At 60.5% G+C, this 55,793-nt stretch carries 62 protein-coding genes and 2 pseudogenes (2 of these 64 only partly in view); 50 read left to right on the top strand and 14 right to left on the bottom strand.

What is annotated here, in order from left to right:
* Positions 1-265: the start of a formate dehydrogenase accessory sulfurtransferase FdhD gene (gene fdhD / locus I6J72_RS09305; protein ID WP_204098985.1), read on the bottom strand. The gene continues 587 nt to the left of window position 1, outside the view; only the first 265 of its 852 coding nucleotides appear in the window; its start codon is at positions 263-265; the stop codon falls past the left edge of the window.
* The gene (locus I6J72_RS09300) at positions 262-510 is read right to left on the bottom strand and encodes a DUF6457 domain-containing protein (protein ID WP_204098984.1); all 249 of its coding nucleotides are present in this window, start codon (positions 508-510) and stop codon (positions 262-264) included. Before I6J72_RS09300 ends, fdhD begins: the two co-directional genes overlap by 4 nt.
* Positions 511-821: 311 nt before the next feature.
* On the opposite strand from I6J72_RS09300, the gene rpsH reads away from it, so the two are divergent.
* The 7 genes from rpsH to I6J72_RS09265 all read left to right on the top strand — a co-directional run bounded on the left by rpsH (position 822) and on the right by I6J72_RS09265 (position 4,432).
* Entirely contained in the window at positions 822-1,205 is a 384-nt protein-coding gene (gene rpsH, locus I6J72_RS09295) for a 30S ribosomal protein S8 (RefSeq protein WP_070673498.1), read from the top strand.
* 14 nt (positions 1,206-1,219) lie between these two features.
* Positions 1,220-1,756: a 50S ribosomal protein L6 gene (rplF, locus tag I6J72_RS09290; protein WP_204098983.1), complete on the top strand. Its 537-nt coding sequence runs from the start codon at positions 1,220-1,222 to the stop codon at positions 1,754-1,756.
* A 3-nt stretch (positions 1,757-1,759) separates the two neighbouring features.
* The gene (gene rplR, locus I6J72_RS09285; RefSeq protein WP_039673743.1) at positions 1,760-2,161 is read left to right on the top strand and encodes a 50S ribosomal protein L18; all 402 of its coding nucleotides are present in this window, start codon (positions 1,760-1,762) and stop codon (positions 2,159-2,161) included.
* A gap of 40 nt (positions 2,162-2,201) precedes the next feature.
* A complete protein-coding gene (rpsE, locus tag I6J72_RS09280) occupies positions 2,202-2,828 on the top strand; it encodes a 30S ribosomal protein S5 (protein WP_083311939.1) in 627 nt (208 codons plus the stop codon).
* A 3-nt stretch (positions 2,829-2,831) separates the two neighbouring features.
* On the top strand, positions 2,832-3,017 hold the full coding sequence (gene rpmD, locus I6J72_RS09275; RefSeq protein WP_039673747.1) for a 50S ribosomal protein L30: 186 nt from the start codon (positions 2,832-2,834) through the stop codon (positions 3,015-3,017).
* Between the two features lie 3 nt (positions 3,018-3,020).
* A complete protein-coding gene (gene rplO / locus I6J72_RS09270; RefSeq protein WP_039673748.1) occupies positions 3,021-3,467 on the top strand; it encodes a 50S ribosomal protein L15 in 447 nt (148 codons plus the stop codon).
* 587 nt (positions 3,468-4,054) lie between these two features.
* The gene (locus I6J72_RS09265; RefSeq protein ID WP_204098982.1) at positions 4,055-4,432 is read left to right on the top strand and encodes a hypothetical protein; all 378 of its coding nucleotides are present in this window, start codon (positions 4,055-4,057) and stop codon (positions 4,430-4,432) included.
* 79 nt (positions 4,433-4,511) lie between these two features.
* Here I6J72_RS09265 and I6J72_RS09260 read toward each other — a convergent pair whose 3' ends face one another.
* The gene (locus tag I6J72_RS09260; protein ID WP_204098981.1) at positions 4,512-6,002 is read right to left on the bottom strand and encodes an FAD-binding oxidoreductase; all 1,491 of its coding nucleotides are present in this window, start codon (positions 6,000-6,002) and stop codon (positions 4,512-4,514) included.
* Between the two features lie 8 nt (positions 6,003-6,010).
* On the bottom strand, positions 6,011-7,318 hold the full coding sequence (locus I6J72_RS09255; RefSeq protein WP_204098980.1) for a class I SAM-dependent methyltransferase: 1,308 nt from the start codon (positions 7,316-7,318) through the stop codon (positions 6,011-6,013).
* A 283-nt stretch (positions 7,319-7,601) separates the two neighbouring features.
* Between I6J72_RS09255 and I6J72_RS13170 the strand changes: the two are divergent.
* Both I6J72_RS13170 and I6J72_RS09245 read left to right on the top strand, forming a co-directional pair.
* Positions 7,602-7,835 (top strand): annotated as a pseudogene (locus I6J72_RS13170) (uL15 family ribosomal protein); the annotation flags it as partial.
* Positions 7,836-8,074: 239 nt separating this feature from the next.
* Complete coding sequence (locus tag I6J72_RS09245) at positions 8,075-8,563, top strand: hypothetical protein (protein WP_204098979.1); 489 nt, start codon at positions 8,075-8,077, stop codon at positions 8,561-8,563.
* Positions 8,564-8,931: 368 nt separating this feature from the next.
* Here I6J72_RS09245 and I6J72_RS13165 read toward each other — a convergent pair whose 3' ends face one another.
* Positions 8,932-9,255, bottom strand: a complete 324-nt coding sequence (locus tag I6J72_RS13165; RefSeq protein WP_239107302.1) for a hypothetical protein — start codon at positions 9,253-9,255, stop codon at positions 8,932-8,934.
* Between the two features lie 488 nt (positions 9,256-9,743).
* Here I6J72_RS13165 and I6J72_RS13260 point away from each other — a divergent pair, with 488 nt between their 5' ends.
* The 15 genes from I6J72_RS13260 (at position 9,744) to eccB (ending at position 21,766) form a co-directional block, all read left to right on the top strand.
* Positions 9,744-10,373: an IS1634 family transposase gene (locus tag I6J72_RS13260; RefSeq protein WP_370552138.1), complete on the top strand. Its 630-nt coding sequence runs from the start codon at positions 9,744-9,746 to the stop codon at positions 10,371-10,373.
* A gap of 103 nt (positions 10,374-10,476) precedes the next feature.
* Positions 10,477-10,950, top strand: coding sequence for a hypothetical protein (locus I6J72_RS13255; protein ID WP_370552137.1), 474 nt, complete (start codon positions 10,477-10,479; stop codon positions 10,948-10,950).
* Between the two features lie 359 nt (positions 10,951-11,309).
* Entirely contained in the window at positions 11,310-12,635 is a 1,326-nt protein-coding gene (secY, locus tag I6J72_RS09230; protein ID WP_204098978.1) for a preprotein translocase subunit SecY, read from the top strand.
* Positions 12,635-13,180: an adenylate kinase gene (locus I6J72_RS09225; RefSeq protein WP_204098977.1), complete on the top strand. Its 546-nt coding sequence runs from the start codon at positions 12,635-12,637 to the stop codon at positions 13,178-13,180. The genes secY and I6J72_RS09225 overlap by 1 nt, the downstream gene beginning before the upstream one ends.
* Positions 13,181-13,191: 11 nt before the next feature.
* On the top strand, positions 13,192-13,989 hold the full coding sequence (map, locus tag I6J72_RS09220; RefSeq protein WP_204098976.1) for a type I methionyl aminopeptidase: 798 nt from the start codon (positions 13,192-13,194) through the stop codon (positions 13,987-13,989).
* A 37-nt stretch (positions 13,990-14,026) separates the two neighbouring features.
* A complete protein-coding gene (locus tag I6J72_RS09215) occupies positions 14,027-14,818 on the top strand; it encodes a L,D-transpeptidase (RefSeq protein WP_204098975.1) in 792 nt (263 codons plus the stop codon).
* Between the two features lie 301 nt (positions 14,819-15,119).
* Positions 15,120-15,338: a translation initiation factor IF-1 gene (gene infA / locus I6J72_RS09210; RefSeq protein ID WP_003854422.1), complete on the top strand. Its 219-nt coding sequence runs from the start codon at positions 15,120-15,122 to the stop codon at positions 15,336-15,338.
* A 186-nt stretch (positions 15,339-15,524) separates the two neighbouring features.
* A complete protein-coding gene (gene rpsM / locus I6J72_RS09205; RefSeq protein ID WP_039673764.1) occupies positions 15,525-15,893 on the top strand; it encodes a 30S ribosomal protein S13 in 369 nt (122 codons plus the stop codon).
* A gap of 3 nt (positions 15,894-15,896) precedes the next feature.
* Positions 15,897-16,301 carry a 30S ribosomal protein S11 gene (gene rpsK, locus I6J72_RS09200; RefSeq protein ID WP_039673766.1) on the top strand — a complete coding sequence of 135 codons (405 nt, stop codon included), beginning with the start codon at positions 15,897-15,899 and terminating at the stop codon, positions 16,299-16,301.
* Positions 16,302-16,322: 21 nt separating this feature from the next.
* Positions 16,323-16,928 (top strand): 30S ribosomal protein S4, encoded by a 606-nt coding sequence (rpsD, locus tag I6J72_RS09195; RefSeq protein ID WP_039673768.1) that lies wholly within the window; start codon positions 16,323-16,325, stop codon positions 16,926-16,928.
* Between the two features lie 69 nt (positions 16,929-16,997).
* Positions 16,998-18,008 (top strand): DNA-directed RNA polymerase subunit alpha, encoded by a 1,011-nt coding sequence (locus I6J72_RS09190; RefSeq protein WP_039673770.1) that lies wholly within the window; start codon positions 16,998-17,000, stop codon positions 18,006-18,008.
* Positions 18,009-18,085: 77 nt separating this feature from the next.
* Complete coding sequence (gene rplQ / locus I6J72_RS09185; RefSeq protein ID WP_204098974.1) at positions 18,086-18,616, top strand: 50S ribosomal protein L17; 531 nt, start codon at positions 18,086-18,088, stop codon at positions 18,614-18,616.
* A gap of 101 nt (positions 18,617-18,717) precedes the next feature.
* Positions 18,718-19,551, top strand: coding sequence for a trimeric intracellular cation channel family protein (locus I6J72_RS09180; RefSeq protein ID WP_204098973.1), 834 nt, complete (start codon positions 18,718-18,720; stop codon positions 19,549-19,551).
* 15 nt (positions 19,552-19,566) lie between these two features.
* Positions 19,567-20,424, top strand: a complete 858-nt coding sequence (truA, locus tag I6J72_RS09175; RefSeq protein ID WP_039673774.1) for a tRNA pseudouridine(38-40) synthase TruA — start codon at positions 19,567-19,569, stop codon at positions 20,422-20,424.
* Positions 20,425-20,479: 55 nt separating this feature from the next.
* The gene (gene eccB, locus I6J72_RS09170) at positions 20,480-21,766 is read left to right on the top strand and encodes a type VII secretion protein EccB (protein ID WP_204098972.1); all 1,287 of its coding nucleotides are present in this window, start codon (positions 20,480-20,482) and stop codon (positions 21,764-21,766) included.
* A 154-nt stretch (positions 21,767-21,920) separates the two neighbouring features.
* Here the strand turns inward: eccB and I6J72_RS09165 are convergent.
* Together I6J72_RS09165 and eccD are read right to left on the bottom strand one after the other, a co-directional pair.
* Positions 21,921-22,865: pseudogene (locus tag I6J72_RS09165) on the bottom strand (S8 family serine peptidase); the annotation flags it as partial.
* Positions 22,866-22,888: 23 nt separating this feature from the next.
* A complete protein-coding gene (eccD, locus tag I6J72_RS09160; RefSeq protein ID WP_204098971.1) occupies positions 22,889-24,196 on the bottom strand; it encodes a type VII secretion integral membrane protein EccD in 1,308 nt (435 codons plus the stop codon).
* Positions 24,197-24,325: 129 nt separating this feature from the next.
* On the opposite strand from eccD, the gene eccCa reads away from it, so the two are divergent.
* The 8 genes from eccCa to I6J72_RS09120 all read left to right on the top strand — a co-directional run bounded on the left by eccCa (position 24,326) and on the right by I6J72_RS09120 (position 33,680).
* Complete coding sequence (eccCa, locus tag I6J72_RS09155) at positions 24,326-28,045, top strand: type VII secretion protein EccCa (RefSeq protein ID WP_204098970.1); 3,720 nt, start codon at positions 24,326-24,328, stop codon at positions 28,043-28,045.
* A complete protein-coding gene (locus tag I6J72_RS09150) occupies positions 28,035-29,135 on the top strand; it encodes a type VII secretion-associated protein (RefSeq protein ID WP_204098969.1) in 1,101 nt (366 codons plus the stop codon). The genes eccCa and I6J72_RS09150 overlap by 11 nt, the downstream gene beginning before the upstream one ends.
* Positions 29,136-29,317: 182 nt before the next feature.
* Positions 29,318-29,635, top strand: coding sequence for a WXG100 family type VII secretion target (locus I6J72_RS09145; protein WP_204098968.1), 318 nt, complete (start codon positions 29,318-29,320; stop codon positions 29,633-29,635).
* Positions 29,636-29,689: 54 nt separating this feature from the next.
* Entirely contained in the window at positions 29,690-29,977 is a 288-nt protein-coding gene (locus I6J72_RS09140; protein WP_039673789.1) for a WXG100 family type VII secretion target, read from the top strand.
* A 418-nt stretch (positions 29,978-30,395) separates the two neighbouring features.
* On the top strand, positions 30,396-30,839 hold the full coding sequence (rplM, locus tag I6J72_RS09135; RefSeq protein ID WP_010189505.1) for a 50S ribosomal protein L13: 444 nt from the start codon (positions 30,396-30,398) through the stop codon (positions 30,837-30,839).
* Positions 30,839-31,375: a 30S ribosomal protein S9 gene (gene rpsI / locus I6J72_RS09130; RefSeq protein ID WP_115021172.1), complete on the top strand. Its 537-nt coding sequence runs from the start codon at positions 30,839-30,841 to the stop codon at positions 31,373-31,375. Before rplM ends, rpsI begins: the two co-directional genes overlap by 1 nt.
* 220 nt (positions 31,376-31,595) lie before the next feature.
* Positions 31,596-33,002 carry a hypothetical protein gene (locus tag I6J72_RS09125; protein WP_204098967.1) on the top strand — a complete coding sequence of 469 codons (1,407 nt, stop codon included), beginning with the start codon at positions 31,596-31,598 and terminating at the stop codon, positions 33,000-33,002.
* Between the two features lie 9 nt (positions 33,003-33,011).
* Positions 33,012-33,680, top strand: a complete 669-nt coding sequence (locus tag I6J72_RS09120; protein WP_204098966.1) for a hypothetical protein — start codon at positions 33,012-33,014, stop codon at positions 33,678-33,680.
* Here the strand turns inward: I6J72_RS09120 and I6J72_RS09115 are convergent.
* From I6J72_RS09115 to I6J72_RS09105, 3 genes are read right to left on the bottom strand one after another with little or no spacing between them, the layout of a single operon-like run.
* Positions 33,677-34,357, bottom strand: a complete 681-nt coding sequence (locus I6J72_RS09115) for a hypothetical protein (protein WP_204098965.1) — start codon at positions 34,355-34,357, stop codon at positions 33,677-33,679. The genes I6J72_RS09120 and I6J72_RS09115 overlap by 4 nt on opposite strands.
* Positions 34,354-34,908, bottom strand: a complete 555-nt coding sequence (locus I6J72_RS09110; RefSeq protein ID WP_204098964.1) for a hypothetical protein — start codon at positions 34,906-34,908, stop codon at positions 34,354-34,356. The genes I6J72_RS09115 and I6J72_RS09110 overlap by 4 nt, the downstream gene beginning before the upstream one ends.
* Positions 34,905-35,453: a hypothetical protein gene (locus I6J72_RS09105; RefSeq protein WP_204098963.1), complete on the bottom strand. Its 549-nt coding sequence runs from the start codon at positions 35,451-35,453 to the stop codon at positions 34,905-34,907. The genes I6J72_RS09110 and I6J72_RS09105 overlap by 4 nt, the downstream gene beginning before the upstream one ends.
* A gap of 143 nt (positions 35,454-35,596) precedes the next feature.
* Between I6J72_RS09105 and glmM the strand changes: the two genes are divergently transcribed.
* From glmM to I6J72_RS09085, 4 genes are all read left to right on the top strand, one after another.
* Entirely contained in the window at positions 35,597-36,940 is a 1,344-nt protein-coding gene (glmM, locus tag I6J72_RS09100) for a phosphoglucosamine mutase (protein ID WP_204098962.1), read from the top strand.
* Positions 36,941-37,082: 142 nt separating this feature from the next.
* On the top strand, positions 37,083-37,394 hold the full coding sequence (locus I6J72_RS09095; protein WP_204098961.1) for a hypothetical protein: 312 nt from the start codon (positions 37,083-37,085) through the stop codon (positions 37,392-37,394).
* 8 nt (positions 37,395-37,402) lie between these two features.
* Positions 37,403-39,088, top strand: coding sequence for a zinc metalloprotease (locus I6J72_RS09090; RefSeq protein WP_239107299.1), 1,686 nt, complete (start codon positions 37,403-37,405; stop codon positions 39,086-39,088).
* A gap of 355 nt (positions 39,089-39,443) precedes the next feature.
* Positions 39,444-39,662 carry a hypothetical protein gene (locus I6J72_RS09085; RefSeq protein WP_204098959.1) on the top strand — a complete coding sequence of 73 codons (219 nt, stop codon included), beginning with the start codon at positions 39,444-39,446 and terminating at the stop codon, positions 39,660-39,662.
* Positions 39,663-39,726: 64 nt separating this feature from the next.
* Here I6J72_RS09085 and I6J72_RS09080 read toward each other — a convergent pair whose 3' ends face one another.
* A complete protein-coding gene (locus I6J72_RS09080) occupies positions 39,727-40,557 on the bottom strand; it encodes a dienelactone hydrolase family protein (RefSeq protein ID WP_204098958.1) in 831 nt (276 codons plus the stop codon).
* Positions 40,558-40,709: 152 nt separating this feature from the next.
* Here I6J72_RS09080 and glmS point away from each other — a divergent pair, with 152 nt between their 5' ends.
* The 11 genes from glmS (at position 40,710) to groL (ending at position 51,450) form a co-directional block, all read left to right on the top strand.
* Positions 40,710-42,581 (top strand): glutamine--fructose-6-phosphate transaminase (isomerizing), encoded by a 1,872-nt coding sequence (glmS, locus tag I6J72_RS09075; RefSeq protein WP_204098957.1) that lies wholly within the window; start codon positions 40,710-40,712, stop codon positions 42,579-42,581.
* Between the two features lie 67 nt (positions 42,582-42,648).
* Complete coding sequence (alr, locus tag I6J72_RS09070) at positions 42,649-43,746, top strand: alanine racemase (protein WP_204098956.1); 1,098 nt, start codon at positions 42,649-42,651, stop codon at positions 43,744-43,746.
* Positions 43,736-44,200, top strand: coding sequence for a tRNA (adenosine(37)-N6)-threonylcarbamoyltransferase complex ATPase subunit type 1 TsaE (tsaE, locus tag I6J72_RS09065; protein ID WP_204098955.1), 465 nt, complete (start codon positions 43,736-43,738; stop codon positions 44,198-44,200). The genes alr and tsaE overlap by 11 nt, the downstream gene beginning before the upstream one ends.
* Before the next feature lies 1 nt (position 44,201).
* Complete coding sequence (locus I6J72_RS09060) at positions 44,202-45,794, top strand: aspartate:alanine exchanger family transporter (protein WP_204098954.1); 1,593 nt, start codon at positions 44,202-44,204, stop codon at positions 45,792-45,794.
* A gap of 96 nt (positions 45,795-45,890) precedes the next feature.
* Positions 45,891-46,412, top strand: a complete 522-nt coding sequence (locus I6J72_RS09055; protein ID WP_204098953.1) for a hypothetical protein — start codon at positions 45,891-45,893, stop codon at positions 46,410-46,412.
* On the top strand, positions 46,412-47,086 hold the full coding sequence (tsaB, locus tag I6J72_RS09050) for a tRNA (adenosine(37)-N6)-threonylcarbamoyltransferase complex dimerization subunit type 1 TsaB (protein ID WP_204098952.1): 675 nt from the start codon (positions 46,412-46,414) through the stop codon (positions 47,084-47,086). The genes I6J72_RS09055 and tsaB overlap by 1 nt, the downstream gene beginning before the upstream one ends.
* Complete coding sequence (locus tag I6J72_RS09045; RefSeq protein ID WP_204098951.1) at positions 47,083-47,643, top strand: GNAT family N-acetyltransferase; 561 nt, start codon at positions 47,083-47,085, stop codon at positions 47,641-47,643. Before tsaB ends, I6J72_RS09045 begins: the two co-directional genes overlap by 4 nt.
* The gene (gene tsaD, locus I6J72_RS09040; protein ID WP_204098950.1) at positions 47,640-48,692 is read left to right on the top strand and encodes a tRNA (adenosine(37)-N6)-threonylcarbamoyltransferase complex transferase subunit TsaD; all 1,053 of its coding nucleotides are present in this window, start codon (positions 47,640-47,642) and stop codon (positions 48,690-48,692) included. Before I6J72_RS09045 ends, tsaD begins: the two co-directional genes overlap by 4 nt.
* Positions 48,693-48,767: 75 nt before the next feature.
* Positions 48,768-49,196, top strand: coding sequence for a hypothetical protein (locus I6J72_RS09035; protein WP_039673829.1), 429 nt, complete (start codon positions 48,768-48,770; stop codon positions 49,194-49,196).
* Positions 49,197-49,521: 325 nt separating this feature from the next.
* Positions 49,522-49,821, top strand: coding sequence for a co-chaperone GroES (gene groES, locus I6J72_RS09030; protein WP_167595557.1), 300 nt, complete (start codon positions 49,522-49,524; stop codon positions 49,819-49,821).
* Positions 49,822-49,833: 12 nt separating this feature from the next.
* Entirely contained in the window at positions 49,834-51,450 is a 1,617-nt protein-coding gene (groL, locus tag I6J72_RS09025) for a chaperonin GroEL (RefSeq protein WP_204098949.1), read from the top strand.
* Here the strand turns inward: groL and I6J72_RS09020 are convergent.
* Together I6J72_RS09020 and I6J72_RS09015 are read right to left on the bottom strand one after the other, a co-directional pair.
* Complete coding sequence (locus tag I6J72_RS09020) at positions 51,447-51,668, bottom strand: hypothetical protein (RefSeq protein ID WP_204098948.1); 222 nt, start codon at positions 51,666-51,668, stop codon at positions 51,447-51,449. The two genes, groL and I6J72_RS09020, sit on opposite strands and share 4 nt — an antisense overlap.
* A 156-nt stretch (positions 51,669-51,824) precedes the next feature.
* The gene (locus I6J72_RS09015; RefSeq protein WP_039674337.1) at positions 51,825-52,124 is read right to left on the bottom strand and encodes a WhiB family transcriptional regulator; all 300 of its coding nucleotides are present in this window, start codon (positions 52,122-52,124) and stop codon (positions 51,825-51,827) included.
* A 347-nt stretch (positions 52,125-52,471) separates the two neighbouring features.
* Between I6J72_RS09015 and I6J72_RS09010 the strand changes: the two genes are divergently transcribed.
* Both I6J72_RS09010 and I6J72_RS09005 read left to right on the top strand, forming a co-directional pair.
* Positions 52,472-53,086 (top strand): sigma-70 family RNA polymerase sigma factor, encoded by a 615-nt coding sequence (locus I6J72_RS09010; protein ID WP_204098947.1) that lies wholly within the window; start codon positions 52,472-52,474, stop codon positions 53,084-53,086.
* A 68-nt stretch (positions 53,087-53,154) separates the two neighbouring features.
* Positions 53,155-53,997, top strand: a complete 843-nt coding sequence (locus tag I6J72_RS09005) for a hypothetical protein (RefSeq protein ID WP_239107297.1) — start codon at positions 53,155-53,157, stop codon at positions 53,995-53,997.
* A 67-nt stretch (positions 53,998-54,064) separates the two neighbouring features.
* Here the strand turns inward: I6J72_RS09005 and I6J72_RS09000 are convergent, their stop codons facing one another.
* Positions 54,065-54,439 (bottom strand): DUF5319 domain-containing protein, encoded by a 375-nt coding sequence (locus tag I6J72_RS09000; protein WP_039673837.1) that lies wholly within the window; start codon positions 54,437-54,439, stop codon positions 54,065-54,067.
* A gap of 136 nt (positions 54,440-54,575) precedes the next feature.
* Between I6J72_RS09000 and guaB the strand changes: the two genes are divergently transcribed.
* Positions 54,576-55,793, top strand: the 5' portion of a protein-coding gene (gene guaB / locus I6J72_RS08995) for an IMP dehydrogenase (RefSeq protein WP_204098946.1). Its footprint extends 297 nt past the window's final position; only the first 1,218 of its 1,515 coding nucleotides appear in the window; the start codon lies at positions 54,576-54,578; its stop codon lies off the right edge, out of view.

Raw genomic sequence — 55,793 nt, 5'->3', positions numbered from 1 at the left:
CCACGGACGCGCCGGCGCAGTAGCGGGCCTCCTGAACGTCGCTAACCTTCTCAATGTGTCCTTCGGAGTGGAGGAAGCCGTGGGCCAACTCGACATCGTGGCCGGGCGTGCGCATCGTCGTCGTAAGCGTCTGGCCGCCGACGCGAATCTCCAGGGGTTCCTCGCCGGCGACGGTATCGCCGCGGGTATCGGCCTGGGTGACCTGGCCCTCCTCATCGAGGCGCACCTTGGTCACCGCAAAGGTGGCGTTGATGCGCCCGCTCATCGGTTGAGGGCCTCCTTCAAGGTGGCGATGTGAGCGCGGGCCTCGTCGACGTCCTTCGAGGCCAAACCAACCAAATACGCCGTCAGCGGGGCAGCGGGGCGGGATTGGGTATGGGCCACGTCTTTGGTGAGGTCAAGCAGCTCTTTGATGAGGGCGGTGGCGTCGGCCGAGGAGACGTCGACAAGCACTGCGGCCTCCTCAAGCCACTGGTGTGCCGTACGGATGGGGTCTTGTTCTTCACTCATAACCAACAATGCTAACGCGTTTTGGAAAACAGCATGTCAACGGGTAGAGTAAGCCGACGGACTTGCATTTTTCCTCATCCCGCACTGAGAAAATAGTGCGCGAACAGCGGAAATGTGCCAAGCCGGAAGAATTGAACACATCTACTTTGTTGTAGGCCCCTCGCCGTAGATAGCGGACCGTTGTCTGTATCAAAGGGTGGCGAGCGCCTCACGGTATTGACTGTGGGGAGCGTGAGTAGCCCGAAATCACACGGAGAACGCTTTGGTGAGTTTTACGGGAACCGCAACGAGAAAGGTTACAGGTCACTCATATGACTATGACTGATCCTATTGCCGACATGCTGTCGCGCGTGCGCAACGCATCTAATGCGCACCACGACTCCGTGTCGATGCCGACCTCCAAGCTCAAGGTGAACATCGCCGAGATCTTGAAGCAGGAAGGCTACATCGCTGACTACTCCGTCGAGGGCCGCGAGCTGTCCCTCGAGCTTAAGTACAACAACCGTGAGCGTTCCCTCTCGGGTCTGCGTCGCGTGTCTAAGCCGGGTCTGCGTGTGTACGCAAAGTCCACCGAACTGCCGCAGGTTCTGGGCGGCCTGGGCGTGGCCATTATTTCCACGTCCCAGGGTCTGCTTACCGACCGTCAGGCTCAGGAGAAGGGTGTAGGCGGAGAAGTTCTCGCCTACGTCTGGTAAGGGAGGATTGACACATGTCTCGTATCGGTCTAGCACCTATCGCCGTCCCGAAGGGCGTCGAGATCACCATCAACGGCCAGGTTGTCAACGTGAAGGGTTCCAAGGGCACCCTCGAGGTTGAGCTGCCGGAGCCGATCACCGCAGCTGTCGAGGACGATGAGATCAAGGTCTCCCGTCCGGATGACGACCGCAAGAACCGCGCTCTGCACGGTCTGTCTCGCTCCCTGGTCAACAACGCCGTTGTTGGCGTGACCGAGGGCTACACCAAGAAGATGGAAATCTTCGGTGTCGGTTACCGTGTCCAGCAGAAGGGCAAGGACCTGGAGTTTTCTCTGGGCTACTCCCACCCGATCCTTATTAAGGCTCCGGAGGGCATCACCTTCGCTGTGGACGGCGCAACCAAGCTCTCCGTATCTGGTATTGACAAGCAACTGGTTGGACAGGTCGCCGCGTACATCCGCCGCCTGCGTAAGGACGATCCTTACAAGGGCAAGGGTATTCGCTACGACGGCGAGCAGGTCCGCCGCAAGGTCGGAAAGACGGGTAAGTAAGCAATGGCTAACACTGAAAACGCAAAGCGCACCCCGGTTGGCAAGGACATTTCCTCGCGTCGTCGTGAAGCACGCGCGCGCCGCCACTTCCGCATCCGTAAGACCCTCCGCGGCACCCCTGAGGCACCGCGTCTGGTCATTCACCGCTCCTCCCGCCACATGCACGTCCAGGTCATCGACGACCTGGCCGGCCACACCCTGGCTGCTGCTTCCTCCATGGAAGCCGACGTGCGCGCACTCGAGGGCGACAAGAAGGCCAAGGCTGCCAAGGTAGGCGAGCTCATCGCTGAGCGCGCCAAGGCCGCTGGCATCGAGCAGGTCGTCTTTGACCGTGCAGGCTACAAGTACCACGGCCGCGTTGCTGCGCTGGCCGACGCCGCTCGCGAAGGTGGTCTGCAGTTCTAATGATTAAGGCACACGGAAACATCAACGGAAGGAACGCCTAATGTCGGACCGTGAACAGCGTGACGGCGGACGCTCCGCCGAGAACAACAACGACCGCAAGGGTCGCAACAACGGCCGTCGTAACGACCGCCGCAACCAGCAGGACAACGAGCGCGATAAGTACATCGAGCGCGTTGTGACCATCAACCGCGTCTCCAAGACCGTTAAGGGTGGCCGCAACATGTCCTTCACCGCTCTCGTCGTCGTTGGCGACGGCCAGGGCATGGTTGGCGTCGGCTACGGCAAGGCCAAGGAAGTCCCGGCCGCAATCCAGAAGGGTGCAGAAGAGGCTCGCAAGAACTTCTTCCGCGTCCCGATGATTGCTGGCACCATTACCCACCCGGTTCAGGGTCGCGACGCAGCTGGCATCGTCATGATGAAGCCGGCCGCTCCGGGTACTGGTGTTATCGCCGGTGGTGCTGCTCGTCCGGTGCTTGAGTGCGCTGGCGTGCAGGACATCCTGTCGAAGTCCCTGGGCTCCGACAACGCTCTCAACGTCGTCCGCGCTACCGTGGACGGCCTCAAGCAGCTGGTTCGCCCCGAGGAAGTTGCCGCACGTCGTGGCAAGTCCCTCGAAGAGGTCACGCCAGCCCAGATGCTGCGCAAGCGCGCAGGTCAGGAGGCATAAGCAATGGCTCTGAAGATTACTCAGGTGAAGGGCCTTGTGGGCACCAAGCCGAACCACCGCGCCAACATTGAGGCTCTTGGCCTCAAGCGCATCGGTCACTCTGTTGTTAAGCAGGACACCCCGATCATCCGCGGCATGGTTCACAAGGTGCGTCACCTGGTCACCGTCGAAGAAGTGGCAGGGGAGTAAACCATGGCTGATATCATCAAGCTCCACGACCTGCGCCCGGCCGCAGGCTCCAACAAGCCCAAGACCCGCGTCGGCCGCGGTGAGGCATCCAAGGGTAAGACCGCTGGTCGCGGTACCAAGGGCACCGGTGCTCGCAAGCAGGTTTCCGCTGCTTTCGAGGGTGGCCAGATGCCGCTGCACATGCGTCTGCCGAAGCTCAAGGGCTTCAAGAACCCGAACCACGTTGAGTACCAGGTAGTTAACGTTGCTGACTTGGCTGAGAAGTTTGCACAGGGCGGCGACATCACCGTTGCTGATATTGCAGCTGCTGGCCTCGTCCGCGCTAACCAGCCGGTCAAGGTTCTGGGCAACGGCGACATCAACGTTAAGCTGAATGTCACCGCTGACAAGTTCTCCAAGTCTGCTGTCGAGAAGATCGAGGCTGCTGGCGGCACCGCCACCACCAAGTAAATCGTTTCTCGGTTCGCGGAGAACCTAACTGCACACCCTCCCACGGGGCCACCATTTCGGTGGTCTGTGGGAGGGTTGTGGCGTTTTTGCCCGCGCATGGTCGCCGGGGCCGTGGTGCTGGAAGGCGGCGGGGGCGCTTGGCTGTTCTGGGGGAAGCGAGGGTGCGCGGTTGCTGGGGGGGGCATTGGGTCTGCGCGGCTTCTCTCTGGGCTGCAAAAGGTGCTAATGCCTTTTGAGGGGCACCATATGGTCGGGTTGTTATGTGTTGACCTGGGGTTTTGTCGCGGGAGGTTTGCAAAAGGTACTAATGCCTTTTAAGAGGCACCTTATGGCCGAATTTTTATGCGGTGACCTGGGGATTTGCCGAATCGGGGTCGCAAAAGGCATTTCTTAAAAGGTTCCAATGCTCCGCTACGGCTAGCGTCCTACTGGCGTCCTGCTAGCGTCCCGCTAGCGCCCTGCTTGTGTCCTGCTAGTGCGCTGCTGGAGTTTCACCAGTTCCCTGCTAGTGTCCGGCTAGCTTATAAATCCATGAGGTGATAGACTTCTTTCTCAGAAATACTGCATGCCAGTTTAAGGAGAAGTTCATGACCTTTATCAGCCAGATCGTCGCGGGTTTTATGGCCACCATTATGTCGCTGTTTGGCCTCGCCGCGCCGCTCGATGACAACGGCGTGCACTCCCAGGCCGCTGCCGCACACGTGGAAAATGCCACCGCCGGTGAGAACGCGCCGTCTGCCCAGCCGGGTGCAGAGCTGAGCCCACAGAAGGCCGTGGAACGCGAGCTTTTCCTCGCCACCGAGGAACTGGGCCATGAATTCATGACCATCCGCTTCGAAGGCACCACGACTGCCCACATCGTTTTCCTTGAGTCCTACAACCCGGACACCGATCAGGCTGCTGTTGACCGCATGATGAAGTCCCTGGCTGACAATGGTTTCGTTCGTGTGGACGCTGTTGCGTAACCCCGCCCGAATCTAGCAAGACCCCCATGACCAGGGATGAGATCCTGGTGATGGGGGTCGGGCTGTTTAGGCGCCCATCTTAAGCATCGTTGACCGTCTTGTCGTAGAGGCTCGGGAAGCGGTTGTCCGGGTCGGTCACTGCCTTGATGTGTGCGGGCAGTTCGCCGCCGTAGAGTGACGCAAACTCTTCGGGGGAATAGAAGGCCTCTGAGTACAGGGACTTGTGCCCACCGAGTTCGCTGACTTTGGCCTCAATGATGCGGTTGAAGGCGCCATTGCCGGGAGCGGTGGGGTCGACGTGATTGCCCTCCACCCCGGACCAGAAACCCACGTTGACCCAGGTCTGGCCCGGCAGCAGCGGGTAAAGCGGCCAGGGATCAGGTGAATCGGCCGCGATGTCACCAGTACCGATGAGGTCCTCCACACCATCGCGTAGCCGGATTGGGCAGAGCCACACCGGCTGAATATCGGAGGCCTTAAAGAACCAACGCAGGAACTCAGGCAAGTTATCCGGAGTGACCTCGATGTCTTGCACTACTCGCTCGCCGCGGGGAAGGCCCTTGGGCTTCTTAATGAAGTTGTATTCAAGTTCGTACTTGCGGTCCAAGCGCACCAGCTTCCAATAGAAGGAGCTGCGCCGCAGCTCACGCGGCCACACTTTGCGTACCCGCGGGTTTTGTGCCCCGAAGGCGCGGGAGCACCAGAACCAGTCGGTATCCCAGCGCCAGATGTAATCGCGCACCGTCAGGCGGTCGTGGCGGATACCGCGGGCATGCTGGAGGCTGCGATAAAAGATCTTGTCCCTCGTGTAGTCCGAGGTCGGCCCCTCCTCATCCGTAAAACGCGCCATGACAAGGTATGCCTCGTTTGGGGAGAAGACCACCCCATCGAGCCCGTGGAGGTCCTGGTCGTTGTAGGTGTGGGTACGGGAGACGTCGTCAAGCACGCGTGCGAGTGAGTCGACGTCGTGGAAGCGCACTTCCCGCAGTTCCACATAGGGTTTCACCGCGCGCAGCTCAATCTTGAGGCGCACCGCGTACCCCAGAGAGCCGTAAGAGTTGGGGAAGAGGCGGAAGAGATCGACGTTCTCCTCGCGTGAGCAGGTGACAATCTCCCCGGTTCCGGTAAGGATGTCCATCTCCAGCACCGATTCGTGGGGTAGGCCGTCACGGAAGCTCGTGGCCTCCACGCCCATGCCCGTCACCGCACCGCCGAGCGTAATGGTTTTCAGCTGTGGCACCACGAAAGGCATGAGGCCATGCGGCAAGGTGGCATCGACTAGGTCTTCGTAGGTGCACATGCCCTGGACCTCGGCAGTCTGCGCAATGGGGTCGACCTCAATGACACCTCCCAGGCCGGAGACGTCCAGCCCCGCTTGCTCGCCGCTGCGGCCGCGGAAGAGGTTCGAGGTCTTTTTGGCCAGGCGCACGCGCTTATCCTTCGGCACGGCGCGGAAGCTGCGCAGGAGCTTATCGACGCCCTCCCGGTGCGCCTTCCAACCCACCGGCGGGACCTCCACGGCGTCGACACTGCGGTGATTACTGATTCGGTTAACGAAACGAGACACCATTTTTCCTCCTAAAAGCGCGAATCTTCCCACCAGCGGCGCTCAGGCACACCGGCGCGGGAGCCGGCGTCGCCCAGCTTGACGCCCAGGAAGTGGTAGAGGTTGATGATGTTGTGCTCGAAGCCCCACTCGGAGCCGGCCATGTAGATGGCCCACAGGCGCGCAGTGGGCAGGCCTACCAGGGAGCAGGCTTCCTCCCATGTGTCTTTGAGGTTCTCGCACCAATCGTGGAGCGTGCGCATGTAGTCGAAGCGCAGGGACTCGGTATGCACGACTTCAAATCCGGCGTCCTGCATGCACTTGGTAATGGTGCCGGAGCCGGACAGCTCGCCATCGGGGAAGATGTAGCGGTCGATGAAGCCGCCCTTGGGGGTTTTGTGGTTATCCGGGTAGGTAATGCAGTGGTTGAGCATGAGTCCGCCGGGTTTCAGCTTGCCGTTAAGGAAGCGGAAGAAATCGGGGTAGTTCTTCACCCCGATATGCTCGAGCAGGCCGATGGCGGAGATGGCGTCGAAGCCCTCCTCGGTGACGTCGCGGTAATCCATGAAGCGGATCTCGGCGAGGTCTTCAAGGCCCTCTTCCTTGATCTTGGCCTGGCCCCACTCGGCCTGTTCCTTGGACAATGTCACGCCTAGGGACTTCACTCCGCGCTTGGCGGCGTAGCGCACCATGCCGCCCCAGCCGCAGCCGACGTCGAGGTGGCGGTCGCCTTCCTTGAGCCGCAACTTGTCGAAGATAAGGCGGTATTTGTTCTCCTGCGCCTCATCGAGAGTGGCATCGGGGGAGGGGTAGTAAGCACAGGTGTAGGTCATGGAGTCGCCGAGGAAGAGCTCGTAGAAATCATTACCCACGTCGTAGTGGTCAGAGATCACCTCGGCGTCGCGTTCCTTGGAGTGCTTGGACAGACCCTCGTGCAGCTTGCGTCGCAACCAAGAGGCACGCTCGACGTCGGGAACCGGTTGAATCTGGAACGCACCCATGGACGCCAGCGAACGCACGACGCGCGCCAGGGTCTTGGCGTCCGGCTTGGTGAATTTGTCATACATGACGTGGAGTGCGTCGAAGATGCCATAAGGGTGCGCTGGGTGTTCACCTTCAACCGTGATGCCGTCGGTGACATAGGCGCGGGCGAACCCGACATCACCCGGGCGCGTGGCGATATAAGCCAAGCCTTGGAGGCTGTTGATCGTGACGGTGAATGGAGCGTCGGCAGGGCCGGTGACGGAACCGTCGAAGGCTTCCCAACGGAAAGGATTGGGCTGCGGGACGAATGCATCAATGATCTCCGCCACGGTCATGGGGGTAAAACGCGTACTCATAGAACTACGTACTTCTTTCGCTTCATCGTTAGGCAGATATATAAACGGCCGTACTCCGAGGCGCCCCGGGCGTCGCGGGAGAGGTCGAAGAGGGGTAGGTCGCCTTGTAGCGACATTGCTAAGGAGCAACACAGGCCATGGTAGGACGGAAAAGGAAATAGCGCTAAGGACAAAACTATTTTCAGTTGGCCGAGGGGTAGATGTGGCGAAATAGCGCGCGGCTGGAAGGGTAAGCGGGGCAAAAGTTTTCAACCGTTCCTGACTTGGCTCAAATTAATGTCGAAAGAACCCGAACCATGTTGAGCGTTAGGTAGTTAACGTTGCTGACTTGGCTGAGAAGTTTGCGTAGGGCGGCGACATCACCGTTGCTGCTGGCCTGGTTTGTAAGGATCAGCCGGTCAAGGTTCTGGGCAACGGTGAGATCAACCTTAAGTTGAATGTCACCGCTGAAGAGTTTTCCAAGTCTGCTGTTGAGAAGATCGAGGCTGCTGACGGCACCGCCACCGCAACCAAGTAATCTCTACTCAATAGATTCCATCCCCCCTCTCCGCACTTGCGAGGCAGGAAAATGATTCCGTTTTGCAGGCACATTGGTGCCTGTATAAAACGCAGGTTCTGGGAATTGTGCGCAGTAGATACCGGAAGTAGCTGACAGGAAGCCTTTATTAAAAAATAAGGTTGCCGTTATGGCGAATTGTATCTGTGGGTGTTAGGTTCTTCTTTAGTTGAAAATTATCAAACACTAAGGAGGCTCTTATGTCATCTATTTCTTCCTGGCTTGCTACTGTAATTGCTGCCGTCATGCCGTTTGCTGGCTCTACCGGCCCAGTCGACGCCCAGGACCAACTGTCCCAGCCGGATCCGGCTGAGACCTCTCAAAGCGCACCGTCCGAGGCTGGCGAGCAGCGTGTTCTGGACCAGCAGCCGGGTGCACACGCTGAAAAGGGTCGCATTACCGGTGATAAGGAAGATGTCATAAATGGTGCTGCGGAAGGCTCCGACGATGTTGATCCTGGGTTCAACGGCGGCAACCTTCAGAGCGGCAAGCTGGCCGTACAGCGCGAGCTCGCCTTGGCCACCCAGGAAGTCGGCCACGAGTTCATGAACATTGAGTTCGAGGATGACCACTCTGCTCACCTGACCTTCCCTGAGACCTACAACCCGGAAAAGGATGAAGCAGCTGTGCAGCGCGTCATGGATGCGCTGAAGGTCAACGGCTACGAAAATATCACCGCTGCATACTAAGGCGCGAGCGTCCTGAGTTCTTGGGACGAATAAGGGGTGGAACGCTCGGGACGGGCGTTTCACCCGTTATGCTTTCCGTACCGAAATCGGTGGGGTGAGGAAGAGCTAGGCTTCGTCTACGGTTTTCCCGTACAGGCCAGGGTAACGGCCATCCGGATCGGTAACCGCTTTGATGGTGGCGGGAGAATCGCCGCCGTAGAGTTCCTCGAAGTTTCCCGGGAATTGAATGCCTATGGCTAGAGGGATTTGTGTCCACTAAGCTCATTGACTTTGGCTTCGATGATGCGGTTGAGTGCACTGATATTCGGGGCCAAAGGGTCGACATGGTCTCTGACTGCGTCGGATCAGAAGCCGACGTTTGCCCAGGCTTACCTGGCGCGAAGCGGATAGGGCGGCCATGGGGCAGTGGAACCAGAGGCAATGTCGCCGGTGCTTGCCAGTTCGTCCACGCCATCACGTAGGCGGATGAAGCAGAGCCAGACCGGCTGAACAATTGAGGCTTCAAAGAGCCATTGGAGGAACTCGAGCAGGTTCTCCGGGGTGGCCTCGATGTCTTGCGCTACCCGCTCGGCGCGTGGTTTGCCGTGGAACTTTTTGATGAAGTGATATTCCAGGTCGTATTTACAGTCGAGGCGTACTAGCTTGAAGTAAAAGGGGCTGCGGCGCAGCATGCGCGGCCATACCTTCTGCACCTTGCGATTTTGCGCGCCAAAGACCCGCGAGCACCAGGATCAGTCGGTATCCCAGCGCTAGATATGGCCGCGGATAGTGAGGTGATAGCGGCGGATGTCAGAGGCGTGCTGGAGACTACGGTAGTAAGACCTGGCTTGGTTCACGGTTGGGCGATGAAGGTCACCCTTGGCATTGTGGCCTGGGGGTTTGGTGTTGTGGTGGTTGTTTTCGACACTAAGCGGGTATCGGCGGGGGTAGCCGGTAGTCTGATTTTGTAAGTCCATACATTCGCACTGTCAAGACCGCTTCCGGGGCGACGGCGGTTCAGGTGGTGTGGTCTGAGCATCGGGGGTCGAAAAAGCTTCAACAAGTCGGATCAGGGCACTCACCTGATCAAGTTGAGCAGCTTAAAGCCCAGGCCCGGCGTCTTATTGATGCAGATCAACTCACCCTTGATCTTGGAGTAGAGCCTTCAGCAAGCAGGGGAACCGCTGATGACCCGGTGCCGGTGACAGCACAGCGAGCAGGTTACTTGTTGGACTGTATTGATGCGTGTTTCAACGAGTTAGGTCTTGCTGCAGCAAGCGGTGATGATCCGGTGTTTCGCGATCTGGTGCGTGCCCGGATTATCAATCCCGGCTCAAAGCTGGATTCCATCGAGACTCTTGCCGAGGTTGGCATCACCAGCGCAAGCCATCGCACCATCCAGAGGCGTCTTTCCTCCTTCGCAACCGAATCGTTCGGAGAGATACTAACCCAAGCGTTGGCCCATCATGCAGGTATCGGGCCAGGTACTTTTATTTTGTACGACGTGACCACCTTGTACTTTGAAACCGATACTCCTGATGAGCTTCGCAAACCCGGGTTTTCTAAAGAGCGCCGCCTCGAGCCGCAAGTCCTTGTCGGGCTGCTTACTGATGCCACTGGGTTTCCACTGCATGTGGGCGCGTTTGCTGGCAACTCTGCAGAAACCCACACGATGCTACCGATGATCACACGGTTCCAAGAGGCTTACCAACTCGACGAGGTCACCGTCGTTGCTGATGCAGGCATGTTCTCCGCGGCGAACAAACAAGCATTGATAGATGCAGGTCTGCACTATATTTTGTCGGTGAAACCCCCACCGTGCCTGAGGTGATCGAAACCTGGCGGCGGGAAAACCCGGTGAAGACTACACCCACGGCCAGATCTGGACACAAGCCTCGGCAAGCGATGGGCGCAAGCACGCTACCCCGAATACGGTGACCCACTTCCAGTACTCCCACGATCGGGCTAGGCGCAGCCTGCGCGGAATCAAAGAGCAAGTCGCAAAAGTCAAACGCGCTGTTGACGGCGATATCGCAATCAAGCGCAACCGCTATATCGATCTTTGCGCCCCGAACAAGAAGGTCAACTACGCCCTTGCTGCCAAGCACCGAGCCCTGGCCGGAATTAAAGGCTATGAAACCGACCTGACCGCTCTTGCCGCCCAAGAGGTTATCGGGCATTACCGCAGGCTACTCAACATTGAAAAATCGTTTCGGATGTCGAAATCAGACCTGAAAGCACGCCCAATCTACGCCAGGAAACAAGACTCGATCACAGCACATCTCCACATTGTGACGGCAGCACTAGCCGTGGCCCACCTGATGGAGACCCGCAGTGGTCAATCCATCAAACGCCTCGTGAGAACACTCAAGAAATACCGCAGATTCGAACTCAACATTGGTGCGTAAACGCAGGACGCTTCATCGTTAGGCAGATATAGAAACGGCCGTACTCCGAGGCGCCGCGGGCGTCGCGGGAGAGGTCGAGGAGTTGGAGGTCGCCGTACAGCGACAGCGCTGAAGAGGCAACACAGGCCATGGTAGGACGGAATGAGAAATACCGCTAAGGACAAAACTATTTTCAGTTGGCCGAGGGGTAGATGTGGCGAAATAGCGCGCGGCTGGTAGGGTAATGGGGTCAAAAGTGTTCAACCGTTCCTATGACGTGCCTGAAAGGGCTCTCATGCAGTAGGAACAGATGAGTTCCACCTCCGTGCGCGGCAGTTTCGGCCCGCATTTTAAGCGCGGTAGGCCAGGAGGATTTAGTAGTGTCCGCCATTTTGCAGGCTTTCAAAGACGCCGACCTACGTAAGAAGATCATCTTCACCATCGTGTTGATTATCCTCTACCGCGTTGGCGCGCAGATCCCGTCCCCGGGCGTCGATTACGCCACCATCGCTGGTCGTCTTCGCGAGCTGACGGAAGAATCCGGCAACCTCTACTCGGTGATTAACCTGTTCTCCGGTGGTGCGCTGCTGCAGCTGTCCATCTTCGCCATCGGCATCATGCCGTACATTACGGCGTCCATCATCGTGCAGCTGCTGACCGTGGTCATTCCGCACTTCGAGCAGTTGAAGAAGGAAGGCCAGTCAGGCCAGGCCAAGATGACGCAGTACACGCGTTACCTCACCTTGGCGCTGGCGCTTTTGCAGTCGGCCGGCATCGTGGCTCTGGCGGACCGCGAGCAGCTGCTGGGTCAAGGCGTGCGCGTCCTGGTGGAGGACCGCAACTTGTTCACCCTCATCGTCCTCGTCATCACCATGACGGCAGGTGCTGTCCTCGTGATGTGGATGGGTGAGCTCATTACCGAAAAGGGCATCGGTAACGGTATGTCCCTGATGATTTTCGCTGGTATTGCTACCCGCCTGCCAACTGACGGCGTGAGCATTATGCAGAACAACGGCGGCCTGGTCTTCGCCATGGTCGTTGCTGGCCTCATCATCCTGGTTGTCGGTATTACCTTCATCGAGCAGGGCCAGCGCCGCATCCCGGTGCAGTACGCCAAGCGTATGGTGGGCCGCCGCCAGTACGGTGGTTCCTCCACCTACCTGCCGCTCAAGGTTAACCAGGCCGGTGTTATCCCGGTTATCTTCGCGTCCTCGCTTATCTACATGCCGGTGCTTATCACTCAGATCGTGAACTCTGGCTCCCCGGGCGTGTCCGATAACTGGTGGCAGCGCAACGTCATTGCTCACCTGCAGGCGCCGAGCTCCTGGCAGTACATCGTTCTGTACTTCGTACTGACCATCTTCTTCTCCTACTTCTATGTCTCCGTTCAGTATGACCCGGCTGAACAGGCGGACAACATGAAGAAGTATGGTGGATTCATCCCGGGTATCCGCCCGGGCCGACCGACCGCCGAATACTTGGGCTTCGTCATGAACCGCCTGCTGTTCGTCGGCTCGATCTACCTGGCACTCATCGCCGTCCTGCCGAATATTCTTCTGGACTTGGGCATCGGCCGCGCGGGTGCCAGCGGCACCTCCGCGTTCGGTGGTACCGCCATCCTCATTATGGTCTCGGTTGCTCTGACCACGGTCAAGCAGATCGAGTCCCAGCTCCTACAATCCAACTACGAAGGACTGCTTAAGTAATGCGTTACGTACTCCTTGGCCCTCCCGGTGCCGGCAAGGGCACCCAAGCTGCTCTCCTCAGCGAGAAGCTCGGCGTCCCGCACATCTCCACCGGTGACCTCTTCCGCGCCAACATTGGTGAAGGAACTCCGCTCGGTGTTGAGGCTAAGTCCTACATCGACGCCGGCAAGCTGGTGCCGACGGATGTCACCGCTCGTATGGTTGAGGATCGCCTCAACGAGGATGACGCTCAGGACGGCTTCCTTCTCGATGGTTTCCCGCGCACCGTTGAGCAGGCAGACATTCTGGAGAAGCTGCTCGCCGACAAGGGCCTCAAGCTCGATGGCGTTCTCAACTTCGAGGTGTCTGAGGATGTCGTCGTCGAGCGCATGCTCGCCCGCGGTCGCGCTGACGATACTGAGGAGACCATCCGTACCCGCCTCGGCGTTTACCGCGAGGAGACCTTCCCGCTCATCGAGCACTACGGCGAGGCCATCATCCCGATCCAGGCTGAAGGCTCCGTCGAGGAGATCAACGAGCGCGCGCTCACGGCGATGGGCAAGTAGCTCCCTTCGCTATGGCTTTTCGACGACGCACGAGGACCATGCCTGCCCGTACCCCGGGCGAGCTCGATGCCATGCAGGCAGCCGGCGAAATCGTTGGCCGTGCTCTGCAGGCAGTGCGTGCTGCCGCCGCTGTGGGGGTGAGCACGCTGGAGCTCGACGAGGTGGCTGAGCAGACCATTCGTGATGCCGGTGCCGTGCCCACGTTCAAGGGCTACGGCGGCTTCCCGGGTTCTATCTGCGCGTCCGTCAACGAGGTCATTGTCCACGGTATCCCCAGTAGCGAAATCGTCCTTAGCGACGGTGACCTTATCTCCATCGATTGCGGCGCCACCCTCGATGGTTGGGTAGGGGACAGCGCGTGGACGTTTGGCGTCGGAAAGCTCAGCACTGAGGCTCAGGCGCTTACCGACGCCACCGAATGGGTCCTCCACGAGGGCCTCAAGGCCATGGTCCCGGGCAACCGTCTTACCGATGTGTCCGCGGCTCTTGAGCAGGCCACCTACGCTGCTGAGGATAAATTCGGCGTCGACCTATATATCGTGGACGGCTACGGCGGCCACGGTATCGGGCGAGAGATGCATGAAGAGCCTTACCTGGCCAATGAAGGTAAAGCTGGCCGCGGCCCTATCATTCAAGAAGGCTCGGTGCTGGCCATTGAACCGATGCTTACCCTAGGCACGGAAGACAACGCCGTGCTTGACGACGACTGGACGGTCGTCACCCTAGATAGCTCCCTCGCGGCTCACTGGGAGCACACCGTGGCGGCCACGGAGAATGGTCCCCGAATCCTGACCCAGCGCTACGCATAGGTAGGAATTTATGGCGGAAAGGTTTATACTTCTTGCCATGTCTAAACTTCGTTCCCACTCTGGTGCTCGTTCCCTACGCCGAGCAGCCGCAGCGGGCCTCGTGTCCGTCTCTCTTCTGACCGCCCCTGTTGCCAACGCGCAGACCGCCCCGTCGTTCGATACCTTGTCCTCTGACGTTCAGTCTCAGGTCGATAGCTTCCTGGGCCAAACGCGAGAGAGCGCATGGACGTCCCGCAACGATATTCTCGAGTCCCTTCGAGCTTCTAACCCGCAGGCAGCCGATGCCCTCCGCCCCGTCATTGACGGCGCCATCGAGCTGGTCTTCCCGGGTCTCATCGAGCAGAAGAACGCGGAGATCCGCGCTGCCCGCGAAGCCGAAGAGCGCGCTCACGCTGAGCAGGTTGCTCGTGAAAAGGCCGCAGCTGAGGAAGCTGCACGCAAGGCTGAGGCAGAGCGCAAGGCACAGCGTTTCGATACCGGCCCGTGCCCGGCAGATGCACGTATCTGTGTGGACCGCGGCGGCCGCCGCACCTGGCTGCAGGACGGCAACGGCAATGTCACCTACGTTGCGCAGGGTATGTCCAGCGGTAAGCCGGGCGAAGAGACCCCGGCCGGTACCTTCTACATCAACCGCAAGATCAAGGATGAGGTTTCCTGGGAGTTCGGCAACGCTCCGATGCCGTATGCCATGTACTTCACCAACAATGGCCACGCCTTCCACGAGGGCTCCCCGGCGTATCAGTCCAATGGCTGCGTTCGTCTGACCCACCAGGACGCGGTGCGCTTCTGGAATGATGTGCCGGTCGGTTCCAAGGTCTTCATTTACTAAGCGTTGTGAGGCTCCTCTTGACAACGCGTGAGAGGAGCTCTACCCCCTCTCAAGCCCGTCACCTCAATGGGGTGGCGGGCTTTCGGCGTGTCGTGGGGCCTATCTGCTGTGCTCTGCGCTAGCGACATTTGGAAATAGCGTTATCGCAGCGTATGCTTGAGAGCTGGTGTCTGCACGTGGTGCTTCACAACGTTGAAGCGCGTGCAGAAAACACCAGGCAGTAGACATCAAACATGCAGGTGAAGATGGGGACGTCGCCAAGCGCGGCGTACTTTCAACGTTCACCAGAAAAGTAGAGGTTATGGCTAAGGAAGGCGCAATCGAGGTTGAGGGTCGCATCGTCGAACCCCTGCCTAACGCAATGTTCCGCGTCGAGCTCGACAACGGACACAAGGTTCTTGCACACATCTCTGGCAAGATGCGTCAGCATTACATCCGCATCCTCCCGGAGGACCGCGTTGTTGTAGAGCTGTCTCCTTACGACCTGACCCGCGGACGCATCGTCTACCGCTACAAGTAAAGACAGTAAGCCTCCTTATCCACGGGACGCACTTGATGCGCCCCTTTCTACCTCAGGCTGCGATGGCCTGAGCCTGCACTGCTAAGCATGCCCACTGAATCCCCGGCTCGGCCCGGGGCGAAGCGTATGCGTGGTGGGGGACGGATGAGGAGAAAACCATCGTAACAACCCGAAAGGACTAGCCACATGGCACGTCTAGCTGGTGTTGACCTCCCGCGCAATAAGCGCATGGAGGTTGCTCTCACCTACATCTACGGCATCGGGCCTTCCCGTGCCAAGGAACTGCTGGAAAAGACCGGCATTTCTCCCGACCTGCGCACCGACAACCTGGATGATGACCAGCTGTCGGCGCTGCGTGACGTTATCGAAGCTACCTGGAAGGTAGAGGGTGACCTCCGCCGTCAGGTTCAGGCTGACATCCGTCGCAAGATTGAAATCGGCTGCTACCAGGGCATCCGCCACCGCCGTGGCCTGCCTGTACGTGGTCAGCGCACCAAGACCAACGCTCGTACGCGTAAGGGTCCGAAGAAGACGATCGCAGGAAAGAAGAAGTAAAACATGCCACCGAAGACTCGTTCCGGCGCGCGCCGTGGTGGTCGTCGCGTCGTAAAGAAGAACGTGGCCGCTGGCCACGCTTACATCAAGTCCACCTTCAACAACACCATCGTGTCCATCACGGACCCGCATGGAGCTGTCATCTCTTGGGCATCCTCTGGCCACGTTGGCTTCAAGGGTTCCCGTAAGTCCACCCCGTTCGCAGCCCAGATGGCCGCTGAGAACGCTGCCCGCAAGGCAATGGACCACGGCATGAAGAAGGTTGACGTATTCGTCAAGGGTCCGGGCTCCGGCCGCGAGACCGCCATCCGTTCCCTGCAGGCAGCAGGCCTCGAGGTTAACTCGATTACGGATGCCACCCCTCAGCCGCACAACGGCTGCCGTCCGACCAAGCGCCGCAAGGTTTAAGGGAAAGGAAGAGGTAAAACAATGGCTCGTTATACTGGCCCCGCTACCCGCGTATCCCGCCGTCTGCGCGTCGACCTGGTCGGCGGCGATATGGCATTTGAGCGCCGCCCGTACCCTCCGGGACAGGCTGGCCGCAACCGCATCAAGGAATCTGAGTACCTGCTGCAGCTCCAGGAGAAGCAGAAGGCAAAGTACACCTACGGTGTGCTCGAGCGTCAGTTCCGTCGCTACTACGCTGAGGCTAACCGCCTCCCGGGCAAGACCGGTGACAACCTCGTTGTCCTGCTCGAGTCCCGTCTTGACAACGTGATCTACCGTGCTGGTCTGGCCAACACCCGCCGCCAGGCTCGCCAGCTTGTCTCCCACGGTCACTTCACCGTGAACGGCAAGAAGATCAACGTTCCTTCCTTCCAGGTCACTCAGTACGACATCATCGATGTCCGCGAGCGTTCCCAGAAGATGGAATGGTTCGAAGAGGCCCAGGATCGCCTGATTGACGCCAACGTTCCGGCGTGGCTGCAGGTCGTCCCGGACACCCTGCGCATCCTCGTGCACCAGCTGCCCGAGCGCGCTCAGATCGACATCCCGCTGCAGGAGCAGCTCATCGTCGAGCTTTACTCGAAGTAAACTTTCGATATCTGATTCTTTACCCCTTCTACCGGCGTCATATAGCGGGCGCCGACAAGGAGAAATTCCATGCTTATTTCCCAGCGTCCTCAGCTCACCGAGGAATTCATCGACTCGTCTCGTTCCAAGTTCGTCATCGAGCCGCTCGAGCCGGGCTTCGGCTACACCCTCGGTAACTCGCTTCGTCGCACGCTGCTGTCCTCCATCCCGGGCGCAGCAGTAACCTCCATCAAGATTGACGGTGTGCTCCACGAGTTCACCACCATCAACGGTGTGAAGGAAGACGTTTCCGAGATCATCCTGAACATCAAGGGTCTGGTCCTGTCCTCCGACTCCGATGAGCCGGTGGTCATGTACCTGAGCAAGGAGGGCCCGGGTGAGGTGACTGCAGGTGACATCCAGCCGCCGGCTGGCGTGGAGATCCACAACTCGGATCTGCACATTGCATCCCTGAATGAATCCGCCAAGCTGGACATGGAACTCGTCGTCGAGCGTGGCCGCGGCTACGTCCCGGCTGCCGCTACTTCTGGGGAAATCGGCCGTATTCCGGTCGACCAGATCTACTCCCCGGTACTCAAGGTCTCTTACAAGGTCGAAGCTACTCGTGTTGAGCAGCGTACTGACTTTGACAAGCTGATCATCGACGTCGAGACCAAGAACTCGATTTCTGCACGCGACGCCCTGGCTTCCGCCGGCGGCACCTTGGTCGAGCTCTTCGGCCTGGCTCGCGAGCTGAACACCGCCGCTGAAGGCATTGAGATTGGCCCGTCCCCGCAGGAGACGGAGTACATCGCTGCCTACAGCATGCCGATCGAGGACCTGAACTTCTCCGTCCGCTCCTACAACTGCCTGAAGCGTCAGGAGATCCACACCGTTGGTGAGCTCGCTGAGTGCACCGAATCGGACCTGCTGGATATCCGCAACTTCGGTCAGAAGTCGATCAATGAGGTAAAGATCAAGCTGGCTAACCTGGGTCTGGCTCTCAAGGACACCCCTGAGGACTTCGACCCGACCCAGCTCGAAGGTTACGACGCAGAAACCGGTGACTTCAAGGACCCGGCTTCTGAGGATTCCGAGTAAAGAATTCCGCTGAATCGTAACGGCGCTTGTGAAGCGCTCGTTGCGCGCTCAATTTATCCGCACACGAGGAGTACACAATGCCAACCCCTAAGAAGGGTGCCCGTCTCGGAGGCTCCGCTAAGCAGCAGGCTCACCTGCTGAGCAACTTGGCAGCTAGCCTGATCGAGCACGGCGCAATCAAGACCACCGATGCCAAGGCGAAGGTTCTTCGTCCGTACATCGAGAAGATCATCACTAAGGCTAAGTCCGGCACCGTTGCTGACCGCCGCGCTGTTCTCAAGCTCATCCCGCACAAGGATGTCGTTGCCCACCTCTTTGACGAGCTGGCACCGAAGTTTGAGAACCGTGAGGGTGGCTACACCCGCACCATCAAGCTGGAGAACCGCACCGGTGACAACGCCCCGATGTCTCAGATCTCCCTCGTTCTCGAGGAGACCGTGACCTCCGAGGCTAACCGCGCTACCCGCGCAGCTGCCTCCAAGAAGGCCGCTGAGGCTGAGGAAGCTAAGGCTGAAGAGGCCGAGGCTGAATCCGCTGAGGAAGCAAAGGCAGAGGCAACCGAGGCAGAGGTCGAGGAGACCGCTGCTGAGGAGTCCGAGGAGAAGTAAACTTCTCTCGCCTTAACCAGGCCGCAGTACCACCTTAGGTGGGGCTGCGGCCTTTTGTTATGCTTTCTGGGCTATATAACCCCGACCAGAACGTATACTCTATGACCCCGCTGTTTACTGTGCTGTACGTAATCGGCATCGTCTCCGAGGCGATGACCGCTGCGCTGTCCGCTGGCCGGCAAAAGATGGATCTGTTTGGCGTCATCATGTTGGGCGCAGTCACCGCATTGGGCGGCGGCACGATCCGCGACATGGTGCTGGGCGCCTACCCGTTGACGTGGGTGGCGGAACCGCGCTTCCTCTTGGCCGTGGTGGCCGCCGCCGTCGCCACGGTTTATATGTCCTTCCTAATGCACTATTTCCGGCATGTATTCTTGCTTCTCGACGCCCTGGGCCTTGCGGTATTCAGTGTCCTTGGTGCTCAGAAGGCCTTGGAACATGGCCATGGGTTGGTTATCGCTGCCGTGGCTGCGGTGCTGACCGGTGTCTTTGGCGGTATTTTGCGTGACTTGTTGTCCGACCGTATCCCGCTGGTCTTGTCCGCCGAGCTGTACGCCTCCATTTCTGTTCTTGCAGCCTTTTCTTATGCGGGATTGATGGAGCTGGGGCTCAGCGATGAGGTCGCTGGCGTCGTGACGGTATGCCTAGCGCTGGCGCTGCGCGTGGCTGCGATCTACTTTGGATGGTCGCTGCCGGTGTTTGAATACCGGGGAGCCGAACAACCCATGGACCCGCGCCTGCGCTTGTCTGCCCGCATTGTTCGGGATGGCGCCCGCAAGGCCAAGCACAAAGCCGGCCAGGCCAAGAAGAATCTAAAGCACCCCAAGCGGGCTGGCTATGCCGCTTTGAGCAAGCTGGGCGTGAGCAAGAGCGCGAAGCGCCAGCACGCGGCCCAGGATTGGGAACTCAATCGCGAGTGGAATGCCAACGACTAGGTAGAATCAGCATCCATGACTAACGTTCGCCTTCGCCTAGACTTGGCCTACGACGGCACCGACTTCCACGGGTGGGCCAAGCAGAAGGGCGGCCTGCGCACTGTTCAGCAGACCGTTGAGGAGAAGCTGAGCATGGTGCTGCGCCACCCAGTGGAGCTCACCGTGGCTGGGCGCACCGATGCCGGAGTGCATGCCAGCGGTCAGGTGGCGCACTTAGATACCACACGGGCGGCGCTGGGACAGCGCAGCATTGACGGCGATCCCACCAAGCTGGTGAAGCGCTTGGCCAAGTTGCTGCCTGCCGACGTCCGCGTCCACGCCTGCACCGAAGTTCCCGCAGATTTCGACGCGCGCTTTTCTGCCTTACGCCGCCGCTACGTCTACCGCATCACCACCCATCCGCGCGGTGCACTTCCGACTCGCGCACGCGATACCGCGACGTGGTTCAAGCCAGTGGACCTGGAGCTAATGCAGGCCGCGGCCGATCAGCTGGTGGGGCTCAATGACTTCGTGGCTTTCTGCAAGGCGAAGCCGCACGCCACGACCATTCGCGAGCTCCTTGCCTTTGAGTGGAAGGACGTGTCGACGCCCGCGGAGCCGCAGCTCTACGAGGCGCACGTAACCGCGGATGCCTTTTGCTGGTCCATGGTGCGCTCGTTGGTGGGCTGCTGTTTGCGGGTGGGGGAGGGCTCGCGCGGAGTTGACTTCGCCGCCCATATGCTGCGGGAAGAAAGCCGGTCCTCAGAGATCCCGCTTGCTGATGCTCAAGGTTTGAGCCTGGTGGGCGTGGATTACCCCGATGCGGACCAGTTGGCCGCGCGGGCGGCGATGACCCGTGGTCGTCGCGCTGCGGAGGATACCGAGTTGGGTTAATCTAGAACCCACTGCGCCGTGGGAGGGTGGCGCTCAGATTCGGGGGAGGATTCTCATGGCACGCGCGTTGCCAACGACCAAGGCCCAGGTGTCGGGCCACAAGTTCCTTTTGCGCCGCCTCGAGCACGGACTCGTGTTTGGGGACATCCGCATGATTCATGATCCATTGAAAAGGCGCCAGCGCGCTTTGCTTGGCGGGGTAGCCGCAGTAGCCTTCTTGAGTCTTGGCTCGGGGCTCATCGCGTGGATGCAGCCGGACCCGCGACCCGGAGATGCGCCCGTCGTGCGTTCTTCCGAGGGGCAGCTCCTAGCGCTGGTCAACGGAACCTACCACCCGGTGGCTAATTTGGCTTCTGCCCGGCTCATCGCCAACGAACCGGTGGAACCCAGCGCTGCTGGGGAGTCCTTCCTGGAGCAGGTCAGTCTGGGCACACCGTTGGGGATTGTGGATGCACCGAATCTTTTGGCGGCCGGGACAGGAGAGGAACCGGCTTGGGCGGCATGCCTGGAAGAGTCCACGGAGGGGGAGAATTGGCAGTCCAGCAACCACGTTGGCACCGTGACAGTTATGGCGCATCATGGTGTGCGGGGTTTCGATGAAGAGCAGGCCGCACTGGCGGAAGCTGATGGAACCCAGTGGTTGCTCACCGGACAGGGCCGCGTCGTCCTGCCGGAGGCCACAAGCACGCAAGGCCGTGTGCTGCGCCGTGCTTTGGGAATGACTGCGGAAACAGCGGTGTGGAGCGTTCCCACGGAGTTGCTCAATGCCTTCGCTGAGCTGGAGCCGCTGAGTTTTCCCGCCGTGCCGCCGGAAATCCTCGATACCGGCGAGCAGCTCTGGGCCCGTACGGAAGAAGGAGTTTTCGCCATTACGCCGACGCAGGCAGAGATGCTCGTGGGCGTTGGTGCTCAGCGGCTCCCCGCGCAGGCCCAGGATGTTGCTGCGCTCAGCGACGTCCCACCAACCTTCCACCTTCCCACCACCCGCGTCGAGTTCCTCTCGCCCGAGCAGGGTTGGTTGTGCGCGACCCACCACCATGGCGCAGGTAGTGCTCAGCCGGTTACCGCTACGGTGGCCCTGCCTGGTGAATCGGCAGCACAACGCTTTGCTGGCCTGCAGGCAGGGGTAGGCGTGGATAGCGGGCACGGCTATCACGTGGTCTCATCCACCGGCAGGCGGCACGAGCTGGCCGGTGCTGCCGAGCTTAGTTCCCTGGGGCTTGGCGAGCCGGAACAGGTGCCATGGGAAATTCTGCGCTTGTTGCCGGAAGGCTCCGCGCTGAGCCGCGCTGGGGCCTTAAAGCACGAGCACTCACTGCTGCCACCAGGAGAAGGAAAGTAAGAAGCGCCAGCAACCTCCGGACTCGTGGCCAACTGGCCGAGGCCGGTGGGGTGTGCGGTATCACGCTGATGTCGCGGTATGGGTTCTCGCTTTCCAGCGGGCGGTAGGTCAGCGCTGCAAGCGGATCGACCACCCCGTTGCCTGGCTCTGCCGAGTCGATGATGCGCTCGCGTAGCTGGGCCGGAGAATCATCGGGGTAGCGCTGCGTGAGTAAGGCAACCGTTCCACTGACCAGGGGAGCGGCGAAGGAGGTGCCTTGGAACAGCGTGTCTCCCTTGGCAGTGGCCCACCCACCACCAGGTTCGAGAGCAAGGGGCACGTCGCCCTCGGCGCTCAAAGGTGCTCCGATGGAATAGTCGGCGAGTTCGTGTGGAGTGGCCAGGGCACCGACGGAGAGGACCGTATCTGCCACGGCGGGAAACACGACGTCTCCTTGTTCACAGCCACCGGAGGTCGCGTTTCCCGACGCCGCCACGACCACCGCCCCAGCATCCTCCGCGCGCTGCAGAGCAGCATCCAAGCCAGAACGATCGACCCGTGCCGCAGCATCTGATGGCACACAGGAGACGACGGATACGTTGATGACGTGGGCACCGGCGTCAACGGCATCCTCAATGGCTGCCGCCAGGCTAGCCAGCGTTCCGGAACCCGATTGCTCAGTATCTTCGCTCGGACCGTTTGCGCCTTCTGTATCGGCGGGCGGCGAGGTCCGATAGTGCGCGCTGGTCTGCCGGATGGAGTAGATTTCCGCATCTGGGGCCACGCCGAGTTCGCGTCCGGCAATGACGCCGGCCACGACAGTGCCGTGCAGGTCGCAGTCACGCATGGGGTCAGGCTCCTCCGGAGTCACGAAGTCCGCCCCAGGTGTTACCCGCAGCTGCGGGTGGGCGGCCACGCCGGTATCAATAACTGCGACTTTTACCCCAGCGCCCGTGGCAAAGGAATGCAGGCGCGAGCGGTACTCCGCATACTGCGCCGAGGGCTGCGGTCCCTGTGCCGCACGAGTGGCTTCCGCGCAGTCAGTATCTGGCTCACGTGCAGTAGCCTGCGGGCTATCCACTGCTGATCCAGCACAGAGCAGCCCGACACTGAGCGCCATCACCCCGATGTGTCTGCTCGCTGTCATGAGCCCAGTCCCCGGATGAACTCGAAGAGCCCTGCCGCATGTGCCGCCAGGGGTAAGCAGGCCGCCAATGCGAGGGCCTCAGCCCGCTCGAACCACACGATGGTGGTCGGCTCCACGTGGGCAAGGGCGCCTGCCCACATCGGAGCTGAGAGCATCGCCACAATGACGAGTCCGGCAACAACGCTGAGTACCCACGTCGTGGTTGTCGGGGAGGACAACAGCTGCCATTCCCGCACCGCTACGGCCACCGCAGCACTGGCAGCGGCCACCCCTAGAAGCCCTAGTGCCCAGGCAGCCACGGTCCGGGCATGCCGTGCTGCATGGACGATGACCCCGCCTGCGATACTCAGACATAAGGCCTGGGAAGCGTTGACTATCTCCGCGTCATGTGCACTGAGCGCGACGATGAGCACAGCAGGAATACCGGCCAGCACGCAGCCCACAGCGATTCCTTCATAAGCCTCCCCGGCGCGCCGGGCTTTGTCAGCGTTATCGGTAGGGACGTCGTCTGAGATGCTCAAATCTTGACCGGCGGTGGGCAGCTGCGGTACGCGCAGACCCGCTAGTCGCGTGGTGAGCAGGGGAGCGCCTGCGAGAAGCCCCAGGATTGCGGCGAGGATCGGGGCAGCACCCAGCAGCCCGATGACCGCGAGCACGCACCACGTCGCGGCTATCGCTCGCGCCCGTAGCCCGCCTACGCGCAGGAGGTGGGATAGGAACGCCACGATGGCGAGTGCTGCAGCTGAACCGGCAAGCGCCGCAGAGCTGGCGTCAGAGCCGCCCACGCCGGACCAGCCGGCCAAGCCGGCAGCGATATGCGCTGCGGCCAACAGCGAACCGCGCCGCGTCCACACCGCCAGCACGACAGCAAGAACTGCTGCGGCGGCGCAACCAAGCGTTGGGGACAGTGCAGCCGTGAGAAGTCCGCCGATAGCGATAATCCCGGCGCAACCCCACACGCCCGCGAGACCATCCAGAGCAGTTGATGGTGCATCGGCAGCGAGCGCTTCCGCCGCATCGCGGACAATCGGGGCGGGCGGTGACTCCTCCGGGCTGAGCACCAGCACGGAGCCGTCCTCGAGCGGAGTGCGGTCGAGCGGTGCGGTCATCGATACGGCCTTGCCCGAAGCGGTCGTAGCGCGCCAGAGGATGGGGGCGGGAGGGATGTCGACAAGCACGAGCAATTCTCCCAGCACCTCCCCGACGCTCGCGGATAAGGGCAGGGATATATCTGCCTCTTTGCGTGCTTGGCCTGCATGGATGCGGACGGTGACGTGAATGGAATGCGCGAGTGCGCGGGTCATGGAAAGTACCTCCCCCGAGAAAAATTTCTGGGCTACCCCTTGCCCATTGCCGTTCATTGTGGCTTACTAGTGGCACGCTGTCCACCGCTGAAGGAGGCGGTGGAGTACTTCGGGGGGAAGGACTTTTACATGCGCGTACCTACACGCGTCGTTGATTCGGGGCCGTCAGCTTATCGGGAGCCGGCGCCGCCACTACCGCAGGGCACGATCGAAGCCGAGGCTGTGCCCGAGGCTGTGCGCGCCCAGCCAGTGCCGATCGTGCGCCTGCTTATGCCGCTGGTCATGATTGCAGCGATGCTGGGCATGGTGGCGCTCATGGTGCTGGGCGCGGGCGACGGGCGCCGGATTAGCCCCATGAGCTTGATGTTCCCGCTCATGATGCTGGCCAGCATGGCCATGATGTTCAACCCATCAAGTGGTAGTCAGGATCCGGATGAAACGCGGCGCACCTACCTGCGCCACCTTAAGGCGTTGCGGGAACAGGCCGTGGAACGTGGGGAAGCGCAGCGCGCGCACGAGGAATACCGCAATCCCACGCCGCGCCAGGCGGCCGCGCTCATCACGAGCCCGCGCCTGTGGGAACGAGGACCCGATGCACCCGATGCGCTGGAGGTGCGGGTAGGCACAGGCCCGATGGCGCTGTGTACGCCCATCACCGTGCCGGATTCAGGTGCGGCAGAGGACCTCGATCCGGTCTGTGCGGTGAGCGTGCGACAGACCGTGCGGGCGGTGGGAACGCTGGCGGATATGCCCGTGGTCATCCAGCTGCAGGCCTTTCCTATCGTGGGTCTGGCCGGGGACGATGCCGCGGGGGTAGCGCGAGCGATGCTGCTGCACCTCGCGGTGCTCCACGGCCCAGAGACCGTGGGGATTGAGTATGACGGCAACGAGTGGGACTGGCTCAAGTGGCTGCCGCATACCCGCGAACCGGAGCAGGCGCACTTTTGCATTCGCGTCGTCGAGGACGATCCCACTTTGGGTTCCGCCGCGCTTGCCGACGTCCCCCTGAACCACCCCACGGTCACCCTCGCCGTGGGTGTTACACCGCATTCGCCTTTGGGCCGAAGAGCCGAGGAAGAAGGCATTTACCTGCACACTGACAGCGCGCTCTCCGTGGTGACCGCCGCGGGCGAGGAGAACCTAGGGCGCTGCGAGCATATCGACACCGCCAGCGCGCTGTTGTGGGCGCGCCAACTAGCGCCCTACCATCGGCCTCTCGGCAGCGACGCCGGCTCGACCCCGCGGCATGGGCGCGATGCCGACTTGCCCGCGCTCGTAGGTTATCGGGACGTCGACGAGCTCGTTGCCTCCGGAATGTGGCACGGGCGAACCCCCTCCGAGCGCCTGCGTGTGCCCATTGGGGTAGACGACTCCGGGCAGGCAGTGTTTCTTGACCTGAAAGAATCCGCCCAGGGAGGCATGGGGCCGCACGGGCTGTGCATCGGTGCAACCGGTAGTGGAAAATCGGAACTTTTAAGAACACTCGTCGTCGCTCTTGCCGCCACGCATAGCCCGGATGAACTCAACCTCGTCCTCGTGGACTTTAAAGGTGGCGCGACCTTCCTCGGCTGTGATGAATTGCCGCATACTTCTGCGGTCATCACCAACCTGGAAGAGGAATCCACCCTGGTGGAGCGCATGTATGACGCCATCTCTGGTGAGATGAACCGCCGCCAGGAGTTGCTGCGTAAGGCCGGCAACTTTGCCAACGTCGGTGAGTTCAACGCCTCTGACGACGCAGTGAGTGAATACGGCCCACTTCCTGCGTTGGTCATTGTGGTCGATGAGTTCTCCGAACTGTTGGGCCAGCACCCAGATTTCGCTGAACTTTTTGTTGCGGTAGGCAGGCTTGGCCGCTCGCTCCACGTGCACTTGCTCTTGGCATCCCAGCGTTTGGAGGAAGGCCGCCTGCGCGGTCTTGATTCCCACTTGTCGTATCGCATCGGGCTAAAAACCTTCTCCGCTGGCGAATCCCGCCAAGTCCTTGGCGTAACTGATGCCTACCACCTGCCAGCCCAACCCGGCGCGGGCTACCTCAAGACCGATGCCGACGCGCCTACCCGTTTTCAAGCCTCCTATGTCTCTGGTCCGGTCACGCGTCGGGTGGTGCGCGAGGGGAGTAGCCGCGCAGTGTCGCGCGTCGAACTGTTTAACGGCTGGCAGGCAGCGGAGGAAGAATCGGAATACACGATGCTCGTGGATTCCTCTACCACGCTGTTGGCCACCGTGGTGGGCGCCGCCCGCGATGAAGCAGCCCAGCGCGGCCACGCAGCCCGCCGTATCTGGCTGCCGCCGCTGCCGCCGCTGGTGGAACTGTCTGCCGTGGCGGCTTTGGCCAGCGACACGCGCGCCGGGCTGCGCGCGGAGGTTGGGCTCATCGATCGCCCCTACCACCAGCGTCAGGACCCACTCACCGTGGATTTCACTACGGGCGGTGGACACCTAGCGCTGTGCGGCGGGCCGCAGTCAGGAAAGTCCATGGCCTTGCGCAGTATCGTCGCTGGCCTGGCACTGAACCACTCGCCAGGAGAGATTCGCTTCTACGTCATCGATCTCGGCGGCGGGCAGCTCAGAGTCTTAGAACGCCTGCCGCACGTGGCGGGAGTTGCCGGCCGCGACGAGCCCGAAAAGGTACGGCGCATCGTTGACGAAGTGGCCGGCCTTGTCCGCCGGCCGGAAGAACGCCACACCTTCCTCATCGTCGATGGCTGGCACCACATTGGTACTTCAGGCGCGGATTTTGAGGACTTGTCTGAGCCTATTACCCAGTTGGTGGCCGATGGCGCCTCCGCTCGCATCCACGTGCTTATTGCTGCTGCGCGCTGGACTAGTTTGCGCCCGTCTATTCGTGACCTCATCTCGGCCCGCCTCGAGTTGCGTTTGGGCGAGGCCATGGATTCTCTGATTGACCGCAAAGCGCAGCAGAAGCTTCCGGCCGCGCCTGGGCGCGGTATCACGGTGGCGGGGGAGAACCTCCTTTTCGCGTCGACCTCCGCGCAAGACATCGCCCACATCTGCGGAGTCCATGCGGATGCAGAAGCCGTGCCAGCACTCAAGATGTTGCCTGCGCTTCTCACCGATCTGCCCCAGCCTGCCGACGGGGTGACACCTCGGGGCATCGCATGGGGAATCGGTGGCCCGGATCTTGAGGTTCTCACCTGGGATCCGGCGACGCAGCATCACCTTGTGTGCATCGGCTCTCAGGGAGCCGGAAAGTCCCAATTCCTCAGCGTCATCATGGCGGGTATTAGCCGAATGGGCAGAGAAGCGGCGCGCCTGGTAGTCATCGACGAGCGCCGCGCACATTTGGGGACGCTGGAGGAGGAGATGGTGGCGGCGTACGGGGCGTCGGCAAGCGCGGCAACCCAAACCATTATCGATACCGTCCGCACCCTGGAACAGCGCCTGCCCGGCCCGGAGGTTACTCCCGCGCAACTTGCCGCGCGCAGCTGGTGGGATGGCCCTGAGATCTTCCTCGTCATCGATGACCTGGACCTGGTCAGCGAGATTGCACTCGCGCCCCTGCTGGAACTTCTCCCGCATGCCCGGGACGTGGGATTACACCTGGTCCTGGCACGTAAGTCCGGCGGCATTGGCCGCGCACTGTTCGGACAGTTCCTCTCTGCCGTGCGTGATCTGCAGCCGGCGCTGCTGCTTCTCGACGCCGACCGTGACGAAGGCGCCATCTTCGGCATCAAACCCACCGCCTTGCCGCCAGGACGTGGCCAATGGGTAGTCCGCGGTGCGGCCCAAGGCCTGGCCCAGGTGTATGTGCCGCACGAATCTAGCCCAGCTGACCCCATAACTGATTCAGACACGACTCATTCAGGAGATAATCATGACTACTAGCCACGCGCTGCGCAGCACCAGCACCCCAACGACGACCTTGACGGTGACGGTTCTTGATGCTGCGACCATCTATGAAGGCCCCGAGACCGTCTACCGCTATGACCTCCCCGGAACCGGAATTGTTGAAGGATGGGCCCTCGATACCGTCCTTGACCAGGTGGAAAAGATCTGCGGAGCCGACTGGCCCGACGTCACCGTTGACATCATCGACGATCCATCCGGAACGGAAGTAAGTACGGAAGCAGTGGCAATTCTGCGCCGCCAGCTGCGTGCCGCAGGCGCCAGCGTGGTGGAACCTGAACCCCCAGCCGTACCAGCGCCGCCGCCCCCGGTGAGACGAAGCGCACTGCAGGATAGTGATGATGCCGACGATGATGCGGACCTCATACCTGGCAGAACGCGGCCGCCTCGGCCGCGTCGTTCACGCCGCGCTGCAGTCCCACGGTTCCCGCTTGACATCGACCCTTTCTACATCGCCATTGCGGTGATGGTGCTGTTGGTAGCTGGGGTGTCGTGGTGGGCGGTGGGCCGTAAAGACGCAGCCCTTGCGGCGAGCTCGTCGACTGACGGCGCCACCGCCACCGCTGTCCCCAGCGGGTCGCCATCACCCAGATCAACGGTGGAGGCGCCAGTAACAGCCACCGCTGATACTCAGGATTCTTCCGAAAAGGATTCTGGCAGTCAGCAGTTGCGTCCGGGGCAGCAGGTCATCGAGGTCGAGGGTATGTCCCTGGTCTTGCCCCAGGGTTTTCGCACCAGCGTGGAGGATGGCCTCGTCACCGCTGCAGGAGAGGACCCGAACCTGCGTATCCTCCTGGCAGCGGATCCGCTCTTCAACGTGCCTGTTGACGTCCTCTTTGACGAAATCAGACAGCAGATTGAGTCCGACCCATCGCTGCACGACCCAGTCGAGGAATCTGGCCGCCTGTCCTATACCGAGGATCCCGGTGATGGCTCACGGGTGACATGGATGATGTGGGAAGACAAAGGCCATCAGATGTCGGTGGGATGCCACACCAAGTTTGAGCCCAACGTAGTGCAGAAAGCCGCCTGCCGTATGGCGGCAGAATCGCTGGTCAAGAAGGAATAGCACAAGCTAATCGAAGAAAAAATAAAAAGTTTGGAAGGGCTGGGAACCGATGGGGTGCAGCTTCAGTCCAATAAAGATGAGAAGGACAACAGGGTGCTTCTCGGGGGACAGATTCACGAACTAAAAGCCCTTGCACTGAAGGGATTGGCCCCACGAAGGGATACAGAAAGGGACTAAATACTATGACTCAAACTTTCCGCACTGAAGCCGACGTCATGGTGGCCACTGCCGGCCGCGTTGACTCCACCAATGATGAAGTTCAAGGAGAGCTCACCCGCCTGCAGGGCGTGGTGGATTCGGTCCGCGCCAGCTGGTCGGGCCGCGCACAGGTGTCCTTCGACAACCTGATGCAGCGCTACAACACCTCCGCGCAGCAGCTGTGTGAGGCCCTGACCTCCATCAGCGAAAATATCCGCGACAACGCTCGCAACTTTGATTCGGTTGAGGCTGACAACGCCCAGTCCTTCGACAATGTCGGCGGCGCAGGCCTGGCCCTCTAGCGACGCACTGAATAACCACTATCTATCCACCGAACTACACGCAAGGAACACTTCATGTCTGGAATCAAGTACCAGTTTGGCGCCATTGCCGGTGCCGCCGCTGACATCAACTCCACCTCCGGCCGCATCAATGGCCTTCTCGGTGACCTTAAGTCCACCCTGCAGCCCATGGTCTCCACCTGGGAAGGCGAAAGTGCTACCGCCTACAACGCTGCGCAGGCCAAGTGGGACAAGGCAGCCGCGGAGCTCAACACCGTGCTCGCCACCATCTCGCAGACTGTCTCGCAGGGCAATGACAACATGAGTGACGTCAACCGCCGCGCTGCCGCTAGCTGGGGCTAAGCGGTCTGGCTCGACGTCTTTCGCGGCAGGCAGGCCCAAGCACCCTTCTTCATCATTCATTCATAACCGTGAGCGGTGAATGGCGTGGATAAGGGACGAGGAGAAGCTGGACGCACCACCATCACCTCGTGCGTGGGAAACACTGCTTGCTGTGCGAAAGGCGCCGGTATCGCTTCTCGTCAACGTTTCTTCCCCTGATTCCCCCATGCCCATTCACAGGGCGGGGAAACGTTGGCGGGGGGCGATATCGGCGTTTTGGGTTTTTAACCTGCTGCGTACTAAGGTGAAACACCTATGTGTCCGCATCCTTTGTTGGGTGCGCGCGGACTGCAGGTCCCCACCGGCCGCTGTAGGTATCCGCGTATGGGCTTACATAGCGATGGCCGGCAGTTCCGAGACAGACTTTCAAGGAGTCATTTTGTCTACTTTCCACCCGAAGAGCGGTGACATCACCCGCAAGTGGTACGTCATCGACGCTACCGACGTGGTTCTGGGCAAGCTCGCTTCCACCGTTGCTGACATGCTGCGCGGTAAGCACAAGCCCCAGTACGCACCGAACGTTGATTGCGGCGACCACATCATCATCCTTAATGCGGACAAGATCCACATTTCCTCCAACAAGCGCGAGCGCGAGATGCGCTACCGTCACTCCGGTTACCCGGGCGGCCTGAAGTCCATGACCCTTGGTCAGTCCCTGGACGCCAACCCGGTCCGCGTTATCGAGGAAGCTGTGAAGGGCATGATGCCGCACAACAAGCTTTCCAACGCCTCCATTAAGAAGCTGCACGTTTTCGTGGGCGAGGAGCACCCGTACGCCGGCCAGAAGCCGGAAACCTTTGAGTTTAAGCAGGTGGCACAGTAATGACCGAGCAGAACATCGACAACAACGTAGCCGACGCTGCCGACATCGCTGCAGCAACCGCCGCTACCGAAGAGTTCACCAACACCATTGGTGATTCCCTGGCACCGGAGACCGAGGCAGAGGCTGAGACCGCTGCTCCGGCTATCCACGAAGGCCCGATCCAGACCGTTGGACGCCGTAAGCGCGCCATCGCTCGTGTTCGCCTCGTTGCTGGTTCTGGCAACATCTCCGTCAACGGCCGTGCCTTTGACGAGTACTTCCCGAACAAGCTGCATCAGCAGGACATCCTGCAGCCGCTGACCATCCTTGAGCGTGATGGCCAGTTCGACATCAAGGTCACCGTCAATGGTGGTGGCCCGACCGGTCAGGCCGGCGCCCTGCGTCTGGCTATTGCCCGCGCACTGAACGTCTACAACCCGGCTGACCGTGCGGCCCTCAAGAAGGCTGGCCTGCTCACCCGTGACGCTCGTGCCGTGGAGCGCAAGAAGGCTGGTCTGCACAAGGCACGTCGTGCCCCGCAGTACTCCAAGCGTTAATCTTCGCTTACTGCATTTTCCGAAAGCCGCTGCTTCCTTTATTGGAGGCGGCGGCTTTCGCCGTTGGTGGAGAGTACGTTCTCTCCGCAAATTCTCGGGGCGCTACCTGACTACATGCCATTAACATGCTGCCTGTCTTGGTCTTACTCCCATGGGGAGTAACCCGGTAAGTTTCCCGTTCGTGCAGTGCAGCTGTGTGATCCTCCTTATACTAAGCGGCGTGAATGTGATTGTGGAAAGCGTAAGGGACGCACTGGCAGTTCCTGTCGATGCCGCGAAGCTGCTGTGGCGCTACCTGCCGCAGCTGGTTACCGTGATTGCCTTATCGCTGGCATCACGAGCTGCGGTGCTGTGGCTGGCAGTTGTAGTTTCTTCAGTTTCGCCCCTAGCGGCAACCCTGATCTTCCCCTTTGCGCCGCTGTCTGTGATGACAGGTGTCATCATTTGTTTTTGGATCATGCAGCCGTCGATGGAGTTTTTCGGCGGCGAGACCCGCTTTACCAAACTTGATAAAACCACGCTTCTCACCGTCGGCGGCCTGCTTATTCCGTTCCTCACCGTGTATTCATCCCACGGACTGCTGCGCGATGACGGACGCACGTTTGTGTATGACAGCATCACCATTGAGGTGGCCACTAGTTTTGTGGATTATGACTTCGGGCGCTCCTTCATTAGCACTGGATGGCTTTTTGTCGGCTTTATCCTTTCCATCCTTGTGCTGCGCAAGCTCATCGGTGCGCTCAAACTAGGAGAGCGCGCTTTCGGCATGGCTTCTGCCGCGGCCTACCTTGAGATTCTGTGGATGGCCACGGCGTCACTCAGCCTCAGCAGCAATCTTGACAAGGTCCGTACTTGGATTCTCACCCGCCAAGGCATCGGCCCAGTCTGGGATGCAATTGTGAGCGCCAAAGATTGGATAGTTGAGCACACAGGACTCATTGGCGCTCCGATCGGATGGTTGTGGAGCAACGCGGCGCAAATGGGCAACTTCATCGTCGTTCCTTTTGCCTGGTTGACCTTAGGTGCGGTGGTGTACAACACGAGTCTGACTAGGGAAGAAGACAAGAAGTCCTCCTCGGAGGACACGGTTCCTCCAGAGCAGACGGTGGCTGATGCCCCCATTGAAGGCCCCGCTGAAAGAGGCAGGCTTTCCCCGCATGCCGAGCAAAAGATGTGGGCCGAGTACGGCCGCCGCTACTCTGAAGCAGCATTCCGCACGACTCGTGACATGCTCGACAACGCTGCGCAGCCAGTGGTGGGACCCTTCCGCAGTGCGTGGCGCAACTTCAAGACGCTGACCGTTGCAGGTGTAGTCCCGATGCTGACATTCTGCTTCGTCTTTGTATTGGCATCAGCCGCAGAGCTGGGCGTGATTTATGCCCTGCGCGCCATCATTAAACCAATGGCCTTAGGGATCATCACGATTGGTCTGGAGCCTTATGTACTGGTTGTGGCACGCGCAGTCTATTTCATCGTGGCTCTACCCCTCGTTGTGGCCGCGCTGGACCGCTTCCTCAACGCGGAATACGCCACAGAGGAAGAACTGGATGAAGAAGCCGATGGCGATGTAGATGAAGCGCCGGAAGCAGAAACCGAATCAGCCACAGCTCCGGCAGGAGAGAAGTAGGTGGAACAGGTGACGCAGACTACGGAAAACTTTCAATCCGCCGAGGTGGACCGCGCGGAGGCTACTACTGATTCTTCCGGGCAGATGAGCTCACGAAAACTCAATATCCTCACTGTGGTAATTGCAGCGGTTCTGGTTATTGGTGGAATCACCGTGGAACAGATCAAACGACATGAATCTGGTGATGAGCTGGCACGCCCAGACCTGCGCGAAGACCACATTGTGAACCTGCGCCCAGAGACTCAAGACGTACTACCAGAGGCCTTCATTGAGAAGGTTGCGTTGTGTAGTGAAACCGCGCTTCTGTCAACGAATGCTTTGCTCGAAGGTGCCCATGGCTATTCCTGTAAGCCGTGGCTCACCCAGGAACAAGACTCACAAGGGCTCATGACGTTCCACAGCCCACGGAACGTCATCATGGGGGAAGAAGCGGAGAAAATTTACCGCGCCTTGCCTGACTACCACGATGAGGCCTTCCAGACGTCGACCCGGACTGTCCGTGAGGCGAGTGGATCACAGCCGGAGATCCTTGTCAATGAATGGGGCAAAGATGGGTTCGGTGGCGGTGACATCTTTGTCTACTACCCGCAAGAAAAGATTATGGTGTCCTGGCCTTGGAACAAGACAGATCCAGGCGCACAGGACATCGAGGCGGTCGTGAGCGGGGAAGGCTTCTAAGAGCCCGCGCCCAAACGAACTTCGTGCGGGGCACCCCAGGTGATGAATAACTCTGTGGGAGCGAATCCCGGGTTAGTGATGAAGTAATAAGTCATCTCCCAATCATCTGGGCGCTTGCTGGGCTCGGGGAGAATGTTGGCATCTAATTCAAACGGATTGATCGCCATCGGACCTTCTGCGCCTTCTGGTTCGCACAAGTTGGGAAAAGCAGCGGGAAAATCGACCGGCGCATCTTGTGGGGAAACCACGAGGCGGACAGGTTGCTCGATTCCTTCGGCATTCCGAAGTCCCACCTCGCATCCTTCGAGTGGGTTTTCCGGATCTGCGTGCCATGCCACGGTGGCTTTGTAAAGCTCTAAGTCTGCTGGAAGCTGAGGTGGATCCATCAGATTTTTATCCGCGTACGCGGAGCTGAATTCAGAGCGTTCAGCTTTTTCAAGGATGTCGAGTTCGACCGTGGCGGAGCGTTCAACGGCGTCCTTATCCACCTGGTAATCAAAGCTGAATTCAACTGGTTCCTGTTTGCCTGCCTGAGCAATCGAATGCACTGACAGTGGGCGATAGCCGTGGACCAAGACTGAGGAGGAAGCGGCCACCATCACAGCGAGCGCTGGGATTGTTGCTGCCCACCACCACGCTTTCGAGTGCTTCTTCGATGCTGTGTCCTGTTGCGTCATGCTTTAACCTCCACGGCGGTGTGAAGCTCCTTGCCCATCGGTACTGGCTGCTGGTGGAAATCACCGAGGAGATTCTCCACCTCTAGCTCCAGCGTGGCCGGGCCAAAGGAGTCTTTGGGAAGTACAAAGATACTGGTACATGCCATGGGCAAGGAGGTCACTTCGGTGTCGCATTGCGGTGTAGACGAGCGGAAAACACGCCCCTGGGAGTCTTCCAGCTTGGGAATCAAGGGGTATGTGTGCGTGCGTTCCAGCGTGAAGTCAATGGCAACTTCATATAGCTCATTGGGGTCTTCGCCTTCAGGCAGCGTGCCGGTAAATTCTGCATGTTCTGCAGCAGCCAGCGGGCGGGTGTGTGCTTCTACCTGACTGATACGCGTGTGCCCGGGGATTTCATCCGTGTACTCAAAGTGAGCGAACTCAACGTCGCGGGGCTTCGGCATCTGGTCACTAATGAAAATGCCAAGTGAGGTGATCGCTGCGGCCACGGCGACCATCGGTACTTTTTTACGGTTGAGCAGGGGCCGAGCGGAAGACTTGCGATGCGTCATGCTAACTCCATCTCTGCTACGGGCGTGGGGTCAAACCAGCGGTAGGACATGTCCAACCTAGATTTGCGTACCGTCAAGTCATTGATGGTAAGCACCGTCCCGGGAACGTCATCCACAATGATGTCAAGAGCAAAGGGGACCCCGGGGTTGGCATTCGTTACCGGCCCATTGTGTAGGGATGGTGACACGGAAAACTGGTCAATTGGTAGGGGCTCACCATTCCTGGTCAGCGTAAACATCTTCTGGAAGTCCGAAAATGCTGCGTCCTGAGTATTGAGTACAGTGGCGGTGACATGGACTTGGCCGTCCTCGATGCGCGGCTTATCGAAGACCACCTGGGCCGGCGTTACTTCTACCGTCTCACCTGGAGCGATGGTCGTAGGATCCTCAGTTTTTGCTGGTTCGGTATTGCCAAGCACAAGAAAGACAGCTGCGACAGCGAGTGCCACCATGTTGAACTTGGTGATTACACCGTCTGTCAGTGTCTTGAGGGCCCGAAACCCTTTTGAGCCTGTGCGACTCATCACGCCTTTTGCGTTCGCCATGTCCAACATTCAAGCAGAAGTCGGTACGCCGCGCGCGTCAATCGGGAAGTTTCCCCAGCGCACGGCATCGAGAAAAGAGCCTTAAAACTGTAGTAGAGCCTCAACCTGCGGTAAATAGGGTTCAGAGGGCATAATTGAGAGCTATGACTCGACTTTTTGGAACCGATGGAGTTCGCGGCCTCGCGAACAAGAAGCTCACCCCGATTCTCGCGCTGCGCTTGGGCCAGGCCGCGGCGGAAGTTTTTACTTCAGACCGTGAATCTTATGAGCGCCGACCGCTCGCCATTATTGGCCGTGACCCGCGCGTGTCGGGTGAGATGCTGGATGCAGCGATCGCTTCGGGTTTGGCTTCGCGAGGTGTCGACGTCGTCCGTGTAGGCGTGCTGCCTACCCCGGCCATCGCGTTCCTCACCGATGACTTTGGGGCAGATCTTGGCGTGATGATTTCTGCCTCCCACAACCCGATGCCGGACAACGGTATTAAGTTCTTCTCCGCCGGTGGCAAGAAGCTGCCAGATGAGGTCGAAGATCGCATCCAGGCTGCCATGGACAATCTCAAGGAAGACGGCCCCACGGCGACTAAGATTGGCCGCATTATCTCTGAAGCGCCGGAGGGTCGCGAGCGCTACCTCAAGCACCTTGCTGAGGTGGTCACCACAGATTTGAGCGGCATCAAGGTTGTCGTGGATACCGCGAATGGTGCAGCCTCCAAGGTGGCGCCGGAAGCATACGCCGCAGCAGGTGCTGAGGTTATTGCCATCCATAACAAGCCGAATGCTTTCAACATCAACGAAGGCTGCGGTTCGACGCACATCGATAAGGCACAGGAGGCCGTCGTGGAGCACGGCGCCGACTTGGGCTTGGCGCACGACGGTGATGCCGACCGCTGCCTAGCTGTGGATGCTGAGGGCAATGTCGTCGATGGTGACCAGATTATGGCCCTGTTGGCGGTGGGCATGAAGGAGGAGAATGACCTCCGCTTTAACACGTTGGTCGCTACCGTGATGTCCAACCTCGGTCTCAAGATCGCTATGCAGGAGCAGGGCATTAAGGTCAAGGAGACCGCTGTGGGTGACCGTTACGTGCTTGAAGAGCTCAACCGCGGCGATTTCTCCTTGGGCGGCGAGCAGTCCGGCCACGTTGTGCTTCCGGATGATTGCACCACCGGTGATGGAACGCTGACCGGCCTATCCATCATGGCGCGCATGGCCAAATCCGGAAAGTCCCTCAAAGAGTTGGCTTCGGTCATGACCGTACTGCCGCAGGTTCTCATCAACGTTCCGGTATCTAATAAAGCTGCGATTCTCGACGCCCCCGAGGTCAAGGAAGCCATCGCTGCTGCGGAGTCGGAGCTTGGCGATACTGGCCGAGTGCTACTGCGACCATCTGGTACCGAGGAACTTTTCCGCGTCATGGTTGAAGCCGCTGAGGAGGAACAGGCCCGCAAAGTGGCGGGCAAGCTCGCTGCAGTGGTTTCCGCAGTCTAGTTCGCTTCACTCAATTGCGACCCCGGGCCATGTGGCCTGGGGTTTTGTGTTTTGTGGGTGGTGGGGGAACCGAGGGGAGGCTTTCTCAGTCCAATAAGGGCAGGAAAAACTGTTCGTTGTGGACGAGAAGGAGGGCGCGTTTATGCCCGACGTATTTTTTGATGAGGATGAAGCAACAAGGCTTCTGAGTACTGTTATTGACCAGACCGCCGTGCAAAGCGACGCCCACGGCAGTGATGTCCCGGTTTTCCCGCAGGCGTCTGCTGGCAGGGACTTTGGCGGACACGGGGCTCAGATCCAAGCCCTCCTCAACCGGTTGCATGAGCGCGGCGCGTGGCGTTTGAACAATATGTCTGCGACGGCCGATGCCACCCGGGCACAGCTGCACGCCTTCGGCGATGTAGATCGTGGCCTGGCTGGCCACCTAGGCGCGCAGACCTCGGGGGTGAACTAGTGTCCACAATGGCGAAGTCTCTGTTGGGGGACTATTCACAAGCAGTGTCTCAGTTCCAGGCCGCGAGCATGGGCAGTTACGCCGGCCCCAGAACACCAATTGGGCTGTTAGGGGATATGGTCGGCTCGGTCGATGGAATCAACACCGAGGACCTTGTTTCCAGCACTGCCTCCGCAATGGGAGCCCGCCGCCCAGATGGCGGTGGTAGGGGGCTGAAGGAATTCCTCCTCGGAACCGTTCTGTCGTTGGCTGGGGGTGCGATTATGGAGCATCTACGCGGCGTTCAGGATGACTTTGAAGAGGAACGCCGCGAGGCCGATGACCTTGTAGAGTCCGCGCAGCAATGCTCGGATGCTATTGAGGATGTTGTCGATGTCTCCGACTCCGCTTTGGTGGAGCTCATCTCTGCAGTCATTCCGCTGCTCAACATCCTGACAATGCTGCTGCAGCGTCACCCGTTGGGAAAACTCATTGCGCCTGGTATCTCATCCATCGGCAGCGACCTTATTGAGCAGACAAATGACACGATCACGCAGACCTGTCGTGATCGCGATACCGCTATCGAGAACTGCTATTGCGAATTTGAAAGGCGTTGCAGTGAGGTGTGCGAGCGCGAGCTTCCCGAGACACCTCCGAACCCCGAGTGCGGCCGCGAGGAGGAAACGCAGGAGTGCCCGCAGCCAGCCCCTGAATCATGTGAGCCAACCGCGCCAACTACGCCGACTGCGCCTGCTCAGCCTGCTGCGCCAGCTGCGCCGTCGAGCCCACCTGCCCCAAGCCAACCCTCGGAGTCTGAACCGACTCCGAAACCGCAGCCGCCTGCTAAGCCCGAAGCCCCACAGCAGCCAGCCCCAGAAAAGGACTCCGATCCACAGACAGAGCCCCAGCAGGTGTCCGAGCCGTGCCCACCGGAGACCACCCCACAGAGCATTGTCACGCCGGAACCAGAGGAGAAGGTTCCAAAACCAGTACGAGAGCCTGAGCCTGATTCAGCTGAGGACACCGTGAAACCTTGTGGTTGCCAGGAGGATCAGGAAGAGAAGGACGCTCACTCTTGTGGCTGCGACAAGAGTGAAAAGAGTGAGGAGGAGCAGGACTGCGCTACCACGCCAGCAGATGCGGGAACACCAATTCCGGTAGAGGAGGTTCCTTCGGAGGAATTGATACCTTCAGAACAGCCAGTAGAACCCGAGCAGTCAGAGGATGTTGACACGGTAGAAGAGGACATCGAGGACTGCGAAGACTCGGAAGAGGCTGCCGATGAAGAGGAATGCACTCCTGAACAATCATGCAGTGGTGTTTTGGGAATCCTTGGCGTGGGCATTGCTCTGGTGGGGCTGGGGCTTCTGGCTGATGCCGCAAAGGATTTCTTTGAGAACTTGCCTGAACCGGAGTTTGAGCCGGAACCTGAACCCGCACCAGAGCCCCAACCTGAGCCGGAGCCTGCGCCCGAACCTGAGCCGGCGCCTTCTAGTGATGATGGCGTGATCGCCCCACCACCGGAGCTCAACACAGTGCCGGAACCGACTCCGCCGCCGGAAAAAATCGCACATGTACAGGCGGCTGAGGCTCCCGCGCCCGCCGCCCCGGCCCCAGAACCAGATACAGCTCCGCCGATGGAACAGAATGATGTTCCCGATGCACCAAGTTCAGAATCTCCATCCGTACACGCACGAAAGGCAGGGCAGTGGTAATGCCGCACAACGATTTTGATGAATTCGCCCGCGGATTCCGTGAGCGCACCGCAGCTCGGTTACTGGAGTTTGAAAAGGTGATGGCCAAAGCACAGGAAGACCTAGAAAAGTCTGCGCGGCGCGCTACCCAAGCCCAAACGCACCCAGAAAGACAGGGACGAAGCCCAGCTTCTAGAGGCCTTATGCATGGACAAAGCCAGGGGCAGGGCCAGAACCGCCCGCGTGGTCAAGTGCAATCAGTGCTCAGGCGCAGCTGATGCAGCAGCGAGAAACCAGTCTGGTTCCTCGCAGTCACAGGTGATACTGTGAGGTGGCTGACTACTGCACGTATCAACCAGGGTGAGGAGAATGCCGCATGACAGTGCCTTGGCTTTATGACGTCCTGTGGGGCGTTCTTCCCATGCTTTACCTCTTGGTGGCTTTTGTTGTGCTTGGCGTCGAGATTAAATACGACAGAGATATGGCGCACATAAAGCTGTGGACGGCCGCTCAGTTGCTTCTTCCAGGCATTGGACTTATCGCCTGGTGCCTTATTGAGGTCCCTCAACTAAAACGGCTAAAGCAGGACGGATAACTGACCGTCCTGCTGTAGCTGAAGGAAGAGTTGCGCCTTGCGGCGCCTTCTAGTTGATACGTATTTAGTCGCGTTCGAAGCCGGCGCGCTTTGCCAAAGCCTCGCCGGTAAAGCTTTCCACGCCCTTGGCGGAGGCGTCGGCAGCCGCAAAAGCATCGTATTTGGACTCACCCGCCAGCTCGCTAAGAAGGAACCCGGTAACGAGACCGCGGGCAGTCTCCACCGCAGCGCCCTGGAAAAAGCCGGAGCCAAGCGCGAGCTTGAAGAACTTATCTTCGCTGAAACCAGACTGCGTGCCCTTAGCAATCTCACGGTAGGCCACCGGTCCGCCCCAAGCATTTGCCAGCTTGGCGGGGTTACCTGCGCGGAAGATGTCATCCTGGCCCGCGCCGATAATAAGACCACGTGCCTTCACAGTGGGGGCGGCCTTGACCGCGGACGGTGACGTGTCAGCCGGGTAGAGGGCCGCTACTGCACGGACCTTGGGGTTATCCACGGCTGCGAGTGCGGCCACGCCGCCGCCCATACCGTGGCCGACGACGCCCAACTTGGAGGCGGACACCGAAATTTTGCCAGCGCCCAGCTTGACACCGGTAGCTATTTGTAGGGCTGATTCGACGTCAGCAACGAGGTTGCGGTGCTTGGCAAAAGCACCGGTTTCCGTATCGGGAGCAACGACGACGATGCCCCAGCTAGCAAGGTGGCGCAACGTAGCGTGGTAATCCTTGATGCTCTTCGTCCAATCGTGGGCAAAGGCTACAGCAGGCAGGCCTTTTCCTTCAGACGGGGTGTACACCTTGCCCTCAATTCCTGCATAAGACAGGTCACCAACGAGGACGCGGTGCGGGCCGCGCTTGGACAACGTACCGAGATGCTTCTTCAAATTCGCAGACACGCTTTACAGAATAGAGGAAAGACTGCCCGCACAGGTGGAATAGGCCGCGGGGAGGGGGATTGGAAAGTGTTTCTGCAAAGGTCAGGCCCGCGGCAGAAAACAGCCCCTCCCAGACCGTCAACATGGTGATACGTGCTGTAAAATCCAGTTTCATGTGTGGAATTGTTGGATATGTAGGCCATAACACTGATGGTCGTGACTACTATGCCCAAGACGTCGTGCTGGAAGGCCTGCGCCGACTCGAATACCGCGGTTATGACTCCGCGGGCGTTGCCATGTACGCCGATGGTGAGATTGGCTGGCGTAAGAAAGCCGGTAAGGTAGCGGCGCTCGAAGCCGAAATTGAAGCCCGCCCGCTCAAGGACTCGGTCTTGGGCATTGGCCACACTCGCTGGGCCACCCACGGTGGCCCGACGGATCTTAACGCCCACCCGCACGTGGTAGATGGCGGCAAGCTCGCCGTCGTACACAACGGCATCATCGAAAACTTCGCCGAGCTGAAGCACGAGCTGGAGTCCAAGGGCCACAACTTCGTGTCCGAAACGGATACCGAGGTTGCCGCCACTTTATTGGCAGACGTCTTCCACAATGAAGCTGGTGAGAACCTCACCAAGGCGATGCAGCTGACCTGCTCTCGCCTTGAAGGTGCGTTTACCCTCCTCGCTATTCACGCCGACCAGGCTGACCGTATTGTGGCAGCGCGCCGTGACTCGCCGCTGGTTATCGGCCTGGGTGAGGGAGAAAACTTCCTGGGGTCGGACGTTTCTGGGTTCATCGACTACACCAAGTCCGCCGTGGAGATGGACAACGACCAAGTGGTGACCATCACCGCGGACGAGATTGAAATTACTGACTACGACGGCAAGCCTGCCCAGGGCAAGCCTTTCGAGATCAAGTGGGATGCCGCAGCTGCGGAAAAGGGCGGATATAACTCCTTCATGGAGAAGGAAATCCACGACCAGCCCGCTGCCGTGCGCGATACGCTGCTGGGCCGTCTCGATGAAAACGGCCACTTGATTCTTGACGAGATCCGTATCGACGAGTCGGTGCTCAAGTCCATCGACAAGATCATCGTCATCGCCTGCGGTACCGCCGCGTACGCCGGTCACGTTGCGCGCTACGCCATCGAGCACTGGTGCCGTATTCCGTGCGAGGTCGAGCTTGCCCACGAGTTCCGTTACCGCGACCCCATCGTGAACGAAAAGACCCTCGTCGTGGCTTTGTCGCAGTCGGGCGAAACCATGGATACCCTCATGGCCGTGCGCCACGCCCGCCAGCAGGGAGCCAAGGTGATTGCCATCTGCAATACCCAGGGTTCCTCCATCCCGCGCGAGTCCGACGCCGCACTGTATACCCACGCCGGCCCGGAGATCGCTGTGGCGTCCACCAAGGCCTTCCTGGCACAGATCACCGCAACTTACCTGCTGGGCCTATACCTGGCGCGCCTGCGCGGCAACATGTTCTCCGACGAGGTCACCGCGGTACTCAACGAGCTTCGCGCCATGCCGGACAAGGTCGAGGCGGTCATCGAGAATGAGGGGCAGGTCTACGATCTGGCCAACGCCATGGAGAACGCGAAGTCGGTACTCTTCCTGGGCCGCCACGTCGGCTTCCCGGTGGCACTTGAAGGCGCACTGAAGCTCAAGGAGATTGCGTACCTCCATGCAGAGGGCTTTGCTGCCGGCGAGCTCAAGCACGGCCCGATTGCCCTCATTGAGGAAGGCCAGCCGGTCTTCGTTATCGTTCCGTCCCCACGCGGTCGCGATTCCCTGCACTCCAAGGTGGTCTCCAACATTCAGGAGATCCGCGCCCGTGGCGCCATCACCATCGTGATTGCGGAGGAAGGTGACGAGGCCGTCGAGGCCTACGCCAACCACATCATTCGTATCCCGCAGGCGCCGACGCTCATGCAGCCCCTGCTGGCAACCGTGCCGCTGCAGATTTTTGCCTGCGGTGTGGCCACAGCCAAGGGCTACGACGTAGACCAGCCGCGTAACCTGGCGAAGTCCGTCACCGTGGAATAAATCCACCTTCCCTAACGAGCGGGCAGTGAGTCTAAGGCTCCTGCCCGCTCGTGGCACAATAAGGGGCATGCTGAGAACCACCGTCGACCTCGAAGCCATTGCCCATAATGTCGCCTACATGAAAGACGTGGTCGCCCCGGCCCGCCTCATGTGCGTGGTGAAAGCGGACGCCTATGGGCACGGCATGGAGCGCGTCGCCCCGGTCATGGACACGGCAGGTGCCGATGCCTTCGGCGTAGCCACGTTGGGAGAGACGGTGGCGTTGCGTGACGTTATACCCACTACTCCCATTGCAGGGTGGCTGTGGGATCCGAAGGAAGACCTCACGCCTGCCTTGGATGCGGGGATCCAGATCGGTATCCCGTCTCCCGAGCACGCTCGCGCGCTTATTGCTACTGGGCGCCAGGCTGAGGTCTTCGTGATGGTGGAGACGGGGATGCACCGCTCGGGCGTCGACAAGCAGCAGTGGGAAGAGACCTTCGCACTGCTTCGCGACGCCCCCACCCTCACCGTCCTCGGCCTCATGTCCCACTTTGCGTGCGCAGACGAGCCGGAGCATCCACACAATGACCACCAAGAGGCAGAATTCCGGGAAGCCCTGACCTGCGCCCGTGGCGTCGGCCTCGAATGCCCGGTGAACCACATGGCCAATTCCCCGGCGGCGCTTACTCGTCCATCCGCGCGTTTCGACCAGGTCCGCGTCGGCGTGGCCCTGTACGGCCTCGAACCCGTTGCCGGGCGCGACCACGGACTCAAACCGGCAATGACGTGGGAGAGCTCCGTGGTGGCTGTGAAGCCGATTTCGCAAGGAGAATCCACAAGCTACGGACTGACGTGGACCGCCGACAGCGACCGCCAGCTGGCCACCGTCGCCGTGGGTTACGCCGATGGTCTGCCGAGAGCCTTTCAGGGAGCGCTCAAGGTAGGCCTCGGCGGCGAGCTATACCCGCAGGTCGGGCGCGTGTGCATGGACCAGATCGTCGTGGACCTCGGCGCCAATGAGCGCGGAGTGAAACCGGGGGATCGTGCCGTCATTTTCGGTAAAGGCGGTATGAGCGCCACGGAGCTCGCGGAAGCGGCGGGGACCATTGACTATGAAATTGTTTGCCGCCCTACCGGGCGCACCGAGCGTTTCTACCGTGAAGGAGATAACAATGCGCAGTGATTTTCCCCACGAGGGCACTCATATCGCCGCTACAGCTGAAGAGACCTACGCACTCGGGGAAAATCTCGGTGCAGCGCTGGAAGCCGGGGATTTGGTCATTCTAGATGGGCCTCTGGGAGCTGGAAAAACAGCGTTTACCCAGGGGATTGCCAGTGGTATGCAAGTAAAGGGGAGGGTGACCTCGCCGACATTTGTCATTGCTCGGGAACACCCTTCACTCGTGGGCGGGCCGGCGTTGGTTCACGTCGATGCGTACCGCCTCCTTGACCACTCTGATGATCCATTAGGAGAGTTAGACGGTTTAGACTTGGACACCGATATCGACGACGCCGTTGTCGTTGCCGAATGGGGTGGTGGCTTCATGGAGCGTCTGTCGGATTCCTATCTGGTCGTGTCGATCAATCGCGACGCAGAGGATGATAGCCGTGTCTTTTCGTGGAAATGGGTGAATTAATGTGCTGACGTTTCTTGCCGAACAACCCCTGTTGACTCTCTTCTTGATCATGGCCGTGGGTTTGGCCATCGGCAAGATTAATTTCTTTGGTATCTCGCTCGGTGCCGCGGCAGCGATGTTCGTGGCCCTGGGTCTTTCCGCTGCTAACCCGGACATTGTGGTTCCGCCATTCGTGTATCAGTTTGGCCTCGCCATCTTCGTCTACGTCATCGGCCTGAACTTCGGCCGCAGCTTCTTTGAAGATTTCCGGCGCCGTGGTTGGAAGATGTCGCTGGTCGTTATCGTTTTCTTCTTCGTTCTCGCCGGACTGACTGCCGGCGCGGTGCGCCTGTTCGACCTCGACCCAGCGCAGGCCGTCGGCATGCTTGCCGGCTCCCAGAGCTCTACCCCCGGTATGGCTGCTGTGGTGGAAACTTTAGGCGGAAACAGTGCCCCAGTCGTTGGTTACTCCCTGGCCTACCCAGGCTGCATCATCGCCACCATCTTGGTGGCTGCGATTGGCGCCAAGGTCTTCCGCGTCAACCACGTCAAAGATGCCAAAGAGGAAGGCATGCTCTCTGAGCCCCTCAAGTGGAAGGCCGTGCGCCTGACCAAGGACCCTGGTGTAACCGTGGGCGAAATTGCGGAGTACACGGGTCAGGCTGTCATCGCTACCCGCTGCCTCCGCAAGTCACACGAGCACGTCCTTGCTGATCCAGACATGAAGCTGCGTGCCGGTATGGAGCTTCTTCTCAACGGCACTATCCCATCGCTGGAGCGCGCGATTGCCATCCTGGGCGAAGAAATCGAACTGCAACTTCGTGAGGAAGACGGCCTTATTTACCGCCGACTCACGCTGTCGAACCCGAAGGTAGCCGGCCGCACCATTGGGGAATTGAACACGCTGAAGCATGGCTTCCTCATCGCCCGTATCCGCCGCGGTGATACTCAAATCGTGCCGAATGACAACTCCGTGCTCTACTACTCGGACCGCGTCCGTGTGGTCACTGCTCCGGGCCGGCTTGACGACGTCCGAACCTTCCTCGGTGACTCCGAATCCAAGCTCGGCAATGTGGACTTGTTCCCCTTCGCCCTCGGCCTGCTTATTGGTCTGCTCTTCGGTGCTATCCCGATTCCCCTGCCCGGCGGCACGACGCTGTCCTTCGGTTTCGGTGGCGGCCCCATCGTGGTGGGCCTCATTCTTGGTGCCCTGGGCCGTACCGGCCGCATTCACTGGCAGATGCCGTTCCACGCCAAGCAGACGATCTCCACCCTGGGCCTCACACTCTTCCTGGCGGGCGTAGGTACCTCTGCTGGTGGTCAGTTCCGTGATGCCCTCTCGGATCCGGTGTCGCTGAAGTACATGGGCGTAGGCCTTGTTTTGTCCCTCGTCGCTGCCATCGGCTTGGGCATTGTCTGTACCTTGGTTCTGCGCCTCAAGTTTGATGAGTCCATGGGCGTGGCCGCTGGTATGACCACCAACCCTGCCGTGATGGCATACCTGAACTCGCAGACCGGCACCCAGCTGGCAGAACGCGGCTATGCCACGGTGTATCCGACCACGATTATCGGCAAGATTCTCATGTGTCAGATGCTGGCATTAATCATCGTCTAACGAGTCCCTGCACTGGGTAGTGCAGGGGCAGGGGAGGGCAGTCACGTAGGATGAGCACGTACTGCACCTCCCTTTTCTAGGAGCGATTTAATTTTTATGAACAAGCTTGGTCAATTCATTACCACCGTCGTCATTGGCGGCTTTGCCGTTTTCCTCGCCGCTCTCATCGCCCTGTCGATGACCCGCACGGAGGAAGACTCTTCCTCGACTTTGGCGGAAACCCTGGAGAAGTACCCGAAGAACCTCGACTTCGCTGCGCTCGTTGTGCCGGATGTCTATGGCCCTGAGGAGGTTGCAGGCCTCATCGTGTGCCCGGGCACCACGGAGGAGCAGCTTTCTGATATTCCTGCAGCCGAGGCCGGCATCGACTTCGAGGATGGCAAGGTGGCCGATGACGTGAACTACTTCATCACCATGTCGACTGAGCAGGAGTACTCGGCGGAGAAGCTGCAGCGCTCCAACGTTGACCTGTGCCGCGACGTACTCACCCAGGTCGAGGCGGCTAAGGCTCAGGGCCAGGACGTGGCCGCAGTGTACCCGGTGCAGCCGCAGCAGCCGATGCAGTTCCTCCGCGCTGAGAAGGATGACGACTCCACTCGCTGGCACTTCGCAGGCTAATGAAGGTTCTCGCACTCGATACTGCCACGACTGACCTCGTCACGGGCATCGTCGATACCACCACGGGAGAAAGCGTCGACCGCGTTGTCAGCGATACGCGTGCGCACAACGAGCAGCTCATTCCCACCATTGAGCAGCTGCTTAACGACGCCTCCCTGACCTACCCCGACCTCTCTGCCATCGTCGTCGGCACCGGTCCGGGCCCCTTCACCGGCCTGCGTGTGGGCATGGCGACGGCCTCCGCTCTGGGCGTGGCGTTAGGGCTGCCCGTGCATGGCGTGTGCACGCTCGATGCCATCGCGCAGGGCCGCGAAGGGGAGTGGCTCGTGGCCATCGATGCCCGCCGCAAAGAGGTTTATTGGGGTACCTACTCCGAGGGACGCCGCGTCAGCGGACCGGAGGTGACGCGGCCGGAACATCTCACGGTGCCTGAGGGCTTTTCCCCGCGCCTAGTTTTCCCGGAGGCCATCGCACCGCGCCTTCCCGAGCCCCTCGCCGGCCTTCCCCGCGAATGGGATACCCCGCGCGCTGCGGGCCTCGTCGCGTGCGCCGACCTTGATTCCGAACCGGCCCCGCTCGTGCCGCTCTACCTGCGCCGCCCCGATGCGAAAGTCCCGCAGGCCACGCCTCGTTCAACGGCGCTTATCTGCGGTGCTGAATCTTCTGAACCATGAGGCTACGCCCACTGACGCTTGGCGACGTTTCTCGCTGCGCCGAGCTGGAAAAAGTGCTCTTCCCCGGCGAAAGCCCCTGGCCCGCCCGCGCTTTCGAACAGGAAATCGCCGCGGGGCACACCACCTACTGGGCGGTTGACATGAATGTCAACCGCGTGGGCCATAATGACAACCACGTCGACCGCGACGACAACCGCGTGGGCCATAATGACAACCACGTCGACCACGACGTCATCCACGTCGACGACGAGGTTGTAGGCTATGCCGGCGTCGGCCGCATGGGCCCCGCCGCGTGGCCCGAGTATGAAATCCGCACCATCGGTGTTGCCCCTGAAGCCCAGCGCCGCGGCATCGCGAGGATGATGATGGACGCCATCGTGGAACTCGCCGACAGCCACGACGCACCTATCTTCCTCGAAGTCCGCGTAGGTAACGATCCCGCCATCCGCCTCTATGAGGCCTATGATTTTGTCATCAACGGCCTGCGCCGCAACTACTATCAGCCCTCCGGGGCGGACGCCCACACCATGTACCGACCACGAAAGAGTGAGAGATGATAATCCTCGGCATCGAGTCCTCCTGCGACGAAACCGGAGTGGGCATCATCGAGCTATCGGATGGCGGCCACATGGAGATTCGCGCCAACGTCGTCGCCTCCTCTATGGAGCAGCACGCCCGCTTCGGCGGCGTGGTTCCGGAGATTGCCTCCCGTGCCCACCTTGAGGCCATGCCGCAGGTGATGACGGTGGCGCTGAAAGAGGCGGGCGTCGACAAGCCTGATGCGGTCGCCGCCACCGTGGGACCGGGCTTGGCCGGTGCACTCCTCGTCGGGGCGTCGGCCGCTAAAGCCTTCGCTTCCGCCTGGGGCGTGCCTTTCTACGGCGTCAACCACTTGGGCGGACACGTCGCGGTGGCCAACCTGGAGGGCGAGGAGCTGCCGCACTCGGTGGCCCTGCTCGTCTCTGGCGGCCACACCCAGCTGCTGGAGGTCGAAGCCGTGGGCAAGCCCATGAGGGAGCTGGGCACCACGCTTGACGACGCCGCCGGCGAAGCCTACGACAAAGTCTCCCGCCTCCTGGGCTTGGGGTATCCGGGAGGGCCAGTCATCGATAAGCTGGCTGCCCAAGGCGAGCCTTCCATCGACCTGCCGCGAGGTTTGTCCAAAGCCGAGGACCTGCGCGGGCCCAACCGCCACAACTTCTCCTTTTCCGGCCTCAAGACCGCGGTGGCGCGCCACGTGGAAAAAGCCGAGCGCGAAGGTTCGACAATCCAGGTGGAGGACCTGTGTGCATCCTTCCAAGAGGCGGTGGCCGATGTTCTGACCGCCAAAGCCGTGCGCGCCTGCCAGGACACAGGCGCCAAGGTGCTGCTGCTCGGCGGTGGCGTGGCCGCTAATTCCCGGCTGCGCGCGCTGGCGGCGAAGCGCTGCGAGTCCGCTGGTATTGAGCTGCGTGTGCCGCGCTTTTCCCTCTGCACCGACAACGGCCTCATGATTGCCGCTATCGCCGCCCAACTCATCCATGAAGGCGCAGAGCCTTCCGGCCTGGATTGCGGTACTGATACCCAACTAGAGGTGGAGGTTCCGCTGGTCGCCGCTGCGCGCTAGCGGATGCGGGAAGTCCAGCGCACCGGTAGTCTGGCAGGCGACTCTTTCTCACCCGCCAATCAAGGAGCTGTCGTTATGACCACTGGTTTCCTCGTCAACCCGGACCTGTCCCGCCGCACCATCGAGTTCGAACTCGAGCACGCCAACCAGTTCCTCGGCGGTACCACCGAGGACCGCGTTTCTGTTGCCTTCCAGGATGATGGCCAGACCTACGCTGCGCTGTTTAACCCGAACGCCAAGGCCGAAGGCGCCGACCCGAACCCGGTGGCGTCCCTGGCCCGCAACGCCGCTGATACCGGCAACTCCGCCTTCCTCCAAGATCCCATTCGCTCCATTTGTGGCCCGGTTATTTTCGTCGCCGCTGATGGCGATGACAAGAACATCGACGAGGTCAAGGAAGCCGTCGAGTACGGCATCCGCGCCGTGAAGACCTACCGCGAAGACAACCCGGAGGAGTACCAGCTGTGGCGCGCGGCTGTCATCAACTCTGACAAGCAGGTCTAAACCGCGCTAGCTCCCCTCCCGCGACGCAACGGCCCCTACTGGGCCCGCGCGTCTTTTTGTTTTCACACTTGGCGCGTTCTTGCTTTTGCATTAGTCGAGGTCGTGAGGCGAATCGTGATAACTCTCGCGCGCGCGAGAGCTGGCGTTCGCGGAGGGCGAACGAGTTAGCGGCCCACAACGTTGAGGGCTAGCAGTCGCGCGGGTAGAGTGCTAGTCAGGTTGTTTTGACCCACAGTTGTTCACCCGCGACGACGGCTGTGCTGGGCTAGCCACAACCGGCACACGCGCGCTCATGTGGGCGCGCATTGAGAACACTTTGGAGGAAATCATCATGGCAAACATCAAGCCGCTGGAGGACAAGGTCCTCGTCCAGATCGTTGAAGCTGAGACCACCACTGCATCCGGCCTGGTTATCCCGGACTCCGCGAAGGAGAAGCCGCAGGAGGCCACCGTCGTGGCTGTCGGACCGGGCCGCACCAACGACAAGGGCGAGGTTGTTCCGGTTGGCGTCAACGAGGGTGACACCGTCATCTTCTCTAAGTACGGCGGCACCGAGCTGAAGTACGACGGCCAGGAGTACCTCCTGCTGTCCGCCCGTGACCTGCTTGCTGTCATCGAGAAGTAGGCGATTAACCCTATGCCAAAGCTGATTGCATTTGATCAGGAGGCCCGCGAGGGCATCCAGCGCGGTGTAGACACGCTGGCCGACGCCGTCAAGGTCACCCTCGGCCCCCGCGGCCGCAACGTCGTACTGTCCAAGGCCTTCGGTGGCCCGACCGTCACCAACGATGGCGTCACCATCGCCCGCGATATTGACCTCGACGATCCGTTTGAGAACCTTGGCGCCCAGCTGGTGAAGTCCGTGGCCGTCAAGACCAACGACATCGCTGGTGACGGCACCACCACCGCCACCTTGCTGGCCCAGGCACTCGTCTTCGAGGGGCTGCGCAACGTTGCTGCCGGCGCTAACCCGGTGGAGCTCAACAAGGGCATCGAGGCGGCGGCCGAGAAGGTCGTTGAGGAGCTCAAGAAGCGCGCCACCCCGGTGAACTCCTCTGCGGAGATCTCCCAGGTTGCCACCGTCTCCTCCCGCGATGCGGAGGTCGGCGAGATGGTTGCTGGTGCGATGGACAAGGTGGGCAAGGACGGCGTCGTGACCGTCGAGGAGTCCCAGACCATCGAGTCTGCCGTGGACGTTACCGAAGGTATTTCCTTCGACAAGGGCTACCTCTCCCCGTACTTCGCAACGGAGGAGGAGACCTACAACGCCGTGCTTGACGACGCCGCAATTCTCCTCGTCCGCAACAAGATCTCCTCCCTGCCGGACTTCCTGCCGCTGCTGGAGAAGATCGCGGAGTCCTCGCGCCCGACTCTCATCATTGCTGAAGACATCGAGGGCGAGCCGCTGCAGGCACTCGTGGTGAACTCCATCCGCAAGGTCCTCAAGGTCGCCGCCGTGAAGTCTCCGTACTTCGGCGAGCGCCGCAAGGGCTTCATGGATGACCTGGCCGTTGTCACCGGCGCGACCGTCGTCGACCCGGAGGTTGGCATCAACCTCAAGGAGGTTGGCCCGGAGGTTCTCGGTTCCGCACGCCGCGTCACCGTGTCCAAGGAGGACACCGTGATCGTGGATGGTGCCGGTACCGCCGAGGCCGTCGAGGAGCGCCGCGAGCAGCTGCGCCGCGAGATCGAGCGCACCGATTCCACCTGGGACAAGGAAAAGCTCGAGGAGCGCTTGGCCAAGCTGTCTGGTGGCGTCGCTGTTATCCGCGTGGGTGCTGCTACCGAGACCGAGGTCAACGAGCGCAAGCTGCGCGTCGAGGACGCCATCAACGCCGCCCGCGCGGCCGTTGAGGAAGGCGTTATCGCCGGCGGCGGTTCCGCACTGGTCCAGATCTCCAAGGAGCTCGAGGCTTTCGCTGAGGGCTTCGAAGGTGAGGCCAAGGTGGGTGTGCTGGCAGTGTCCCGCGCGCTGACCCGTCCGGCCTACTGGATTGCGGAGAACGCCGGCCTCGACGGCTCCGTCGTGGTGTCCCGCGTTGCCGAGCTGCCCAACGGTGAAGGCTTCAACGCCGCCACCCTGGAATACGGCAACCTGCTGGAGCAGGGCATCATCGACCCGGTGAAGGTGACCCACTCCGCTGTGGTCAACGCCGCCTCCGTGGCCCGCATGGTTCTCACCACCGAGGCTTCCGTTGTGGAAAAGCCTGCCGAGGAAGAACCGGCACAGGCTGGCCACGCGCACGCGCACTAAACCGTGCGCGTGGGAAGCAGGAGCTTCCCACAAAGCCGTAAGGAAGGCCCACCACCCCGCAATGACGTGGGGCGGCGGGCCTTTTCGTCGCGTGTGGGCCGTGGTGCGCCCCACGCCTCGACGAGCCACGCGAGGACATCGATACGTTGCTGACGCTTTCCGACGCCACCCTCATCCTCATTGAGCATCACCGGCTTGGTCGGGCGCAGGCGGATCACATCGTCGCCCCTGGCCCCGGCGCAGGTTGTGCGGGAGGCGAGAGCGTCGCTGCGTGTTCGCCGCGGGAGTTCTTAGACACGGGTAGGTTGACTGCCCGTCATCTGGCCCACGTTGCTTCTAGCCCAGCTCGAAGACGGCGCTTCGAGAGGGGGAGCTTAGGCGCTGACGGTGGCGTGGGTACGACGCGAGCGCAGGGCCACCACGCGCTCGGATTCGCTCATGCCACCCCAGACGCCGTAGGGCTCGCCGGAGGCTAGGGCATGCTCGCGGCACAGCTCGATGACCGGGCAGGTGTGGCAGATGGCCTTGGCGCGGTTCTCGCGCTGAGCGCGGGCGCGACCGCGCTCGCCGTCCGGGTGGTAGAACACGTCAGAGTTTTCTCCACGACATGCGCCCTGGAGCTGCCAATCCCAAAAGTCCGCGTTCGGCCCGGGGAGCAGGAATGACTGAGACACGTTCGATTCTCCTTCGTTGAAGATAGAGCGCCCGGACCTGAGGACACGGCTGCCACAGAAACCATGACTCCGTGAGTGCCGGGGTGAGACGAGAATGAAGTGTGACCGCCTTGGGTGAACGACACGTTACGTCTTGTTGACATTCAGGTATAACAGTGTCGCTATCGCCGGTTTTGTGCTGATTGACCTGCTGTTATGCTGAAAGTGAACGGTGTATGAACTTTTTCATGGTGGGATAAGAATGGCGAGTATGCCCGTCGTTTCGGGATTCAGCCCGTGGGTGTGACATGATATTCGTGCACAACGTGAAGAAATAAAGAGTAATACGGCAAGCAGAACAAGCAAGGATGGCAGTGGCTACCAAAGCTACAGGCGCGAACGATGCGGCAACGGCATCGAAGCGCGACAGCGATAAGGAATTGGCGGACCTCGTTCCGCTGGCTGTCGACGGTAGCCGCCGCGCCCTGCAAGACATCATGCGCATCATCCACCCGCAGGTCCTGCGCTATTGCCGCGCGCGCATCGGCGGCCACCGCCAACCCACGGCAGAGGACGTGGCCCAGGAGATTTGCTTGGCCGTGGCGACGTCGATAAGCACGTACAAGGACAAAGGCCGCCCCTTTATGGCCTACGTGTACGGCATCGCCTCTCACAAGGTCACCGACGCCCACCGCGCACTCAGCCGCGACCAGACCAACCCCACCGACGAGGTTCCCGAAGACGCGGCTGACGACGCCACCCCCGAAGAATCCGCGCTGGTCATGGACGGTAGTAACAGAGTGCGTGCGTTGCTCGATACGTTAAGTGACAAGGCCCGGGACATCATCATCTTGCGTGTGTTCGTAGGACTGTCGGCAGAGGAAACCGCTGAGATTGTGGAATCAACCCCTGGCGCAGTCCGCGTGGCACAGCATCGTGCGCTGGCGCAATTGCGCACGTCTCTCGATTCGCGCGCGGACTGAGATAACTGAGATATCGGCACTTGGCACGGACAATTAAACACATTCTCTATCAAGGAAGGGAGGACATCATGGCAAAGAAGGACCAGGTTCAGCTGGGCGTCGCTGAGCAGCTGCAACCCTTAGTTGACGATGATGCATTCCTCACCAGTCTCTCCGAAGGCAGTGACCCCACGGGCGGCGATGATGAGCTAGCGGGACTCCTGTTGGAGCTGCGTGGCGACGTCGAAAAGCAGATGCCTCCGGCTCCACTTATCGAAGGCGCGGACGAAGAACCTGCCGTTATCTCCCTGGCTTCTGCGCGCCGTCGCCGTCGCAGCAAGCCGCTCATGCACGGCCTCATCGGTGCGGCTGCGGCAACGTTGCTCATCGCCGGTTCTGGTGCGGTGATCGTAAATGCTGGCCCGGGTTCCCCGCTCTACGGCGTAAATCAGTCTCTCTTCGGTGCGCAAGACCAGGAGGTTTCCGTCGTGGAGCTGGCCGGCACGCTCGATGAAATGGAAAAGCGCTCGGCTCAAGGAGACATGGACGGTACCCGCCAGCTGCTGGAAGAAGCCCGCAAGATGGTGGACCAAGCCAAGCAGGAACGTGCAGAGCAGCCCGAGAGCCCGGCTAAGCCGCAGCCGCGCGCCACGGTGACGACAACGCACACCGTGGAGAAACCCGCCCCGACGGAAGAGGAGCAGCCGCCGCAGGAGCCAGTGACCGTAACCCAGACCCAGACTGCGGTCTCTACCGTTGTGGTCACGAGCACGGTCTCCGTAGGCAACCCTCTGAGCCCACCGGCGCAGAACTACCCGGAGCCCGCTGAACCGGGCGGTGGCGAGCAAGCCCCGCAGCAGCCGGCACCGGATACGGCACCCGAGGACGCGCCGGAGGGCAACGGCCTCCCGCCGGCGCAGTTCCAGCAGTAAAACAAAAAGAACCTCTTCCCCGCACACCATTGGGGGGAGAGGTTCTTTTTATGTGTCCAACCGCGCGCTAGTAGCGCGAATCCATACCGTCGAGATAACCCACCGCATAATCCCACGGCACATACCGCGCCGGATCCGGCTCCGCGCCTGGCTCATGGACCGGTGCCAGCTGGCCCTGGAGAGTGGCCTGCATATTGGCGGCCAAGATGTGCCACTCGTAGAAGTGGTTTTCCTCGCAGTCTTCGCAGAAGAAGAAAATGCCGTCGATGCCGCGCGGGCTTAAGACACGCGCAAACTCCTGGACCATGGCGAGATCATGAATGACGCCGAGGCGGTCCTCTTCGGACAGCGGTTCGACGTGGTCCTCTTCCTCGAGGAAAGAAGCCGGGTCGTTCGGATCGTCCGCGAAAGGATCGCGGGGCATGTTGGCGAAAAAGTTCACGTCTGCGAGCCTATTGACTCTGCGGCCGCATAGCAATTCTCTTGCGTGGGTACGGCTACCACTATGGGCTGCACACGCACTACAGTGAGGATCACCGCATACAACTATTCGGTCAGTTTAGGAGAGCTTTACCCTCATGAGCCACGTCCACACCGGCGGAGACAACCCCGATAAGATTGCACTCTACGGCCTCACGTTCGATGACGTCTTGCTGCTTCCGGCAGAATCCAACGTCGTTCCCTCCGAGGTGGATACCTCGGCGCAGTTCACCCGCAACATTCGCCTCGGAGTGCCACTGGCCTCCGCTGCGATGGATACGGTGACCGAGGCCCGCATGGCCATCGGCATGGCCCGCCAGGGCGGCATCGGCGTGCTCCACCGCAACCTGTCCGCTGAGGACCAGGCGCAACAGGTCGAGATTGTGAAGCGTTCCGAATCCGGCATGGTCACCGATCCCGTGACTGCCACCCCGGACATGACTATCGACGAAATCGATACGCTGTGCGCGCGGTATCGGATTTCGGGCCTGCCGGTCGTCGATAAGCAGGGCGTTCTCGTGGGTATCTGCACCAACCGTGACATGCGCTTCGAGCCGGATTTTTCCCGCACCGTCTCTGAGATTATGACGCCGATGCCGCTGGTTGTGGCCAAGGAAGGTGTCAGCAAGGAGGAGGCGCTGGCGTTGCTGTCCGCTAATAAGGTGGAGAAGCTGCCCATCGTCGATGATGACAACAAGCTCGTCGGCCTCATCACCGTCAAGGACTTTGTCAAGACTGAGCAGTTCCCGAATGCCTCCAAGGACAGCTCTGGGCGCCTGCTCGTGGCGGCGGGTATCGGTACCGGCGAGGAGTCCTACCAGCGCGCGGGCCAGCTTGTCGACGCCTCCGTTGACGTCCTCGTCGTCGACTCTGCCCACGCCCACAACAACCGTGTGCTCGAGATGGTCTCCCGCGTGCAGAAGGACTTCGGTGACCGCGTCGACGTCATCGGCGGCAACCTAGCCACCCGTGCTGCTGCGCGCGACATGATTGAGGCCGGCGCGGATGCCATCAAGGTCGGTATCGGCCCCGGCTCTATCTGTACTACCCGCGTCGTGGCGGGCGTGGGCGCGCCGCAGATTACCGCCATTATGGAAGCCGCCTCCGCAGCTGGTCCGGCGGGCGTGCCGGTTATCGCGGATGGCGGTATGCAGTACTCCGGTGATATTGCCAAGGCGCTGGCCGCCGGTGCGGATGCCGTCATGCTGGGCTCTATGCTCGCGGGCACTACCGAGTCTCCGGGCGATATCGTCGTGGTCCAGGGCAAGCAGTACAAGCGCTACCGCGGCATGGGCTCCATGGGTGCGATGCAGGGC

The sequence above is a fragment of the Corynebacterium sp. FDAARGOS 1242 genome (assembly GCF_016889985.1).
In the GTDB taxonomy this organism is placed as follows: Bacteria; Actinomycetota; Actinomycetes; order Mycobacteriales; family Mycobacteriaceae; genus Corynebacterium; species Corynebacterium minutissimum_B.
Note: the sequence above shows the minus strand (reverse complement) of the source record. Positions and strands in the feature narration are given on the sequence as shown.

Coding starts and splice junctions, on each gene's coding strand:
- I6J72_RS09300 (WP_204098984.1), bottom strand. CDS start 510: ATGAGTGAAGAACAAGACCCCATCCGTACGGCACACCAGTGGCTTGAG.
- rpsH (WP_070673498.1), top strand. CDS start 822: ATGACTATGACTGATCCTATTGCCGACATGCTGTCGCGCGTGCGCAAC.
- rplF (WP_204098983.1), top strand. CDS start 1,220: ATGTCTCGTATCGGTCTAGCACCTATCGCCGTCCCGAAGGGCGTCGAG.
- rplR (WP_039673743.1), top strand. CDS start 1,760: ATGGCTAACACTGAAAACGCAAAGCGCACCCCGGTTGGCAAGGACATT.
- rpsE (WP_083311939.1), top strand. CDS start 2,202: ATGTCGGACCGTGAACAGCGTGACGGCGGACGCTCCGCCGAGAACAAC.
- rpmD (WP_039673747.1), top strand. CDS start 2,832: ATGGCTCTGAAGATTACTCAGGTGAAGGGCCTTGTGGGCACCAAGCCG.
- rplO (WP_039673748.1), top strand. CDS start 3,021: ATGGCTGATATCATCAAGCTCCACGACCTGCGCCCGGCCGCAGGCTCC.
- I6J72_RS09265 (WP_204098982.1), top strand. CDS start 4,055: ATGACCTTTATCAGCCAGATCGTCGCGGGTTTTATGGCCACCATTATG.
- I6J72_RS09260 (WP_204098981.1), bottom strand. CDS start 6,002: ATGGTGTCTCGTTTCGTTAACCGAATCAGTAATCACCGCAGTGTCGAC.
- I6J72_RS09255 (WP_204098980.1), bottom strand. CDS start 7,318: ATGAGTACGCGTTTTACCCCCATGACCGTGGCGGAGATCATTGATGCA.
- I6J72_RS09245 (WP_204098979.1), top strand. CDS start 8,075: ATGTCATCTATTTCTTCCTGGCTTGCTACTGTAATTGCTGCCGTCATG.
- I6J72_RS09225 (WP_204098977.1), top strand. CDS start 12,635: ATGCGTTACGTACTCCTTGGCCCTCCCGGTGCCGGCAAGGGCACCCAA.
- map (WP_204098976.1), top strand. CDS start 13,192: ATGGCTTTTCGACGACGCACGAGGACCATGCCTGCCCGTACCCCGGGC.
- I6J72_RS09215 (WP_204098975.1), top strand. CDS start 14,027: ATGTCTAAACTTCGTTCCCACTCTGGTGCTCGTTCCCTACGCCGAGCA.
- infA (WP_003854422.1), top strand. CDS start 15,120: ATGGCTAAGGAAGGCGCAATCGAGGTTGAGGGTCGCATCGTCGAACCC.
- rpsM (WP_039673764.1), top strand. CDS start 15,525: ATGGCACGTCTAGCTGGTGTTGACCTCCCGCGCAATAAGCGCATGGAG.
- rpsK (WP_039673766.1), top strand. CDS start 15,897: ATGCCACCGAAGACTCGTTCCGGCGCGCGCCGTGGTGGTCGTCGCGTC.
- rpsD (WP_039673768.1), top strand. CDS start 16,323: ATGGCTCGTTATACTGGCCCCGCTACCCGCGTATCCCGCCGTCTGCGC.
- I6J72_RS09190 (WP_039673770.1), top strand. CDS start 16,998: ATGCTTATTTCCCAGCGTCCTCAGCTCACCGAGGAATTCATCGACTCG.
- rplQ (WP_204098974.1), top strand. CDS start 18,086: ATGCCAACCCCTAAGAAGGGTGCCCGTCTCGGAGGCTCCGCTAAGCAG.
- I6J72_RS09180 (WP_204098973.1), top strand. CDS start 18,718: ATGACCCCGCTGTTTACTGTGCTGTACGTAATCGGCATCGTCTCCGAG.
- truA (WP_039673774.1), top strand. CDS start 19,567: ATGACTAACGTTCGCCTTCGCCTAGACTTGGCCTACGACGGCACCGAC.
- eccB (WP_204098972.1), top strand. CDS start 20,480: ATGGCACGCGCGTTGCCAACGACCAAGGCCCAGGTGTCGGGCCACAAG.
- eccD (WP_204098971.1), bottom strand. CDS start 24,196: ATGACCCGCGCACTCGCGCATTCCATTCACGTCACCGTCCGCATCCAT.
- eccCa (WP_204098970.1), top strand. CDS start 24,326: ATGCGCGTACCTACACGCGTCGTTGATTCGGGGCCGTCAGCTTATCGG.
- I6J72_RS09150 (WP_204098969.1), top strand. CDS start 28,035: ATGACTACTAGCCACGCGCTGCGCAGCACCAGCACCCCAACGACGACC.
- I6J72_RS09145 (WP_204098968.1), top strand. CDS start 29,318: ATGACTCAAACTTTCCGCACTGAAGCCGACGTCATGGTGGCCACTGCC.
- I6J72_RS09140 (WP_039673789.1), top strand. CDS start 29,690: ATGTCTGGAATCAAGTACCAGTTTGGCGCCATTGCCGGTGCCGCCGCT.
- rpsI (WP_115021172.1), top strand. CDS start 30,839: ATGACCGAGCAGAACATCGACAACAACGTAGCCGACGCTGCCGACATC.
- I6J72_RS09115 (WP_204098965.1), bottom strand. CDS start 34,357: ATGACGCAACAGGACACAGCATCGAAGAAGCACTCGAAAGCGTGGTGG.
- I6J72_RS09110 (WP_204098964.1), bottom strand. CDS start 34,908: ATGACGCATCGCAAGTCTTCCGCTCGGCCCCTGCTCAACCGTAAAAAA.
- I6J72_RS09105 (WP_204098963.1), bottom strand. CDS start 35,453: ATGGCGAACGCAAAAGGCGTGATGAGTCGCACAGGCTCAAAAGGGTTT.
- glmM (WP_204098962.1), top strand. CDS start 35,597: ATGACTCGACTTTTTGGAACCGATGGAGTTCGCGGCCTCGCGAACAAG.
- I6J72_RS09095 (WP_204098961.1), top strand. CDS start 37,083: ATGCCCGACGTATTTTTTGATGAGGATGAAGCAACAAGGCTTCTGAGT.
- I6J72_RS09090 (WP_239107299.1), top strand. CDS start 37,403: ATGGCGAAGTCTCTGTTGGGGGACTATTCACAAGCAGTGTCTCAGTTC.
- I6J72_RS09085 (WP_204098959.1), top strand. CDS start 39,444: ATGACAGTGCCTTGGCTTTATGACGTCCTGTGGGGCGTTCTTCCCATG.
- glmS (WP_204098957.1), top strand. CDS start 40,710: ATGTGTGGAATTGTTGGATATGTAGGCCATAACACTGATGGTCGTGAC.
- alr (WP_204098956.1), top strand. CDS start 42,649: ATGCTGAGAACCACCGTCGACCTCGAAGCCATTGCCCATAATGTCGCC.
- tsaE (WP_204098955.1), top strand. CDS start 43,736: ATGCGCAGTGATTTTCCCCACGAGGGCACTCATATCGCCGCTACAGCT.
- I6J72_RS09055 (WP_204098953.1), top strand. CDS start 45,891: ATGAACAAGCTTGGTCAATTCATTACCACCGTCGTCATTGGCGGCTTT.
- tsaB (WP_204098952.1), top strand. CDS start 46,412: ATGAAGGTTCTCGCACTCGATACTGCCACGACTGACCTCGTCACGGGC.
- I6J72_RS09045 (WP_204098951.1), top strand. CDS start 47,083: ATGAGGCTACGCCCACTGACGCTTGGCGACGTTTCTCGCTGCGCCGAG.
- tsaD (WP_204098950.1), top strand. CDS start 47,640: ATGATAATCCTCGGCATCGAGTCCTCCTGCGACGAAACCGGAGTGGGC.
- I6J72_RS09035 (WP_039673829.1), top strand. CDS start 48,768: ATGACCACTGGTTTCCTCGTCAACCCGGACCTGTCCCGCCGCACCATC.
- groL (WP_204098949.1), top strand. CDS start 49,834: ATGCCAAAGCTGATTGCATTTGATCAGGAGGCCCGCGAGGGCATCCAG.
- I6J72_RS09010 (WP_204098947.1), top strand. CDS start 52,472: ATGGCAGTGGCTACCAAAGCTACAGGCGCGAACGATGCGGCAACGGCA.
- I6J72_RS09005 (WP_239107297.1), top strand. CDS start 53,155: ATGGCAAAGAAGGACCAGGTTCAGCTGGGCGTCGCTGAGCAGCTGCAA.